The 55,674-nt window shown below is 63.9% G+C and carries 54 protein-coding genes (1 of these 54 only partly in view); 26 read left to right on the forward strand and 28 right to left on the reverse strand.

Annotated features, from left to right (window positions below; translation table 11 throughout):
* The first annotated feature begins 178 nt into the window (after positions 1-178).
* From rnd to ABE459_RS06200, 3 genes are all read left to right on the forward strand, one after another.
* A complete protein-coding gene (rnd, locus tag ABE459_RS06190; protein ID WP_346648000.1) occupies positions 179-1,312 on the forward strand; it encodes a ribonuclease D in 1,134 nt (377 codons plus the stop codon).
* Positions 1,309-1,602 carry a YcgL domain-containing protein gene (locus ABE459_RS06195; RefSeq protein WP_125857780.1) on the forward strand — a complete coding sequence of 98 codons (294 nt, stop codon included), beginning with the start codon at positions 1,309-1,311 and terminating at the stop codon, positions 1,600-1,602. The genes rnd and ABE459_RS06195 overlap by 4 nt, the downstream gene beginning before the upstream one ends.
* Before the next feature lie 75 nt (positions 1,603-1,677).
* Positions 1,678-2,610, forward strand: coding sequence for a D-2-hydroxyacid dehydrogenase (locus ABE459_RS06200; protein ID WP_125463062.1), 933 nt, complete (start codon positions 1,678-1,680; stop codon positions 2,608-2,610).
* A gap of 70 nt (positions 2,611-2,680) precedes the next feature.
* Here ABE459_RS06200 and ABE459_RS06205 read toward each other — a convergent pair whose 3' ends face one another.
* Positions 2,681-3,274: a nitroreductase family protein gene (locus tag ABE459_RS06205; protein ID WP_125463063.1), complete on the reverse strand. Its 594-nt coding sequence runs from the start codon at positions 3,272-3,274 to the stop codon at positions 2,681-2,683.
* A gap of 145 nt (positions 3,275-3,419) precedes the next feature.
* Between ABE459_RS06205 and ABE459_RS06210 the strand changes: the two genes are divergently transcribed.
* Both ABE459_RS06210 and ABE459_RS06215 read left to right on the forward strand, forming a co-directional pair.
* On the forward strand, positions 3,420-3,869 hold the full coding sequence (locus ABE459_RS06210) for a YcgN family cysteine cluster protein (RefSeq protein ID WP_125463064.1): 450 nt from the start codon (positions 3,420-3,422) through the stop codon (positions 3,867-3,869).
* A gap of 42 nt (positions 3,870-3,911) precedes the next feature.
* A complete protein-coding gene (locus tag ABE459_RS06215; protein ID WP_323833058.1) occupies positions 3,912-5,120 on the forward strand; it encodes a hypothetical protein in 1,209 nt (402 codons plus the stop codon).
* A 95-nt stretch (positions 5,121-5,215) separates the two neighbouring features.
* Here the strand turns inward: ABE459_RS06215 and ABE459_RS06220 are convergent, their stop codons facing one another.
* On the reverse strand, positions 5,216-5,686 hold the full coding sequence (locus ABE459_RS06220) for an RNA methyltransferase (protein ID WP_046856681.1): 471 nt from the start codon (positions 5,684-5,686) through the stop codon (positions 5,216-5,218).
* Positions 5,687-5,758: 72 nt separating this feature from the next.
* A complete protein-coding gene (locus ABE459_RS06225; RefSeq protein ID WP_110992478.1) occupies positions 5,759-6,124 on the reverse strand; it encodes a YajD family HNH nuclease in 366 nt (121 codons plus the stop codon).
* Positions 6,125-6,255: 131 nt separating this feature from the next.
* Between ABE459_RS06225 and ABE459_RS06230 the strand changes: the two genes are divergently transcribed.
* Positions 6,256-6,534 (forward strand): hypothetical protein, encoded by a 279-nt coding sequence (locus ABE459_RS06230; RefSeq protein ID WP_323833060.1) that lies wholly within the window; start codon positions 6,256-6,258, stop codon positions 6,532-6,534.
* Here the strand turns inward: ABE459_RS06230 and ABE459_RS06235 are convergent.
* The 7 genes from ABE459_RS06235 to ABE459_RS06265 form a co-directional block, all read right to left on the reverse strand.
* Positions 6,531-7,004: a cyclic nucleotide-binding domain-containing protein gene (locus ABE459_RS06235; RefSeq protein WP_323833062.1), complete on the reverse strand. Its 474-nt coding sequence runs from the start codon at positions 7,002-7,004 to the stop codon at positions 6,531-6,533. The two genes, ABE459_RS06230 and ABE459_RS06235, sit on opposite strands and share 4 nt — an antisense overlap.
* 152 nt (positions 7,005-7,156) lie before the next feature.
* The gene (locus ABE459_RS06240) at positions 7,157-9,193 is read right to left on the reverse strand and encodes a S9 family peptidase (RefSeq protein WP_323830844.1); all 2,037 of its coding nucleotides are present in this window, start codon (positions 9,191-9,193) and stop codon (positions 7,157-7,159) included.
* Positions 9,194-9,312: 119 nt separating this feature from the next.
* A complete protein-coding gene (locus ABE459_RS06245; protein WP_167409845.1) occupies positions 9,313-9,846 on the reverse strand; it encodes a DUF3299 domain-containing protein in 534 nt (177 codons plus the stop codon).
* Positions 9,847-9,896: 50 nt separating this feature from the next.
* Positions 9,897-10,142: a GlsB/YeaQ/YmgE family stress response membrane protein gene (locus ABE459_RS06250; RefSeq protein WP_050707557.1), complete on the reverse strand. Its 246-nt coding sequence runs from the start codon at positions 10,140-10,142 to the stop codon at positions 9,897-9,899.
* Between the two features lie 96 nt (positions 10,143-10,238).
* Entirely contained in the window at positions 10,239-11,321 is a 1,083-nt protein-coding gene (locus ABE459_RS06255; protein WP_125466090.1) for a 5-(carboxyamino)imidazole ribonucleotide synthase, read from the reverse strand.
* Positions 11,322-11,331: 10 nt separating this feature from the next.
* Positions 11,332-11,823, reverse strand: coding sequence for a 5-(carboxyamino)imidazole ribonucleotide mutase (purE, locus tag ABE459_RS06260; protein WP_110995095.1), 492 nt, complete (start codon positions 11,821-11,823; stop codon positions 11,332-11,334).
* Between the two features lie 171 nt (positions 11,824-11,994).
* Complete coding sequence (locus ABE459_RS06265; protein ID WP_110995094.1) at positions 11,995-12,924, reverse strand: LysR substrate-binding domain-containing protein; 930 nt, start codon at positions 12,922-12,924, stop codon at positions 11,995-11,997.
* A gap of 181 nt (positions 12,925-13,105) precedes the next feature.
* On the opposite strand from ABE459_RS06265, the gene aspA reads away from it, so the two are divergent.
* The 4 genes from aspA to ABE459_RS06285 all read left to right on the forward strand — a co-directional run bounded on the left by aspA (position 13,106) and on the right by ABE459_RS06285 (position 18,142).
* Positions 13,106-14,530, forward strand: coding sequence for an aspartate ammonia-lyase (gene aspA, locus ABE459_RS06270; RefSeq protein ID WP_016394370.1), 1,425 nt, complete (start codon positions 13,106-13,108; stop codon positions 14,528-14,530).
* 259 nt (positions 14,531-14,789) lie between these two features.
* Positions 14,790-15,782, forward strand: a complete 993-nt coding sequence (locus tag ABE459_RS06275) for an AraC family transcriptional regulator (RefSeq protein WP_125466091.1) — start codon at positions 14,790-14,792, stop codon at positions 15,780-15,782.
* 213 nt (positions 15,783-15,995) lie between these two features.
* A complete protein-coding gene (locus ABE459_RS06280; RefSeq protein WP_323830813.1) occupies positions 15,996-17,036 on the forward strand; it encodes a histone deacetylase family protein in 1,041 nt (346 codons plus the stop codon).
* A 2-nt stretch (positions 17,037-17,038) separates the two neighbouring features.
* The gene (locus ABE459_RS06285; RefSeq protein WP_125861156.1) at positions 17,039-18,142 is read left to right on the forward strand and encodes a polyamine ABC transporter substrate-binding protein; all 1,104 of its coding nucleotides are present in this window, start codon (positions 17,039-17,041) and stop codon (positions 18,140-18,142) included.
* A 132-nt stretch (positions 18,143-18,274) separates the two neighbouring features.
* On the opposite strand, the gene ABE459_RS06290 is transcribed toward ABE459_RS06285, so the two are convergent.
* The gene (locus tag ABE459_RS06290; RefSeq protein WP_323830812.1) at positions 18,275-19,804 is read right to left on the reverse strand and encodes a PLP-dependent aminotransferase family protein; all 1,530 of its coding nucleotides are present in this window, start codon (positions 19,802-19,804) and stop codon (positions 18,275-18,277) included.
* A gap of 91 nt (positions 19,805-19,895) precedes the next feature.
* On the opposite strand from ABE459_RS06290, the gene ABE459_RS06295 reads away from it, so the two are divergent.
* From ABE459_RS06295 to ABE459_RS06305, 3 genes are read left to right on the forward strand one after another with little or no spacing between them, the layout of a single operon-like run.
* Positions 19,896-20,525 carry an FMN-binding negative transcriptional regulator gene (locus ABE459_RS06295; RefSeq protein WP_323830811.1) on the forward strand — a complete coding sequence of 210 codons (630 nt, stop codon included), beginning with the start codon at positions 19,896-19,898 and terminating at the stop codon, positions 20,523-20,525.
* Between the two features lie 12 nt (positions 20,526-20,537).
* Positions 20,538-20,984 (forward strand): GNAT family N-acetyltransferase, encoded by a 447-nt coding sequence (locus tag ABE459_RS06300; protein ID WP_258705386.1) that lies wholly within the window; start codon positions 20,538-20,540, stop codon positions 20,982-20,984.
* A 7-nt stretch (positions 20,985-20,991) separates the two neighbouring features.
* Positions 20,992-21,663, forward strand: coding sequence for a GNAT family protein (locus ABE459_RS06305; RefSeq protein ID WP_323830810.1), 672 nt, complete (start codon positions 20,992-20,994; stop codon positions 21,661-21,663).
* 68 nt (positions 21,664-21,731) lie between these two features.
* Here ABE459_RS06305 and ABE459_RS06310 read toward each other — a convergent pair whose 3' ends face one another.
* From ABE459_RS06310 to ABE459_RS06320, 3 genes are all read right to left on the reverse strand, one after another.
* Positions 21,732-22,010: a helix-turn-helix transcriptional regulator gene (locus tag ABE459_RS06310; RefSeq protein WP_062360088.1), complete on the reverse strand. Its 279-nt coding sequence runs from the start codon at positions 22,008-22,010 to the stop codon at positions 21,732-21,734.
* Complete coding sequence (locus ABE459_RS06315; RefSeq protein WP_323830809.1) at positions 22,007-23,332, reverse strand: HipA domain-containing protein; 1,326 nt, start codon at positions 23,330-23,332, stop codon at positions 22,007-22,009. The genes ABE459_RS06310 and ABE459_RS06315 overlap by 4 nt, the downstream gene beginning before the upstream one ends.
* Positions 23,333-23,543: 211 nt before the next feature.
* Positions 23,544-24,443, reverse strand: coding sequence for a homocysteine S-methyltransferase family protein (locus ABE459_RS06320; RefSeq protein WP_028689988.1), 900 nt, complete (start codon positions 24,441-24,443; stop codon positions 23,544-23,546).
* A 105-nt stretch (positions 24,444-24,548) separates the two neighbouring features.
* Between ABE459_RS06320 and ABE459_RS06325 the strand changes: the two genes are divergently transcribed.
* Together ABE459_RS06325 and ABE459_RS06330 are read left to right on the forward strand one after the other, a co-directional pair.
* Positions 24,549-25,370, forward strand: coding sequence for an ABC transporter substrate-binding protein (locus ABE459_RS06325; protein WP_323830808.1), 822 nt, complete (start codon positions 24,549-24,551; stop codon positions 25,368-25,370).
* The gene (locus ABE459_RS06330; protein WP_258705390.1) at positions 25,367-26,188 is read left to right on the forward strand and encodes an amino acid ABC transporter permease; all 822 of its coding nucleotides are present in this window, start codon (positions 25,367-25,369) and stop codon (positions 26,186-26,188) included. Before ABE459_RS06325 ends, ABE459_RS06330 begins: the two co-directional genes overlap by 4 nt.
* Before the next feature lie 67 nt (positions 26,189-26,255).
* Here ABE459_RS06330 and oadA read toward each other — a convergent pair whose 3' ends face one another.
* A complete protein-coding gene (gene oadA, locus ABE459_RS06335; RefSeq protein WP_110995085.1) occupies positions 26,256-28,064 on the reverse strand; it encodes a sodium-extruding oxaloacetate decarboxylase subunit alpha in 1,809 nt (602 codons plus the stop codon).
* Positions 28,065-28,162: 98 nt separating this feature from the next.
* Positions 28,163-29,578 (reverse strand): acetyl-CoA carboxylase biotin carboxylase subunit, encoded by a 1,416-nt coding sequence (locus ABE459_RS06340; RefSeq protein WP_125466102.1) that lies wholly within the window; start codon positions 29,576-29,578, stop codon positions 28,163-28,165.
* A 204-nt stretch (positions 29,579-29,782) separates the two neighbouring features.
* On the opposite strand from ABE459_RS06340, the gene ABE459_RS06345 reads away from it, so the two are divergent.
* Positions 29,783-30,730, forward strand: a complete 948-nt coding sequence (locus ABE459_RS06345; RefSeq protein ID WP_190306097.1) for a LysR family transcriptional regulator — start codon at positions 29,783-29,785, stop codon at positions 30,728-30,730.
* Here ABE459_RS06345 and ABE459_RS06350 read toward each other — a convergent pair.
* Together ABE459_RS06350 and hexR are read right to left on the reverse strand one after the other, a co-directional pair.
* Positions 30,672-30,890, reverse strand: coding sequence for a hypothetical protein (locus ABE459_RS06350; RefSeq protein WP_110995082.1), 219 nt, complete (start codon positions 30,888-30,890; stop codon positions 30,672-30,674). The genes ABE459_RS06345 and ABE459_RS06350 overlap by 59 nt on opposite strands.
* Positions 30,891-31,170: 280 nt before the next feature.
* Positions 31,171-32,037: a transcriptional regulator HexR gene (gene hexR, locus ABE459_RS06355; RefSeq protein WP_110995081.1), complete on the reverse strand. Its 867-nt coding sequence runs from the start codon at positions 32,035-32,037 to the stop codon at positions 31,171-31,173.
* A 103-nt stretch (positions 32,038-32,140) separates the two neighbouring features.
* Here hexR and zwf point away from each other — a divergent pair, with 103 nt between their 5' ends.
* A complete protein-coding gene (gene zwf / locus ABE459_RS06360; RefSeq protein WP_125466104.1) occupies positions 32,141-33,583 on the forward strand; it encodes a glucose-6-phosphate dehydrogenase in 1,443 nt (480 codons plus the stop codon).
* A 42-nt stretch (positions 33,584-33,625) separates the two neighbouring features.
* Here the strand turns inward: zwf and ABE459_RS06365 are convergent, their stop codons facing one another.
* Positions 33,626-36,502, reverse strand: coding sequence for an EAL domain-containing protein (locus tag ABE459_RS06365; protein WP_125861179.1), 2,877 nt, complete (start codon positions 36,500-36,502; stop codon positions 33,626-33,628).
* Between the two features lie 240 nt (positions 36,503-36,742).
* Here ABE459_RS06365 and uvrD point away from each other — a divergent pair, with 240 nt between their 5' ends.
* The 3 genes from uvrD (at position 36,743) to ABE459_RS06380 (ending at position 40,570) form a co-directional block, all read left to right on the forward strand.
* Positions 36,743-38,926 (forward strand): DNA helicase II, encoded by a 2,184-nt coding sequence (uvrD, locus tag ABE459_RS06370; protein WP_323830807.1) that lies wholly within the window; start codon positions 36,743-36,745, stop codon positions 38,924-38,926.
* 270 nt (positions 38,927-39,196) lie between these two features.
* Positions 39,197-40,048 (forward strand): TIM44-like domain-containing protein, encoded by an 852-nt coding sequence (locus tag ABE459_RS06375; RefSeq protein ID WP_110995077.1) that lies wholly within the window; start codon positions 39,197-39,199, stop codon positions 40,046-40,048.
* 114 nt (positions 40,049-40,162) lie between these two features.
* Entirely contained in the window at positions 40,163-40,570 is a 408-nt protein-coding gene (locus ABE459_RS06380; protein ID WP_125466107.1) for an SMI1/KNR4 family protein, read from the forward strand.
* A 140-nt stretch (positions 40,571-40,710) separates the two neighbouring features.
* On the opposite strand, the gene ABE459_RS06385 is transcribed toward ABE459_RS06380, so the two are convergent.
* The gene (locus ABE459_RS06385) at positions 40,711-42,471 is read right to left on the reverse strand and encodes a cation:proton antiporter (protein ID WP_125466108.1); all 1,761 of its coding nucleotides are present in this window, start codon (positions 42,469-42,471) and stop codon (positions 40,711-40,713) included.
* A gap of 325 nt (positions 42,472-42,796) precedes the next feature.
* Here ABE459_RS06385 and ABE459_RS06390 point away from each other — a divergent pair, with 325 nt between their 5' ends.
* Positions 42,797-43,282, forward strand: a complete 486-nt coding sequence (locus ABE459_RS06390; protein ID WP_110995074.1) for an acyl-CoA thioesterase — start codon at positions 42,797-42,799, stop codon at positions 43,280-43,282.
* Here the strand turns inward: ABE459_RS06390 and pdxY are convergent.
* A complete protein-coding gene (gene pdxY, locus ABE459_RS06395; protein ID WP_110995073.1) occupies positions 43,279-44,151 on the reverse strand; it encodes a pyridoxal kinase PdxY in 873 nt (290 codons plus the stop codon). The two genes, ABE459_RS06390 and pdxY, sit on opposite strands and share 4 nt — an antisense overlap.
* A gap of 120 nt (positions 44,152-44,271) precedes the next feature.
* Here pdxY and ABE459_RS06400 point away from each other — a divergent pair, with 120 nt between their 5' ends.
* Positions 44,272-44,664: a DUF3301 domain-containing protein gene (locus ABE459_RS06400; protein WP_125466109.1), complete on the forward strand. Its 393-nt coding sequence runs from the start codon at positions 44,272-44,274 to the stop codon at positions 44,662-44,664.
* On the opposite strand, the gene ABE459_RS06405 is transcribed toward ABE459_RS06400, so the two are convergent.
* The 3 genes from ABE459_RS06405 to zigA are packed head-to-tail and all read right to left on the reverse strand — an operon-like array spanning position 44,665 to position 47,516.
* Positions 44,665-45,639, reverse strand: a complete 975-nt coding sequence (locus ABE459_RS06405) for a CobW family GTP-binding protein (RefSeq protein ID WP_258705394.1) — start codon at positions 45,637-45,639, stop codon at positions 44,665-44,667. It lies immediately after the preceding gene.
* A 39-nt stretch (positions 45,640-45,678) separates the two neighbouring features.
* The gene (locus ABE459_RS06410) at positions 45,679-46,311 is read right to left on the reverse strand and encodes a DUF1826 domain-containing protein (RefSeq protein WP_323830806.1); all 633 of its coding nucleotides are present in this window, start codon (positions 46,309-46,311) and stop codon (positions 45,679-45,681) included.
* Positions 46,308-47,516: a zinc metallochaperone GTPase ZigA gene (gene zigA / locus ABE459_RS06415; RefSeq protein ID WP_258705396.1), complete on the reverse strand. Its 1,209-nt coding sequence runs from the start codon at positions 47,514-47,516 to the stop codon at positions 46,308-46,310. Before zigA ends, ABE459_RS06410 begins: the two co-directional genes overlap by 4 nt.
* Before the next feature lie 114 nt (positions 47,517-47,630).
* Here zigA and ABE459_RS06420 point away from each other — a divergent pair, with 114 nt between their 5' ends.
* Both ABE459_RS06420 and folE2 read left to right on the forward strand, forming a co-directional pair.
* Positions 47,631-48,008, forward strand: coding sequence for a glutamine synthetase (locus ABE459_RS06420; protein WP_323830805.1), 378 nt, complete (start codon positions 47,631-47,633; stop codon positions 48,006-48,008).
* Positions 48,009-48,033: 25 nt separating this feature from the next.
* Positions 48,034-48,921 (forward strand): GTP cyclohydrolase FolE2, encoded by an 888-nt coding sequence (folE2, locus tag ABE459_RS06425; protein ID WP_323830804.1) that lies wholly within the window; start codon positions 48,034-48,036, stop codon positions 48,919-48,921.
* Here folE2 and ABE459_RS06430 read toward each other — a convergent pair whose 3' ends face one another.
* The gene (locus ABE459_RS06430) at positions 48,922-49,449 is read right to left on the reverse strand and encodes a DUF3617 domain-containing protein (RefSeq protein ID WP_125466115.1); all 528 of its coding nucleotides are present in this window, start codon (positions 49,447-49,449) and stop codon (positions 48,922-48,924) included.
* Between the two features lie 129 nt (positions 49,450-49,578).
* Between ABE459_RS06430 and cls the strand changes: the two genes are divergently transcribed.
* Positions 49,579-51,018, forward strand: a complete 1,440-nt coding sequence (cls, locus tag ABE459_RS06435) for a cardiolipin synthase (RefSeq protein ID WP_258705398.1) — start codon at positions 49,579-49,581, stop codon at positions 51,016-51,018.
* 39 nt (positions 51,019-51,057) lie between these two features.
* On the opposite strand, the gene cfaB is transcribed toward cls, so the two are convergent.
* Positions 51,058-52,242, reverse strand: coding sequence for a C17 cyclopropane fatty acid synthase CfaB (gene cfaB / locus ABE459_RS06440; protein ID WP_323830803.1), 1,185 nt, complete (start codon positions 52,240-52,242; stop codon positions 51,058-51,060).
* Positions 52,243-52,455: 213 nt separating this feature from the next.
* Between cfaB and lpdA the strand changes: the two genes are divergently transcribed.
* A complete protein-coding gene (gene lpdA, locus ABE459_RS06445) occupies positions 52,456-53,856 on the forward strand; it encodes a dihydrolipoyl dehydrogenase (RefSeq protein ID WP_125466118.1) in 1,401 nt (466 codons plus the stop codon).
* A gap of 163 nt (positions 53,857-54,019) precedes the next feature.
* On the opposite strand, the gene hcnC is transcribed toward lpdA, so the two are convergent.
* Positions 54,020-55,270 carry a cyanide-forming glycine dehydrogenase subunit HcnC gene (gene hcnC, locus ABE459_RS06450; RefSeq protein ID WP_258705399.1) on the reverse strand — a complete coding sequence of 417 codons (1,251 nt, stop codon included), beginning with the start codon at positions 55,268-55,270 and terminating at the stop codon, positions 54,020-54,022.
* A 2-nt stretch (positions 55,271-55,272) separates the two neighbouring features.
* Positions 55,273-55,674: the end of a cyanide-forming glycine dehydrogenase subunit HcnB gene (hcnB, locus tag ABE459_RS06455; protein ID WP_125466120.1), read on the reverse strand. 993 nt of this gene lie beyond the right edge of the window; the window shows 402 of its 1,395 coding nt (coding positions 994-1,395); the start codon falls outside the window, past its right edge; it ends in the stop codon at positions 55,273-55,275.

The raw sequence follows: 55,674 nt of genomic DNA on the forward strand, positions 1-55,674 counted from the left end.
CGGGGGCCCCCCCCCCCCCCCCCCCCCCCCGCGGGGGGGGGGGCGGGGGCCCCCCCCCGCGATGGCGTTAAAACCCGGTCACCGTCCGGGCAACCGCCCGGCACCATGGATGGCGCGAGGTTTCACCCCCAGGGGCCGCGCCGTATATACTGCGCGCCAATGTTAGTGGGAGAGCCTCGTGGCCATCGAAATTCACTGGATCCGTGACGACCAGACCCTGGCCGAGCACTGCCAAAGCTGGCGCGAACTGCCCTTCGTGGCGCTCGACACCGAATTCATGCGGGTCGACACCTTCTACCCGAAAGCCGGCCTGATCCAGGTGGGCGTCGGCGAGCACGCCTACCTTATCGACCCTCTGCTGATTGGTGACTGGCAGCCGCTGGCCGAGTTGCTCGACGACACGACCGTAGTCAAGGTGCTGCACGCCTGCAGCGAAGACCTCGAAGTGCTGCTGCGCCTGACCGGCAAGCTGCCGCAGCCGCTGTTCGACACCCAGCTGGCCGCCGGTTACCTGAACATCGGTTTCTCCATGGGCTACTCGCGCCTGGTGCAGGAAGTCCTGGGGCTTGATCTGCCCAAGGGCGAGACCCGCTCCGACTGGCTGCAGCGCCCATTGTCCGATACCCAGGTGAGCTACGCCGCCGAGGATGCCGTGCACCTGGCCGAGCTGTTCAGCGCGCTGCGCCCGAAATTGTCCGACGACAAGTACGCCTGGGTCCTCGACGACGGCGCCGAGCTGGTCGCCGCGCTGCGCCGTGAAGTCGAGCCAGAGACCTTGTACCGCGACGTCAAGCTGGCCTGGAAGCTGGGCCCTCAGCAGTTGGCTGTGCTGCGCGAGCTGTGCGCCTGGCGCGAGCGCGAAGCCCGCAGCCGCGACGTACCGCGCAACCGTATCCTCAAGGAACACTCGTTGTGGCCCATGGCCAAGAGCCAACCCGGCAACCTGCCGGCCCTGGGCAAGATCGAAGAGATGCACCCGCGCACCATCCGCCAGGACGGCGAGTTCCTCATCCAGCTGATCAAGCGCGCCGCAGGCCTTCCCGCCGAACAGTGGCCGCAGCGCCTGCCTGAGCCGCTGCCGATCGAGGCCGCCGGCATTCTCAAGCGCCTGCGTGCCATCGGCCAGGCCGAAGGCGAGCGCCTGCAGATCGCCCCGGAGCTGATGCTGCGCAAGAAGACCCTCGAGGCCCTGCTCAAGAGCGGCTACCCCGACGGCCCCTATCAACTGCCCGATTCGCTGCGCGGCTGGCGTCGCGAGCGTATGGGCCAGGCCCTGCTGGACGACCTGGCAGGCGCCGGAGAAGCTCAATGAAACGTATCTGCTCGATTTACAAGAGCCCACGCAAGAACGGCATGTACCTCTATGTGCTCAAGGCCGATGGCCTGGAGCGCGTTCCTGAAGGCCTGTTGCCGGTATTCGGCACGCCGATGCACGCCTTCGACCTGGTGCTGACCCCGGAGCGCAAGCTGGCCCGCGAGGACATCGTGAAAGTGCTGGAGAACCTCGACAACCAGGGTTACCACCTGCAGATGCCGCCGCCGGAAGAGGAGTACATCGAGCACCTGCCCGAAGAGTTGCTGCGCCGCAACGACCCGGTCTGATTCGGGCGCGCTCATCCTCATAGCTGCGGCCCGCCTGGCGGGCCGCTTTCGTTGTTTGCCAAGGTTGTGTTTCACATGCGCGTACTGATCGCTGAACAGGATCATGCCAACTACGCCCGCCTGCTCGGCGAGGCAGCACCGGACCTGGAAGTGCTGACCAGCGGCGACTCCGCTGAACTGGCGCGCTTCGCCGCCGACTGCCCGGTGTGGCTGGGCCAGCCGGACCTGCTGGCCAGCCTGCTGCGCCAGGGCCATAAACCTGAGTGGATGCAATCGACCTGGGCGGGCATCACCCCGCTGCTGGCCGATGCGCTGCCGCGTGACTACCGCCTGACCCGGGCGGTGGGCATCTTCGGCCAGGTGATGGCCGAGTACATGCTCACCTACATGCTGGTGCACGAGCGCGAAGTGTTGTCGCGCCTGGTCAGCCAGGTCGAGCGGCGCTGGGACGACCGCCCCGGGCGCAGCCTGGAAGGGCGCCGGGTACTGATCGTCGGCACGGGCGACATCGGCCAGCGGGTCGCCGAGTTCCTCGTGCCCTTTGGCGTGACCCTGTACGGCGTAGCCAGCACGGCGCGCGAGCAGGCGCCCTTCGTCGAGGTGGTCGGGCTCGACCAGTTGCCACGCATGGTCGGGCAGGCCGACTACGTGCTCAACCTGCTGCCCGACACCCCGGCTACCCACGATATCTACGATGCAGCGCTGTTCAAGTGCTTCCAGCCCAGCGCATTGTTCATCAACGCCGGGCGTGGCGCGGCGGTGGTCGATGCAGCCCTGGTCGAGGCGCTCAAGGAAGGCCATCTGGCCGGTGCGGTGATCGACGTCTGCCGGCAGGAGCCGTTGCCTGCGCGGCACCCGTTCTGGACCGCCTGGGGGCTGCTGCTGACCGGGCACAGCTCGGCGCCGACCTCGCCGCCGGCGATGGTGCGCTTGTTCGTCGAGAATGTGCGGGCCTATGCAGCGGGGCAGGGGTTGCGCGGCGAAGTGAATTTCGCTCGGGGGTATTGATTCATCCTTGGCCTGTACCGGCCTCTTCGCGGGTTTACCCGCGAAAAGGCCAGAGCAGCCAGCAGAAGGCTTACAGGCTGAACTCACCCTCAGCCGCCAGCTCGCTCAGCGGCCGGCGCGGGCTCGGCACTTCGCGGGCCTGCAGGCCCTCGGCCAGGCTAGCCTTGTCGCCCAGTTTGCCGATCGCCACCATCGCGTGCAGCGCGTAGCCTTCGGGGATCTTCAGCTCGCTACGGGCCAGGTCCTGGTCGAAGCCGGCCATGCCATGGGTGTGCCAGCCGCTGATGCTGGCCTGCAGCGCCAGGTGGCCCCAGGCGGAGCCGGTGTCGAAGGTGTGCCACAGCGCCGGCTTTTCTTCATCCGAGCCCGGTGCGGCGAAGGTGGTCTTGGAAATTACCAGCACCAGCGCCGAAGCCTGCTGCGCCCAGCTGCGGTTGAACTCGTTGAGGATGCCCAGGTAGCGCTCCCAGCTCGGCGTGTCGCGGCGCGCATAGAGGAAGCGCCAAGGCTGCGAGTTGTAGGCCGAAGGCGCCCAGCGCGCGGCTTCGAGGAAGCTCAGCAGGGTCTCCTGGCTGATCGGCTCGGCGGTGAAGGCGCGAGGCGACCAGCGGTTGATGAACTGCTCGTTGATGGCGTAGTCGGCGATACGAGGGGTGGCGCTCATGGCTGCTCCTGCAGTGGGCGGGGTAAAGACCGCACGCTACTGCGTCCGGCAAGCACTGACTAGCGGTCTGGCGTTGCCGCCGGACAGCCTCTAGACTGGCGCCGCCGCGCGCCGCGGATTCAAGTTGATTGCAGGAATACGTGTGATGATCGCCGACAACGCGCCCTTCTGGCGGCGCAAGACCCTCGAAGAACTCGACTCGCGCGAGTGGGAGTCGCTGTGCGACGGCTGCGGCCTGTGCTGCCTGCAGAAGCTCGAGGACGAAGAAGACAACAGCGTCTATTACACGAGCATCGCCTGCAAATTGCTCGACCTCACCACCTGTCAGTGCAGCGACTACCCCAACCGCTTCGCCCAAGTGCCCGACTGCATCCAGCTCACCCCGGGCAAGGCCGACCAGTTCAAGTGGCTGCCGCCCACCTGCGGTTACCGCCTGGTCAGCGAGGGCAAGGACCTGCCGGCCTGGCATCACCTGGTCAGCGGCGACCGCGAGCAAGTTCACGAGCAGCGCATTTCCCGGTCCGGGCGCATGCTCAGTGAGAACGATGTGGATGAAGATGACTGGGAAGATCACCTGATTTTCCGCGCTGGTTGAATCGCCCGGGCTTTCGTCTCTGGGGAACAAGGAGTTTTCTGTATGCGTCGCCCGCTGTTGCTGCTGCTTGGCCTGCTGGCCAGTTCCCAGGTACTGGCGAAGAAAGTCGACCTCGATTACCAGGTGCGCCTGCTGCCGCAAAGCGGCCAGGCCGAAGTGCGCCTGACCCTGGCCGACGGTAGCGTGGTGCGCAGCCTGGACTTTGACCTGGGCCAGAGCGGCGCCTACAGCGACTTCCTCGCCGACGGCCAGTGGCAGGCCCAGGGCGGCCGCGGTGTGTGGCGCCCGGCCTCCGGCAAGACCAGCCTCAGCTACCGGGTACTGCTCGATCAGGCGCAGCCTGGCGCCAGCCATGAGGCCCGGATCACCGCGCATTGGGCGTTGCTGCGCGGTGAGCAGCTGGTGCCGCCGGCGCGCCTCGACCAGCAGGACGGCACCGAACTGGTGGCGCGCCTGACCTTCGAGTTGCCCGCCGGCTGGAAGAGCGTGGAAACCGCCTGGCCGCGCATCGGCCGGCAGAAATTCCGTATCGACGATGTTTCGCGCCTGTTCGACCGCCCCACCGGCTGGATGCTCGCCGGCAACCTCGGCAGCCGCCGGGCGCGCCTTGGCGAGACCGAAGTCACCGTTGCCGCGCCGCAGGGGCAGGGCATGCGCCGCATGGATACGCTGACCCTGCTGACCTTCGTCTGGCCGCAACTGCAGGCGGTGTTCCCGCGCAACCCGCCCAAGCTGCTGCTGGTCGGCGCCCGGGACGGCATGTGGCGCGGCGCCCTGGCCGGGCATAACTCGCTGTACCTGCACAGCGGCGCGCCGCTGATCAATGACAGCGGCGCCAGCCCGCTGCTGCGCGAAGTGGTGCAACTGTTCGCGCAGATCAACGACCGCGATGGCAGCGACTGGCTCGGCGAGAGCCTCACCGACTATTACGCCACCGAACTGCTGCGCCGGGCAGGCGGCATCAGCGATGACCGCTATCAGGCCTTGCAGGCCCGCTTGCACAAGCAGGGCGCCAAGGTGACTCAGCTCAAAGGCGCCAAGGCCGACGCCGCGCAAGTCGCCCGCGGGGTGTTGCTGTTGCAGGCGCTGGACCGCGAGATCCGTCTGCACAACCACGACAAGCGCTCGCTGGACGATGTGGCGCGGGCGCTGATGCGCCTGACCAGCGTGAGCACCGAAGAGTTCGTGCAGATCAGCGAGAACGTGCTCGGGCGCCAGTCCGAGGTGTTGCAGAGCAAGTTGTTGCGGTAGATGCCTGTACCGGCCCTGTCGCCAGCAAGCCGGCTCCCACAAGGTCCACGAAAACCCTGTGGGAGCCGGCTTGCCGGCGATGGGGCCAGACCTGCTTACTTGAACTTCGGCCCCGACCGGGTATTCAAGCCCTTGGCCATGCGGTCATACAGCACCACATTCACCGTCGCCGCCAGGTTCATGCAGCCCTGGGTCGGAATGTAGATGGTCTCTTCGCACCACCCCCGCACATCCTCGCTCAGCGAGCCATCCTCAGGCCCGAAGATGTAGATCGCCCGATCCGGGTGGGTGTACTCCGGCAGCGGCCTGGCACCGTCCACCAGCTCCACCGCCACGGGCGTGCAACCCAGCGGGATGATGCGCTGCAGGTCGTCGATGCCGATCAGCGGAATGTCGTAGTGCACGCGCTTGGTGTCGGTGACGAAGTCGCGGGCGCGCTCGTAGCGCTTGCCGGTGTAGAACACCGAATTGACCCCGTAACAGCCTGCCGCACGCATCACCGAACCGACGTTCTCGGCGGATTTGGGGTTGAACAGGCCGATGCAGCTGTACCGTTTGTTCGCCACGAGTCGGGCCCTTCGCAAAAAAAGAGCGCGATTATACGGGGTCGCCGACGCGGCGGGGGCGGGAATCGACGTTCAGTCTTTCTTCAGCAGGCTGGCCAGCCCGGCGAACGGGTTATGGGTGGCCACGGCGGTTTTCGGCGAGCTCAGCGAGCCCTCGCTGAAATACTGCTGGTCGGTGTAGCGCGAATGCTCGTTGTCGTGGCAGTACAGGCACAGCAGCTCCCAGTTCGAGCCGTCCTGGGGGTTGTTGTCGTGGTTGTGGTCACGGTGGTGCACGGTCAGTTCCGACAGGCGCTTGCCGGAGAACTCGCGGGTGCAGCGGCCGCACACGTGGGGGTACATCTTCAGCGCCTTGTCGCGGTAGCCCATTTCCTTGTCGCGCTTGGCGTCGGCGAGGATGCGGTCGAGGCGGGCGGTGGCAGCGGAGGTGGAGCTCATGGTGTTACCTTTTTCTGATCAGGCGAATGACGGTTATAGCGTCGAGTCTAGCGCGCCTGTGGCGTCAGCGGACAGGCAAAAACGCAAGGATCGGCCTAGCCTGTAGCAAGGTTCCCGACAGGAGGTGGCAGATGTTGCATGCGATCCTCGCCGCGCTGCTGAGCGCCGCCACCCCCATGGCCGATGCCGCCGGCCAGCAGGCCGGCTCCCTCACACCCGCGCCCGGTGCGCCCGGCACGGCGACCCCTACGCCGTATCCGCAGATCACCCCGAGCGCGCCGCCCAAGGCCGGCGCCAACCGCCCCGGCGCACCGCTGTTACCGCCTATGCCGGTGCCCGGGCCGCCGAAGGATCAACCGTTGCCCGGGTTGAACCAGGACCCGCCGAAAGCCCCGGGCAAAAACGACTAGACCTGGCGCGCCAGGCTTTGCCCGTCCTGCATGCGCAAGCGCTTGGACAACGCCACCGCCAGGGCGCGGATGATGCGTGCGGCGATGCGCGGCGCGTCCATCAGCATTTTTTCCAGTGAGTCCTTGCCCAGGGTGAGCAATTGGCAATCGCTGGCCGCGACACAGGTGGCCGAGCGCCGCTCACCGTCGAGCACGGCCATTTCGCCGAAGGCACGGCCCTTGCGCAGGGTGGCGATCTCCACCAGGGTGCCAGTGGCGTCGGTCTTGCGTACCGAGACCACGCCGCGGTGCAGGATGCACATGAACGTGCCGGCATCGCCTTCGCTGAAAATGGTCTGGCCTTCGCTGATCGTGGTGAGGCTGAAATAGCCGGCGGCGGCAAGGTAGTCGCCGGGTTGCAGGGTGTCGAACTGGCCGCAGTCCATGAGCATGTCGCGGATTTCGGCGTTGAGGTGGGATTGGTCGGGCATGTGTTGTTCTTCTTTCAGGCTCGAAATTCAATGGCGCCTTCGTGGGAGCGGGCTTGCCCCGCGATGGCGTCGTCCGAATTGACGCTATCGCGGGGCAAGCCCGCTCCCACGATCAATGGCCGTGGCGCTATTGAGACAACCAAAAACGCGTTTTACACCACGCCCAGTTCATTGAAGACGAACGCATATTCCAGCGCCACGTCGCGCAGCCCCTGGTAACGCCCGCTCATGCCGCCGTGGCCAGCGCCCATTTCGGTCTTGAGCAGCAGCAGGTTGCTGTCGGTCTTGAGCGTGCGCAGGCGCGCCACCCACTTGGCCGCTTCCCAGTACTGCACGCGGCTGTCGTTGTAGCCGGCGATCACCAACATGGCCGGATAGGCCTGCTGCTTGACGTTCTCGTACGGGGCGTAGCCCTTGATTCGCGCGCACACCTCGGGCTCTTCGGGGTTGCCCCATTCGTCGTACTCGGTGACGGTCAGCGGCAGCTCCGGGTCGAGCATGGTGTTGAGCACGTCGACGAACGGCACTTCGGCGATGGCGCAGCGGAACAGCTCCGGGCGCAGGTTGAGCACCGCGCCCATCAGCAGCCCGCCGGCGCTGCCGCCACTGATGGCCAGGCGCTCGGAGGAGGTGATGCCCTCGTTGATCAGGTGTTCGGCGCAGGCGATGAAGTCATCGAAGCTGTTGTGCTTGTGCTCCTGCTTGCCGGCCCGGTACCAGGCCTCGCCCAGCTCGCCGCCGCCGCGCACATGGGCGATGGCGAAGGCCACGCCGCGCTCCAGCAGGCTCAGGCGGGCATGGGAGAACCAGGGGTCGAGGCTTTCGCCGTAGGCGCCGTAGCCGTACAGGTAGAGCGGCACGGTCTTGTCCAGATCGACACGGCGGCGCACCAGGCTGATCGGCACGCGGGTGCCGTCCTTGGCGACTGCCCACAGGCGCTGGTTGACATAGTCGTCGGCATCGAAAGCGCCCAGCACCGGGGTCTGCTTGAGCACGGCCTGCTCGCCCGTGGCCAGCTCCAGCTGGCGCACCTGGGCCGGGCGGTTGAGGGCCTCGTAGCGCAGACGGATGCGCGTGCTGGCGAACTCCAGGCTGTCCTGCACGTACAGGCTGTAGGCTGCGTCCGGCAGCTGTACGCGGTAGGCCGGCAGTCCTTGCGGGCGCACCTCGATGATCGGCAGGCCGCCTTCGCGCAGGCTCAGGCTCAGGGCCGAAGCGTTGAGGCTTACGCCTTCGAGCATGATGTCGTCGCGGTGTGCTACCAGCAGCTGCCAGTTGTCGCGGGTCGGCACCTGGTCGGCCGGGGCGTGGTACAGGGCGAAGTTGATGCCGTCCTGGTTGCTGCGGATGAACCAGCGCCACTGGCCGTCGAGCTGGCCGTGGTCGGGGAAGTATTCGTGGCCTTCGACCCGTGGCGCCAGGCAGGTGAACGCAGCTTGCGGCGTGGCGGCGTCCAGCACCCAGGCCTCACTGGTGGTCTTGCTGTTGAGCAGCAGCACCAATTGGCGCTCGGAGCTGGCGCGGTAGCAGTGCAGGAAGAAGCGCCCGTCGGGCTCTTCGAACACGCTCAAAGCATCGGCCTCGCCGAGGGTGTGGCGGCGCAGGCGCCAGGGGCGGTGGGTGTCGTCCAGTTCGGCGAAGAACAGCGTCTGGCTGTCGTTGGCCCAGGTCATGCTGCCGTCGCAATCGTCGAAGGGCAGGGTAGTCAGCGCGCCGTTGGCCAGGTCCTTGACGTACAGGGTGTAGATCTCGTCGCCGCTGGTGTCGAGGCTGTAGGCAAGCAGGCGGTGGTCGGGGCTGACGTTGAATGCGCCGAGGGCCAGGAAGCCACCATTGGCCAGGGCATTGGGGTCGAGCAAAAGTTCTTCGCGGCTTTCATCCACCGTGTTGCTGTCATCCGCAGGGCGCGGGCAGCGGTAGTGGCGCGGGTATTCGTCGCCGGCGGTGGTACGGGTGTAGTACAGGTAGGGGCCCCAGGGCGAGGGCAGCGACAGGTCGGTCTCGAGGATACGGCCCTTGATCTCTTCGAACAGCTGTTCGCGCAAGCTGGCCTGGTCGGCCAGGCAGTCCTCCTGATACGCGTTTTCCGCGTTCAGGTAGGCCAGTACCTCGGGGGTGTCGCGATCTTGCAGCCAGGCGTAGGGGTCGGTGCCGGGGGCCTGGTGGGCGACGGGGGGCATGATTGGCATTCGGTGTCTCATGATTGAAGGCAGCCTGTGCCGGCCATTTCGCGGGTAAACCCGCTCCCACAGGTTATGCGGCGGCCTGTGGGAGCGGGTTTACCCGCGAAGAGGCCGGCCCAGGCAAGTCAAAGATCGGCATCCTCCACCACCCTCACCTTGCCGGCATCCAGCGCATAGGCCGCATCGGCCAGGTCATTGCTGACCTTCTCCACCTTCAACTGCCCGGTCACCCACAGCGGTGTGTAGATATCGTCGATCTTCAACCCTTTCGGATACCGCACCAGCACCAGCTGGTTCGGCGGCGGCGGCGGTACATGGATGCAGGCGCCGGGGTACGGCACTAGGAAGAACAAGGTGCTGTTGCCCTTGGCATCGCTTTCCAGCGGCACCGGGTAGCCGCCCAGGCGGATCTGCTTGCCGTTCATGGCGGCCACGGTCTTGGTCGAGTACATCACCGCCGGCAGGCCCTTGCTCTGCTTCAGGCCACCCTTGGCAGTGAACACGCCCTGGGCTTCGGGGGAGTTGTGGTCGATCTCGGGCATCTGCTCGAGGGCCTTCTGGTCCGACTTGGGCATCAGCTCCAGCCAGTCGGTCTCGGGCAATTCGGCATGGGCCAGGGTGCTGGCAAGCAGCAGGGGAATGAGGAAAAACGCACGCATGGAAATGCTCGGCAACTCAGGTTTGAATTGCCGAGCATTCTAGCCTGTGTTCAGTTCTTCTTGATGAAGCCGTAGATCACCAGAAGGATGATGGCGCCGACCAGGGCCCCGAAGAAGCCCGCGGCCTGCCCGGCCTGGTAGATGCCCAGAGCTTGCCCGCCATAGGTGGCGGCCAGGGAACCGGCGATGCCGAGGAGGATGGTCATGATCCAGCCCATGCTGTCGTCCCCAGGTTTCAGGAAGCGCGCCAGCAGGCCGACGATCAGGCCGATGAAGATGGTTCCAATGATGCCCATGGCAATCCCTCTAAGGTGAAAGTGGAACAAGCCAAAGCCTAGACAGCGCTTTGGCTTGTCGCCATTTCAGAGGGGCCGTTGCCGCAAGAAGTTCGCTCAGCCAGCGATCAACGCCTCTACTTCGGCGATCTTGGCCTTGAGCGTGGCCATGTCGGCGCAACGCAGGGTGGCGTGGCCGACCTTGCGCCCGACCTTGAAGGCCTTGCCGTAGTGGTGCAGGTGGCAGTCGTCGATGGCGACGACTTTGTCCACTGCCGGCACTTCGCCGATGAAGTTGAGCATGGCGCTCTCACCAACCTTGGCGGTCGAGCCCAGCGGCAGGCCAGCGACGGCACGCAGGTGGTTCTCGAACTGGCTGCACTCGGCGCCTTCGATGGTCCAATGCCCGGAGTTGTGCACGCGCGGGGCGATTTCGTTGGCCTTCAGGCCACCGTCGACCTCGAAGAACTCGAAGGCCATCACGCCGACGTAGTCCAGCTGCTTGAGCACGCGGCCAACGTAGTCTTCGGCCAGGGCCTGCAGCGGGTGCGCGTCGCTTGCCACCGACAGCTTCAGGATGCCGCTGTCGTGGGTGTTGTGCACCAGCGGGTAGAAGCGGGTTTCGCCATCGCGGGCGCGCACGGCCACCAGCGACACTTCGCCGGTGAACGGCACGAAACCTTCCAGCAGGCACGGCACGCTGCCCAGCTCGGCGAAGGTGTCGATTACGTCTTCAGGTTTACGCAGGACCTTCTGGCCCTTGCCGTCATAACCCAGGGTGCGGGTCTTGAGCACGGCCGGCAGGCCGATGCTGGCCACGGCGGCGTCGAGGTCGGCTTGCGAGAGGATGTCGGCGAAGGCTGGGGTGGGGATCCCCAGGTCACGGAACATGCTCTTCTCGAACAGGCGGTCGCGGGCGATGCGCAGGGCTTCAGCGCTCGGGTACACCGGCACGAACTGCGACAGGAAGGCGACGGTTTCCGCCGGCACGCTTTCGAACTCGAAGGTCACCAGGTCGACTTCGTCGGCCAACTGGCGCAGGTGGTCCTGGTCGCCGTAGTCGGCGCGCAGGTGCTCGCCCAGGGGGGCGGCGCAGGCGTCCGGGGCCGGGTCGAGGAAAGCGAAGTTCATGCCCAGCGGGGTACCCGCCAGGGCCAGCATGCGGCCCAACTGGCCGCCACCGATTACACCGATCTTCATATCGTCAGCCTCAAGCCTGGCGCGGGTCTGGATTGTCCAGCACGGTGTCGGTCTGCTCCGTGCGGAACTGCTTGAGCGCCGCGTGGAACTGCGGGTGCTTGGCACCGAGGATGCTCGCCGACAGCAGGGCCGCGTTGATCGCGCCAGCCTTGCCGATGGCCAGGGTGGCCACCGGGATACCGGCCGGCATCTGCACGATCGACAGCAGCGAATCGACACCCGAGAGCATCGACGACTGCACCGGCACGCCCAGCACCGGCAGATGAGTCTTGGCGGCGCACATGCCCGGCAGGTGGGCGGCGCCACCGGCACCGGCGATGATCACCTCGATGCCACGGCCTTCGGCCTCATCGGCATACTGGAACAGCAGATCCGGGGTGCGGTGGGCGGAAACCACCTTCACTTCGTAGGGAATGCCGAGTTTTTCCAGCATATCGGCGGTGTGGCTAAGGGTGGACCAATCGGACTTGGAGCCCATGATCACGCCAACCAGTGCACTCATCGTCGAGCCTCTTCGCTTGTGCGCCCGCAGGCGCGTCAAAAAACAACAAGCCACGCGGGACGACCGGCGTGGCTTGTTTGCTGATCTGGACCGGAGCTATCCGGTCGAAAGGCCGCGCAGTATAACGTAACGCAGGCCCATCACGGCACCCCCGGCGACCAACTGTCGCCCTTATTTTTCGGGGCTTTGGCTGACTTTCGGGTCAACTGAACCGCCTTCCAGCTTGCGCCATAGCAAACGCACGTTGGCCTTGCGCACCAGGGCACAGCGATAGAGGCGGATTTCCAGCGGTACATGCCACTGGCTGGCGCCACAGACCACCAGCTCGCCACGCTCCAGCTCGCCGCGCATGGACAATTTGGGCACCCAGGCAATGCCCATGCCTTCCAATGCCATGCTCTTGAGACTGTCGGCCATGGCCGTTTCGTACACCGTGGTATAGCGCAGGTTGCGCTGGCGCAGCAGCAGGTTGACCGAACGGCCGAGGAAGGCACCGGCGCTGTAGGCCAGCAACGGTACGCTGCCCTCGCCTTCCAGGTCGAACAACGGCTTGCCATCGGGCCCCACCGCACACACCGGGAGCATTTCGGTGTTGCCCATGTGCAATGAAGGGAAGATTTCGGCGTCCATCTGCAACGCGGCGTCCGGGTCGTAAAACGCCAGCATCAGGTCGCAGCCGCCCTCGCGCAATGCATGCACCGCATCACCCACGTTGGTGGCCACCAGGCGGGTGGCGATGTTCAAGCCGTCGTTGCGTAACTGGGCTACCCAACGCGGGAAAAACCCCGAGGCCAGCGAGTGCGCCGCCGCCACCTGGATCACCTCGCCCTGCCCGCCTTCAAGATGATGCAAGTGGCGGAGAACTTCGCTCAACTGGTCGACAACAGTGCGCGCGGTGACGAGAAAAAGCTGCCCGGCTTCGGTCAGTTCGATGGGCGTGCGGGAACGATTCACCAAGGTCAGCCCCAAGGCCGCTTCCAGGCTGCGGATGCGCCGGCTGAAGGCTGGCTGGGTGACGAAGCGGCGCTCGGCCGCTTGCGAGAAACTGCGGGTGGAGGCCAGGGCACTGAAGTCCTCCAGCCATTTGCTTTCGAGGTTCATCGACTACTCCGCAACGCGTGCACCAAAATGGAACACGCTCGATTGTCAATCGGCGTCACATCAAACCGTATGCCGTTTGTGCATAGGTTAGCGTGCAACAGCATTGGCCGCCAAATCTGCCCAGCCCTAGCATTGGCGGCATTCCGGCAGGTGCCGGGTCAAAATCGAGATGATATCCATCATGTCCTCCGCTGCATCGTTCCGCGTCGAAAAAGATCTGCTTGGTACCCTTGAAGTCCCTGCCGATGCCTACTACGGCATCCAGACTCTGCGCGCTGCCAACAACTTCCACCTCTCCGGTGTTCCGCTGTCGCACTACCCGAAACTGGTAGTCGGCCTGGCGATGGTCAAGCAGGCAGCTGCTGACGCCAACCGTGAGCTGGGGCACCTGAGCGATGCCAAGCACGCCGCGATCAGCGCAGCCTGCGCACGACTGATCAAGGGCGACTACCACGAGCAGTTCGTGGTGGACATGATTCAAGGCGGTGCTGGTACTTCCACCAACATGAACGCCAACGAAGTCATCGCCAACATCGCGCTGGAGGCCATGGGCCACCAGAAGGGTGAGTACCAGTACCTGCACCCGAACAACGATGTGAACATGGCGCAGTCGACCAACGACGCCTACCCGACCGCGATCCGTCTGGGTCTGCTGCTGGGCCACGACGCCCTGCTGGCCAGCCTCGACAGCCTGATCCAGGCCTTCGCTGCCAAAGGTAAAGAATTCGACCACGTACTGAAGATGGGCCGCACCCAGCTGCAGGACGCCGTGCCTATGACTCTGGGCCAGGAATTCCGCGCCTTCGCCACCACCATGACCGAAGACCTGCAGCGCCTGCGCTCGCTGGCTCCGGAACTGCTGACCGAAATCAACCTGGGCGGTACCGCCATCGGCACCGGCATCAACGCCGACCCGGGCTACCAGGCCCTGGCCGTACAGCGCCTGGCAACCATCAGCGGCCAGCCGCTGGTACCGGCTGCCGACCTGATCGAAGCCACCTCCGACATGGGCGCCTTCGTGCTGTTCTCCGGCATGCTCAAGCGCACCGCGGTCAAGCTGTCGAAGATCTGCAACGACCTGCGCCTGCTGTCCAGCGGCCCACGCACCGGCATCAACGAGATCAACCTGCCGGCGCGCCAGCCAGGCAGCTCGATCATGCCAGGCAAGGTCAACCCGGTTATCCCGGAAGCCGTCAACCAAGTCGCCTTCGCCATCATGGGCAACGACCTGGCCCTGACCGTCGCCGCCGAAGGTGGCCAGCTGCAGCTGAACGTGATGGAGCCGCTGATCGCCTACAAGATCTTCGACTCGATCCGCCTGCTGCAACGCGCCATGGACATGCTGCGCGAGCACTGCATCGTCGGCATCACCGCCAACGAACAGCGCTGCCGTGAACTGGTCGAGCACTCGATCGGCCTGGTCACCGCCCTGAACCCTTACATCGGCTACGAAAACGCCACCCGTATCGCCCGCGTTGCCCTGGAAACCGGCCGCGGCGTACTGGAACTGGTGCGCGAAGAGAAGCTGCTGGACGAAGCGATGCTCAACGACATCCTGCGTCCGGAAAACATGATCGCTCCACGTCTGGTTCCGCTGAAGGCGTAACCCGACCGTAGCAAACAGTCTCACCAGGTCGAGGGACTAGACACCTCTCAACCTTTCAAGGGCCCGAGCGCACGCATCGGGCCCTTTTTTTATGCGAATTTCACCCCCCTTGTGGGAGCGGCTTCAGCCGCGAAGCAGGCGGCGCGGTTCATGGCACCGGCTGCGCCGGTGTTCGCGGCTAAAGCCGCTCCCACAGTGGCAACACTCTCCGGCACACAACTTGCTCCATAATGCCCCTCAGCCCCACGGGACACCGAGCATGCTGCATAGCCACCTCACCACCCTCAATGCCGTTTCGCTGATCCTCCAGGTGTTCCAGGAACAAGACGTGGACGCGCAGCAGCTGCTGGCCGGCAGCGGCATTGGCCTGGCAGACCTTGAGCACCCGGACGCGCGCATCACCACCCAGCAAGAGCTGCAGGTGTGCGCCAACGCCCTGGCCCGGCGCGAGGACATCGGCCTGGAACTGGGCCGGCGCATGCATGTGTCGTGCTACGGCATGCTTGGTTACGCGCTGCTCTCCAGTGCCACTTTGGGTGACGCCCTGCGCCTGGCGCTGAGCTTTCCGGCACTGCTGGGAACAGTCTTCCAGTTGCGCCTGGTCGATGATGGCCAGCGCGTCTGGCTCAGCGCCAGCGACCACTACGACGCGCCAGGGCTGGCTGCCTTCAATGCCGAGTTCTGCCTGGTGTCGCTGAAAGTGATCTGCGACGACCTGCTCGGCCGCCCGCTGCCCTTGCTGGCGGCACGCTTCGAACACCCCCGCCCCGGTTACCACGCGCTCTACGCCGGTGCATTCGCCTGCCCGCAGGGTTTCGATGCGGGCGACAACGCCTTCGCCTTCGAACGCCGCTGGCTGGACATGCCACTGCCGCTGGCCGACCCGATCACCCACAAGGCGATGAGCGAGCGCTGCCGGCGTTTGAACCTGGAATTCACCGGGCGCCAGGCCTGGCTGGGGCGGATTCGCCAGTTGCTGCTCCAGCAGCTGGATGCGGCGCCCGGGCTGGAGGGCCTGGCGCGGCAGATGAACTGTTCGTCGCGCACGTTGCGCCGGCACTTGCAGGCGCTGGGCAGCAGTTATCAACAGCTGCTCGACGAGCTGCGCTTCGAGCGGGCCAAGCAATTGCTGGCCGAGGACCAGATGCCGATCTATCGGATTGCCGAAACGTTGGGGTTCAGTGAGACCGCGAGTTTCAGGCATGCCTTCCAGCGTTGGAGTGGTGTGGCGCCGAGCCATTTTCGCGGTTGACCTGTACTGGCCTCTTCGCGGGTAAACCCGCTCCCACAGGACGATGCAGGCCTCGAGACCTGCGGTGACCCTTGGGAGCGGGTTTACCCGCGAACGGGCCGGGTCAGGATGACTTGGCCACATTGATCCCCTTTTGGCCGTTTGCAACGTCCCCCGGTCTGCCGGCCGCCCACCAGAATGGGCCCACGCCAGTGATTACCCGGAGAACAACAAATGCTGACGATCTATTCCGATGACCATCGCCTGCACCACGGCCGCTGCGAGCTGATCGACGGCAAGCTGATGCCCTGCTTCGAGATGCCCTCGCGCGCCGACCATGTGCTGGAGCAGGTGAAAAAGCGCAACCTTGGCGACGTCCAGGGCCCGACCGACTTCGGCCGCGCCCCGCTGCAGCGCATCCACAGCGCCGACTACCTGAACTTCTTCGAAGGCGCCTGGGCACGCTGGGCCGCGCTCGGCCAGGACGGCGACCTGCTGCCCTTCACCTGGCCGGCACGCACCCTGCGCCAGGTCAAACCCACCGGCCTGCATGGCGAGCTCGGTTACTACAGTTTCGACGCCGGCGCGCCGATCACCGCCGGCACCTGGCAGGCCGCCTACAGCGCCGCGCAAGTCGCGCTCACCGCCCAGGCGGCGATCCAGCAAGGCGCCCACTCGGCCTTCGCCCTGTGCCGCCCACCAGGGCACCACGCCGCCGCCGAAGTGATGGGAGGCTATTGCTACCTGAACAACGCCGCCATCGCCGCCCAGGCCTTCCTCGACCAGGGCCGGCGCAAAGTGGCCATCCTCGATGTCGACTACCACCACGGCAACGGCACCCAGGACATCTTCTACCAGCGCAACGACGTGTTCTTCGCCTCGATCCACGGCGACCCGCAGGACGAGTTCCCGTTCTTCCTCGGCTATGCCGACGAGACCGGCGAAGGTGCAGGCGTTGGCTGCAACATCAATTACCCACTGCCCGCCGGTAGCGACTGGGCGGCCTGGAACGCGGCGCTGGAAGCGGCCTGCCAACGCATCGCCGAGTACGACGCCGACGTACTGGTGATCTCCCTTGGCGTGGACACCTTCAAGGACGACCCGATCTCGCAGTTCAAGCTGGACAGCCCGGACTATCTGGAAATGGGCAAACGCATCGGCCAACTCGGCAAGCCAACCCTGTTCGTGATGGAAGGTGGCTACGCTGTGGAGGAAATCGGCATCAACGCGGTCAATGTGCTGGAAGGCTTCCAGCGCGCCCAGCCAGGAGCCTGAACATGGTCCGACTCAAGCGTCTGCTCGCCCCACTCATCGCCGCCAGCCTGTTCACCGGCGCCCTGCAGGCCAACGCCGCGCCGGGCACCCTGCGGGTGTACAACTGGTTCGACTACATCACCCCGCAAACCCTCGTCGATTTCCAGAAGGACAGCGGGGTCAAGCTGATCTACGACATCTTCGACACCAACGAGGCGCTGGAGGCCAAGCTGCTGACCGGCAACTCCGGCTATGACGTGGTGGTGCCGTCCAACGTGTTCCTTGCCAAGCAGATCGAGGCCGGGGTGTTCCAGCCCCTGGACCGCAGCAAGCTGCCCAACTGGCAGCACCTGGACCCGGCGCTGATGAAGCTGATCGAAGCCAACGACCCGGGCAACAAATTCGCCGTGCCTTACATGTACGGCACCGTGCTGATCGGTTTCAACCCGGCCAAGGTCAAGGCGGTACTCGGTGACAACGCGCCGGTGGACAGCTGGGACCTGATCTTCAAGGAAGAGAACATCGCCAAGCTCAAACAGTGCGGCGTGGCGCTGCTCGACTCGCCGTCGGAGATTATGCCGTTGGCGCTGTCGTACCTGGGCCTGGACCCCAACAGCGGCAAGCCAGCGGACTACCAGAAGGCCCAGGACCTGCTGCTGAAGATCCGCCCGCACGTGACCTATTTCCACTCCTCCAAGTACATGGCCGACATCGCCAATGGCGACATCTGCGTGGCGGTGGGCTATTCCGGCAGCTTCTCCCAGGCTGCCAACCGTGCGCGCGAAGCCAAGAACGGCGTGGTGGTGGACATGCGCCTGCCGAAGGAAGGCGCACCGATCTGGTTCGACATGCTGGCAATCCCGAAGAACGCGGCCAACCCGGAAGATGCCCACACCTTCATCAACTACCTGCTGCGGCCTGAGGTGATTGCACCGATCAGTGATTTCGTCGGCTACCCGAACCCGAACAAGGATGCGACCGACAAGGTCAGCCCGGCGATCCGCAACAACCCCAACCTGTATCCGACGGCCGAGGCGATGGCCAAGCTGTATACCCTCAAACCGCTGCCACGGGATGCCGAGCGGGCAAGGACCCGGGCCTGGACCAAGATCAAATCCGGCACTTGATCATGTAGACATCGGGGCTGTGCTGCAGCCCATCGCCGGCAAGCCGGCCCCCACACCGATCGCATAAGTCCAAGTTATGCGCTAACCCTGTGGGAGCCGGCTTGCCGGCGATGGGCCGCAGAGCGGCCCCAGCTATCGCCAGGCCTTGCGCAGCCGCATCAATGCATCCGCAATCTGCGCTTCCGGCACTGCCGCAAACCCCAGCACCAGCCCCGCGCGCTTATCCACAGGCACCTCGCTGTCTTCCAGCCAATAGCCACTCAATGGATTGACCTCCACCCCCACCGCCTCGGCCCGGGCAACCAACGCTTGTTCCCGCGCAAAGTTATCCACAGCCACTTTCACATGCAGCCCCGCCGCCACTTCCGGCATTGCCCCCAGCCCCGGCACATCCACCGGCCAGCCAGCTTTCAACACATTCCTGCGCGCCAACGCCGCCCGGCGCATGCGACGGATATGCCGCTGGAAATGCCCCTGGGCCATGAACTGCGCCATGACGCACTGGCTACCCACTTCCGAATGGCGCACCGCCAGCGCCTTGGCCTGGCTGAACACCTGCACCAGAGGTTTGGGCAGCACCAGGTAGCCCATCCGCAGCGCCGGGAAAGCGATCTTGCCGAAGGTGCCGACGTACAACACCCGGCCCTGTCGATCCAGCGCAGCCAGCGGTGCCAGGGGCGCGCCGCTGTAGCGGTACTCGCCGTCGTAGTCGTCCTCGACGATCCACCCGCCCTGCCGTTCAGCCCAGGCCAGCAACGACAGGCGCCGGGCCAGGCTCATGGTGACGCCGGTCGGGTACTGGTGGGCTGGAGTCACATAGGCCAGCCGGCAGTCCGGCAGCTCGGCCAGACGCGCGCAGTCCATGCCCTCTTCATCCACCGGCACGCCGCTGACCCTTGCCCCCGCCAGGGCGAAGGCGTGCCCGGCGGCCCGATAGCCTGGGTTTTCCACAGCCACCCCGTCACCGGGCTGTAACAGCAGCTGTGCACAAAGGCTGATCGCCTGCTGTGCGCCACTGGTGATCACAATTTGTTCAGCCGTGCAGGAAAGCCCCCGCGAGCGACGCAGATAGGTGGCGATCAGCTCACGCAATTGCACTTCTCCCGCCGGGTCGCCATAACCGAGCAGCGCCGGGTCGGGATTTCGCCAGAAACCCGCTTGCAGCTTGGCCCACACCTCGAAAGGAAACAGATCGAAGGCGGGCAGGCCGACCCTGAAAGCCTTCGGCGAGCCGCTTCTGGGTGGCGGCAGGTGGTGATTTTTCAGACGCTGCAATGGCTCGCTACACGCGGTGAAACTGGATAAATCCTCAGTGTCAGATGCCTGAAATGTGGATAAACCTGTTGATAACCCCCGGGATAACCCTGTGGACAGTTGTGTGGATAGTTTTCCCAGCCGGCTCACGTAGGTGCCATCGCCTACCCGGCTTTCGATGAAGCCTTCGGCATACAACTGGTCATAGGCGCGCACCACACTGTTACGCGACAACGCCAACATCGCCGCCAGGTCGCGGGTAGCCGGCAGCCGTGTGCCGCCTTCCAGGCGCCCATCCAGCACGCGGGCGCGCAGTGCCTGATAGAGCTGCTGGCTGAGCCCGCGGCGGCCACGGTCGAGGGCGAGGCCGGCCGGGTCGAAAGGCAACGCGTGGGTACGTTCGTTCATGGCATTGGACCTATAAAAACAGTCATGAATGGCTCTTACACAGAGCCAATAGCCTGCCTAGGATGGAGCCACAGCACAAGGATCCCCCTGCATGTACAACAGCAAACCGCACCAGGAACACGACCTCGGCCGCCTGCACCAGCACATGCTGCAAACCCGTCTGGCCACGCTGGTCAGCCACGGCGAACAGGGGCTGCTGGCCACCCACTTGCCGGTGCTGGTCGCCACCGATGAGGGTGAGTTCGGTACGGTCTATGGCCACCTCGCCCGAGCCAACCCGCAATGGCACGACCTGGCGCAAGGCGCTGAAGCGTTGCTGGTATTCCCCGGCGCCGACGCCTATGTGAGCCCCGGGTTCTACCCGAGCAAGGCCGACAATCCCAAGGTGGTGCCCACCTGGAACTACACGGCGGTGCATGCCTGGGGCCCGGCGGCGGTGATCCACGAGCCCGCCTCCTTGCTCGACATCGTCAGCCGCCTCACCGACCGCCATGAGCAAGGCCGCGCAGCGCCGTGGCGCGTGGCCGATGCACCAGCGGACTACCTCGACAGCATGCTGCGCGCCATCGTTGGCATCCGCCTGCCCATCAGCCGTTTGCAGGGCGCGCGCAAACTCAGCCAGAACCGCTCGGCACAAGACATCGCCGGGGTACGCGAAGGCCTGGCCGCCAGCGCCGACCCTGTGGATAACCAACTCGCCGCGCACATGCGCGACCTCTGAAGGAAAAGGCCCATGACCAGCATCACCCTGCGCCCGGTGGGCGCCAACGACCACGCCGCCTGGCTGCCCCTGTGGCAGGCCTACCTGCGTTTCTATGAAACCGAACTCCCCGAGGCGGTCAGCGCCAGCACCTGGCAACGCCTGCTGGACGGGCATGAGCCGACCCATTCGGCGCTGGCCTGGGTCGATGGCAAGGCGGTGGGGATGGTCAACTTCATCTACCATCGTTCCAACTGGAGCATCGAGCCTTCCTGCTACCTGCAGGACCTCTACGTGGACAGCGCAGTGCGCGGCCTGGGCATCGGCCGGCAGCTGATCGAGCATGTCTACGCCACGGCCAAGGCCGACGGTTGCGCCAAGGTGCACTGGCTGACCCACGAAACCAACGCCACCGCCATCAGCCTGTACGAGCAGGTTGCCGAGCGCCCCGGCTTCATCCAATTTCGCAAAGCACTGTAGGCCGCCCATGACCGACGCATTGAACTGGAAAGCCGCCGGTACGCCCAAGGCCGACCCAATTGAAGGCCGTTTCATCCGCCTGGAAAAACTCGACCCGGCGCGCCATGGCGATGACCTGTGGGAGGTGCTGCAAGGGCCAGGTTCGGACCCGGTGCTGTGGGACTACCTGCCCTATGGCCCGTTCGTCGAACGCGCCAGCTTCGACCGTTGGCTCGACGGCAACGCCGCCAGCCGCGACCCGCTGTTCTACAGCGTGATCGACCGCGCCAGCGGCCAGGTGCAGGGCATCCTCAGCTACATGTCGATCGTGCCGGAACAGGGCCGCTTCGAGATCGGCCATATCGCCTTCGGCGCCGCCATGCAGCGCACGCCCAAAGGCACCGAGGCGGTCTACCTGCTGAGCAAGCTGGGCTTCGAGCTGGGCAACCGCCGGCTGGAGTGGAAGTGCAACAACGCCAATGCTCGCTCCAAGCGTGCGGCACAGCGGTTCGGCTTTGTGTTTGAAGGGGTGTTCCGCAATCACATGGTGGTCAAGGACCGCAATCGGGATACCGCCTGGTATTCGATTACCGATGCCGAGTGGCCGGCCGTGGCGGCGGGGTTCGAGCGTTGGTTGAGTGAGGAAAACCAGCAGCCTCAGGGGCAGGTGTTGACGCTGGAGGCATGTCGCCTGGGCTGAAGCAGTCGCGGGGCAAGTCACATCGGCGCACCGCCGCTCCAACACTTGCGACTTGCTCCGCGATGCAGTCAACCGATCTGCCGGTGACGACTGACCACACCCATTTTCAACCCGAACGGCTTGAACACTGCATTCAGCGACTTGAGCGTGGGGTTGCCTTCCCCCTGCTCGATCTGAATCAGCGTGCGAACCGAAATCTTGCACATCTTCGCAAACTGCGCCTGCTGCATCTTGGCCACCTCGACACGCAAGCGGCGCACTGCCGCGCCGAGTTCCAGGCTGCCGTCGGCGATACCTTCGCGCACAGCATCGATCAACAACCCGCGTACATCGATGGAAACTGTCATGCCAGCCCCCAGGCGGTCAGCCGCCGTTGCAGCGAACCGAGGGCAATGGCCGGATGGTTCATTACCGCATCAGAGAGCCCCATATCGGACAGGATGTCCGGCAATGCCAGCAGGTTGCCGGCATCCTGGCGCAGGCGCTGGAAGGCCTGCTCCGGATCCATAAGAGGCGCCAAGGCATCAGAGGCCGCCCGCCAGTCGATTTCGCCAGCACGCTCGATGGGTGTCGGCCATTTGGTCGTCCGGGTGATCCCTTCCTGGTCCATGACCATCGGTGCCAAGTCATAGATAGGCGCCAGGCGCACCGCATCACGCGTGCGGATGATGGCCGTGTTGCGCCCATGGTTGTCAGCGTTGCCCAGAATCTTGTTGATCAGGTCTCGGCGCAAATAATCCGCAATCATTTCAGGCACTTCACCTTTCTGCCCTGCTTCTATCCACAGCCCGACCAAAGCCTCTATCACCTCCAGATGTCCCATTCGGCTACCGGCTTCGGTCACGCCGCACAATGCATACACCGACTCCACCGCGAACCGCTCTACCCCTTGGGCTGTGACCTGACGGTCGAAGCGTTCCATCCAGAGGCTTGGCTTGCTGCCTTCTTCCAGCGCCATGTACGAGCTGGCCACCGTTTCCAGGCCAAGCTGTTGCAAGGCTTTGTAGTAAAAGTGCTCAGCACGCAGGATGTCCTGGTCGTTGGCCAAGGCCTGATTTCTGGCGAACTTGATGAACCAGTGACGCTGGGCGCGCTCATCGGCAAGTACCGCGTCCGGATAAAGCCGGCCATCAGCGTCTTCGGTCATCAACAGCTTTGGCGCTTCCCCGCCGGCACCTGTTGCGCCGCCGATCGCCGCTCCCTGCTCATAGGCGTACTCCAGAAAGCGTTGATCCCGCGTGACAACGTCCTCCCGGGTAAAGCCCAAGGGATCTGCCAGATCCAGCTGTTCGGTCGACTCCTTGATACGCAAGTTACCAACTGGTGCGGGTGTGCAGCGCCCCAACAGAAACAGGTCATCGCCGATGTCTGCCGGTTTCTCACGGCCTATGTGCCTGAGCAGGAAGCGCTTGGCCGCACCTGCAGGGGCGATGTCATATAGGAATGCAGGGGCGTGTGCCAGCCGATGAGCACCAAAATCGACGGGGAGCCTGGCGCTTACCGCTTGGCAGAACAGGCTGTCGTAGGCGTCTGTATGGTTTTTTACGTAATCGGAGGTGTAGGCGAATTCGCAGGGGCTGAGCAAACTTTGCTCAGGCTCAGCAAAATTCAAAGCCATGGCGTCATGCCATTGGCCGTTGGTATATAGCTGGAGCGTCAGTCTGCTCATTGAACACCTGCAATTTACTGCACTTTTTGCATCGAGACCTGGATAAGTCTGCAGTATAGTGCAGATTCAGACGACAACATCGTTTGAATCTGCATTTGAATGCACTTATGGATCCTGCGACGACAAAAAGCTGCAGCAAAGTGCAGTTTAAAAACCATGGGGATACTAGTCCCATTGGCCCACCCTCAGCTGCAGGCCACGATCTACCTCGTCAAACCAACTTCGCCTTGAGCTCGGCAATGTGCTCCGGGCCGATCCCGCAGCACCCGCCGACCAAGCTGGCACCGCGCTGGCGCCAGTTCTGTGCCCAACTCAGGTAGCCCGGTGGGTCCAGGTCTTCGCGCAGCTCATCCAGGCCATCATTGGCCGTTGCATCCTTGGGCTGGGGCGGGAAGGCGTTGGCGTAGGCACCGATGGCGATATCGGCACCCAGGCGCTCGAATGCTGCCTTGGCGGCATCGATGGCATCACCAATCACTTCGGGCTGGCTGCAGTTGAACAGCAACACCTGCGCACCAAGCGCGGCAACGGCTTCGGCGGCTTGCGCGACCGGTTCGCCCGAGCGCAGCCGTGGCACGTCATCGACGTCTTCATCGCGCAGGGTGAACGACACCCAGAACGGCTTGCCATCGCGCGGCAGCTGCGCGTGGATGGCACGCACTTCCGCGATCGAACTCTGGGTTTCCGCCAGCCACAGGTCGACATGCTCGGCCAGGCCTTCAAGCAACGGCGTCAGCACTGCGGCGACCTGTTGCGGCTGGAACAGGTCTGGGCGATAGGAACCGAACAGCGGCGGCAAGGAACCGGCGACCCGCACCTTACCCCCGGCAGCATCGGCAGCCGCCCGTGCCAATTGCCCTGCTGTTTGTGCCAGGGCGTAGCCCTCTTTGGCAAAACGCGCTTCGCCGATATGAAAGGGCACTACCGCATAGCTGTTGCTGGTGATCACTTCGGCACCCGCCGCGATGTAGGCGGCATGGACGGCCACTACGGCCTCCGGCGCCTCGCTCAGCGCCAGCGCCGACCACTCCGGCTGACGAAATGGCGCACCCCGGCGCTGCAATTCCCGCCCCATGCCGCCATCCAGAATAACCAACGACCGTTCGCCCATATGCCATTCACTTATATTGATATGAATAAAATTCACTAGTTAGTACATGCTTATAACTATTAAATATCAAACATCCTTTATTCAAGCACTTTTTCAGGTATCTCCATGCGTTTACCAACCTTGCTGGGCGCCGGTCTCCTTGCCCTGAGCGCTGCTACTCAAGCCTTCGCAGGCGCCACACTGGAACGCGTGGAAACCCGCAAGGAACTGGTCAATGTGCTGATGGAGAGCTACCCGCCGTTCTCTTTCCTCAACGAGCAGAATCAGCTCGACGGCTTCGATGTGGACGTGGCCAAGGCAGTCGCCGAAAAACTGGGCGTGAAGCTGCGCCTGGAAACACCCTCCTGGGATGTGATCGCTGCGGGCCGTTGGAGCGGCCGCTACGACATCTGCATCTGCTCGATGACGCCGAGCAAGGCGCGCGCCGAAGTGTTCGACTTCCCGGTGGAGTACTACGCCTCGCCGGCGGTGATCGTGGTCAACGCCAAGGACGAGCGCATCCACTCGGCCAAGGACCTGGAAGGCCGCAAGGTCGGCCTGACCAGTGCCTCCAGCTACGAGAGCTACCTGAACAAGAACCTGGTGATCGAAGGCGCCGAAGACCGCAAGATCGACTACCCCTTCGACTTCGTCCAGGCCGCCCCGTACGACACCGACAACGTTGCCTTCCAGGACCTCGGCCTGGGCGCCGGCGTGCGCCTGGATGCAATCCTGACCAACCTGGTGACCGCGCAACCCCGCCTGGACCAGGACAAGCGTTTCAAGTTGGCCGGAGCGCCGTTGTATGAAGAGCCCAACTCGGTGGCCATCGAAAAAGGCGACCCAGAATGGGATGCCAAGGTGCGCCAGGTGTTCGCCGAGCTGAAAGCCGAGGGTACGCTGGCGAAGCTTTCGCAGAAGTGGATCGGCGCCGACATCAGTAAATGAGTGCACATCAACCTGCTCCCAAACCCGTCGTCATATCGACGGGCTCGCGCCTGCTCGGCTTTCGCAGCCGGCTGTACCTGACGTGGCTGGTATTGTTGCTGCTCTTCGTGGGCTTTTTCTTAAACTTTGATCTGAAATTCTCGATCATCGTGGAAAAATTCCCCAACCTTGCAGGCTTGCGGCTTGGCCCCAACGGCTTTTTGCAAGGCGCCGCGCTGACCCTGTTCCTGTGCATCTGCTCGATGTTCACCTCGGTGCTGCTGGGCTTTGCCGCCGCCTTGGCAAGGCTGTCCAGCAGTGCGGTGCTGTTTGGCGTGGCGAGTTTCTACACCTCGTTCTTTCGCGGCACACCGCTGTTGATCCAGATTCTGCTGATCTACCTGGGCCTGCCACAGCTGGGCCTGGTGCCGGGCGCCATCGCCGCCGGGATCATCGCCCTGTCACTGAACTACGGCGCCTACCTGAGCGAGATCTTCCGCGCCGGCATCATCGGCGTCGCCGTCGGCCAGCGCCAGGCGGCCCTGGCCCTGGGCATGCGCCCGGCAGCGATCTTCTGGCACATCACCCTGCCCCAGGCCATGCGCACCATCATCCCGCCGAGCGCCAACCAGTTCATCTCGATGCTCAAGGACTCGTCGCTGATTTCGGTGATGGGTGTCTGGGAAGTGATGTTCCTGGCCCAGTCCTACGGCCGCTCCAGCTATCGCTACCTGGAGATGCTGACCACCGCGGCGGTAATCTACTGGGTGCTGTCGATTCTGCTGGAGCTGGTGCAGGCCCGGCTGGAGCGGCATTTCGGCAAGGGTTACCAACGCTGAACGGCAGGCGAAAAAAAGGGGAGCATTCGCTCCCCAGAGGTTAACCGCTTGTAGATGAAGGCTTATCTCAGCCTTCGATCTCGATCAGGATCTCGCCCGGGGTGACCCGGTCGCCCTTGGCCACATGGATGGCCACGACCTTGCCGGCGATCGCCGCCTGGACTTCGGTCTCCATCTTCATGGCTTCGGTGATCAGCACCGCTTGACCGGCCTTGACCACGTCACCTTCCTTGACCAGCACATCGACGATGTTGCCCGGCATGGTGGTGCTGACGTGGCCCGGTGCGCTGGCCTGCTTGCGCTTGCTGCTGCCACCGCCGACGAACTCGTTGAGTGGCTCGAACACCACTTCTTCCGGCATGCCGTCGATGGACAGGTAGAAGTGACGCTTGCCTTCAGCCTTGACGCCCACGCCGGTGATGTCGACGCGGTAGGTTTCACCGTGCACGTCGATGACGAACTCGGTCGGCACGCCTTCACCGCCCACCGAACCCACCGCGCCGGCTTCCGGAATCGGCAGCAGGGCTTCGGGGGTGAGGGTGCCGGCTTCGCGCTCTTCGAGGAACTTGCGCCCGATGTCCGGGAACATGGCGAAGGTCAGCACGTCTTCTTCACTGCGCGCCAGGGCGCCGATGTCACTGCGCAGCTTGGCCATTTCCGGCTTGAGCAGGTCGGCCGGGCGCACGTCGATCACTTCTTCGCTGCCGATGGCCTGGCGGCGCAGTTGCTCGTTGACCACGCCCGGGGCCTTGCCGTAGCCGCCCTGCAGGTACAGCTTCACTTCGTTGGTGATGGTCTTGTAGCGCTCGCCGGCCAGCACGTTGAAGAACGCCTGGGTGCCAACGATCTGCGAGGTCGGGGTGACCAGCGGCGGGAAGCCAAGGTCTTCCCGCACCCGTGGGATCTCTGCCAGCACTTCACCCATGCGGTTGAGCGCACCTTGCTCCTTGAGCTGGTTGGCCAGGTTGGAAATCATCCCGCCCGGTACCTGGTTGACCTGCACGCGGGTATCCACGGCGGTGAACTCGCTCTCGAACTGGTGGTACTTCTTGCGCACGGCGTAGAAATACAGGCCGATTTCCTGCAGCAGCTCCAGGTCCAGGCCGGTGTCGAACTCGCTGCCCTTGAGCGCGGCGACCATCGATTCGGTGCCTGGGTGGCTGGTGCCCCAGGCGAAGCTGGAAATGGCGGTATCGATGTGGTCGACACCGTTTTCAACGGCCTTGAGCTGGCACATCGCGGCCAGGCCGGCGGTGTCGTGGGAGTGGATGAACACCGGCAGCGACTGCTCGGCCTTGAGCGCCTTGACCAGCTCGCCGGTGGCGAACGGGGTCAGCAGGCCGGCCATGTCCTTGATCGCCACCGAGTCGCAACCCATGGCTTCCATCTGCTGGGCCTGCTTCACGAAGGCATCGATGGTGTGCACGGGGCTGGTGGTGTAGGCGATGGTGCCCTGGGCGTGCTTGCCTGCGGCCTTGACGGCCTCGATGGCCACGCGCAGGTTACGCACGTCGTTCATGGCATCGAAGATGCGGAACACGTCGATACCGTTGACCGCAGCCTTGGCGACGAAGGCTTTGACCACGTCGTCGCTGTAATGGCGGTAGCCCAGCAGGTTCTGGCCGCGCAGGAGCATCTGCAGGCGGGTGTTGGGCAGTGCGCTGCGCAGCTTGCGCAGGCGCTCCCACGGGTCTTCTTTCAAGAAACGCACGCAGGCGTCGAAGGTGGCGCCGCCCCAGACTTCCAGCGACCAGTAGCCGACTTTGTCGAGCTTGTCGCAGATCGGCAGCATGTCTTCGGTGCGCATGCGGGTGGCCAGCAGGGACTGGTGGGCGTCGCGCAGGATCGTGTCGGTAACAAAGATTTTCTTGGACATTATTCTCTCCTCGTAGCGACAAGCTTCAAGCTACAAGCCGCAAGAAAAAGCTGATCTGCTTCTACTTGCAGCTTGCCGCTTATAGCTTGTAGCTGCATTCATAGGCCTGCGTGGGCGGCGATGGCGGCGGCGATGGCCAGGGCCAGCTCTTCGGGTTTGCGCTTGATCGAGTAGTTGGTCAGTTCGGGGTGGCTTTCGACGAAGCTGGTGTTGAACTGGCCGCTACGGAATTCCGGGTTGCGCAGGATTTCCTGGTAATACGCGGCGGTGGTCTTCACCCCCTGCACACGCATGTCGTCCAGGGCCCGCAGGCCGCGGTCCATGGCTTCTTCCCAGCTCAGCGCCCAGACCACCAGTTTCAGGCACATGGAGTCGTAGAACGGTGGAATGGTGTAGCCGGTGTAGATCGCCGTGTCGGTGCGCACGCCCGGGCCGCCGGGGGCGTAGTAACGGGTGATCTTGCCGAAGCTGGGCAGGAAGTTGTTCTTCGGGTCTTCGGCGTTGATGCGGAACTGCAGGGCGAAGCCGCGGTGCTGGATGTCTTCCTGCTTGATCGACAGCGGCAGGCCCGAGGCGATGCGGATCTGCTCGCGGACGATATCGATGCCGGTGATTTCCTCGGTGATGGTGTGTTCCACCTGCACCCGGGTGTTCATTTCCATGAAGTACACCTCGCCCTCGGCGAGCAGGAACTCCACGGTACCGGCGTTCTCGTAATTCACCGCCTTGGCCGCGCGCACGGCCAGGTCGCCGATATAGGCGCGCTGCTCGGGGGTGAGCTGCGGGCTGGGGGCGATCTCGATGAGCTTCTGGTTGCGGCGCTGGATCGAGCAGTCGCGCTCGAACAGGTGCACCACATTGCCGAAGCTGTCACCGAGGATCTGCGCCTCGATGTGCTTGGGGTTGACGATGCATTTTTCCAGGAACACTTCTGCCGAGCCAAAGGCCTTGGTGGCTTCGGAAATGACCCGGGGGAAGTTCTGCTCCAGCTCTTCACGGCTGTTGCAGCGGCGAATGCCTCGCCCGCCACCGCCGGAAGTGGCCTTGAGCATCACCGGATAACCGATGCGGTCGCCTTCCTGCAGAGCTTCGTGGATGTCGGCAACGTTGCCTTCAGTGCCCGGGGTCACCGGCACACCGGCCTGGATCATGGTGCGGCGCGCTTCGGTCTTGTCGCCCATGCGGCGAATCACGTCAGCGGCCGGGCCGATGAACTTGACCCCGCGTTCGGCGCAGATCTCCGCCAGCTCGGCGTTTTCCGACAGGAAACCGTAGCCCGGGTGCAGGGCATCACAGCCGGTTTCCACAGCCAGGTTGACCAGCTTGCGCGGGTTCAGATAACCGGCCAGGGGCTCGGCACCAATGCTGTAGGCCTCATCGGCGCGCTTGACGTGCAAGGCGTGACGGTCGGCGTCGGAGTAGATCGCCACAGAGCGAATGCCCATCTCGGCGCAAGCGCGCACGATTCGAACTGCGATTTCACCCCGGTTGGCGATCAGGATTTTTTTTATCACTGGAGTCTTCCCAAAGCCGTAGGAACAGACGATCCGGTTTCACCGGTCGGCGCGTGACCAGACGTCGCTGGCCAGTCGCACAATCACCCTAGCGTTGTAGGTCGATAAACAAAAATCAATATTTGTTAGGGCCAGTATTAGCAAAGGCTTATAGTTCGGTAACAAGGTTTTGCCAAAACAGGTGAAAAAATGCGTAAGTCATTGATGCGTATGACATTGCGTCAGCTGCAGATCTTCAATGAGGTGTGTGATTTGCGCTCCTACAGCCGGGCGGCCGAGGAAATGGCGCTGACGCAACCCGCCGTAAGTCTACAGATACGTCAGCTCGAAGAACTGGTGGGCCAGCCGCTGTTCGAGTACGTCGGCAAGAAGCTCTACCTGACCGAGGCCGCCGAAGCGTTGCAACGCGCCAGCCGGGACATCTTCGGGCGCCTGGAGAACCTCGACATGCAGCTGTCGGACATGCAGGGCTCACTACAGGGTCAGTTGAAACTGGCGATCGAATCCAGCGCCAAGTACTTCGTGCCACACCTGTTCGCCGCCTTCAAGCAGCGCCACCCGGAGGTCAACCTGACCTTGACGGTGGTCAACCGGGCCCAGGCGATCAGGCGCCTGTCGGACAACCGCGACGACCTGATCATCATGTCCATGGTGCCCCAGGACATGGGGCTGGAGTTCCTGCCCTTCCTCAACAACCCGATCGTCGCCGTGGCGCCGCCGGACCACCCGCTGTGCAAGCTCGAGAGCCTGCGCCTGCAGGACCTTGAACCTCATACCCTGCTGGTCCGCGAGCAAGGCTCGGGCACGCGCAAGGCCTGCGAGGAGTTCTTCAAGGACAAGCGCGTGCACTTCACCCAGACCCTGGAGGTAGCCTCCACCGATTCGCAGCGTGAATGCGTGGTGGCGGGCCTCGGCATAGCCCTGCTGACCCGCCATGCGGTCAACCTGGAACTGGCCACCGGCCTGCTCAAGGAGCTGCCGGTCGAGGAGCTGCCGCTGTACCGCAGCTGGTGCATCGTGCAGGCCAAAGCCAAGCGCCAGTCACCGGTGGCCTTGGCGTTCCAGGCATTCATCCGCGGCGAACGTGCGCAAATCAGCGCACTTGTTGAGCGTTTTTCGGGGAAGTTGCCGCCGATACCTGCCACACCGTGATGTCCTGCAGCTCGGGGTAGTCGGCCAGCGAGCGCAGCAGCTCGCGGCGGTCGCAGTAGCTTTCGATCGCGCGGCGGAACTCCATGCGGCGCTGGTCCTTTTCCTGCTGCTTGCGAGCCTTGGCGTTGGGTTGGTACGAACCGTCGTGTTCACGTGCCATTGCCTGTCTCCCAGATAGGATGGGGGGGAGTTTCAGACTGGCGCTGCAGGTTTACCGTTTGGCGGTGGAAGGGTGACAGATTTATGAATCTTCGCTGTCTTTACCGACCATATCGCAGGCTTTGACCGCTCCCACAGGCCTGGCGCCTATCCTGTGGGAGCGGCTTTAGCCGCGAAGCAAGCGACAGGGTGCATGGCACCGGCTACGCCGGTGTTCGCGGCTAAAGCCGCTCCCACAGAGCCGGTGTCGCTTCAGAGGTTGGCGATGTGGCCCGTGCAGGTCAGTCGTCTGTAGCCTTGATCGACTTGGGCGACAAACGCAGGCTGCGCAAGCTGCGCTTCACGCTCTTGAGGTGGTTGACCAGGCTCGGGCCACGGGCCATGGCCACGCCCATGGCCAGCACGTCGATCACTACCAGGTGAGCAATGCGCGACGTCAGCGGGGTGTAGATTTCGGTGTCTTCGTGCACGTCGATCGCCAGGTTGACCGTCGACAGCTCGGCCAGCGGTGTCTGGCTGGGGCACAGGGTGATCAGGTTGGCACCGCTCTCGCGCACCAGGTTGGCGGTGATCAGCAGGTCCTTGGAACGCCCCGACTGCGAGATGCACACTGCCACATCACCCGGCTTCAAGGTAACCGCCGACATCGCCTGCATGTGCGGGTCGGAATAGGCCGCCGCAGTGAGCAGCAGACGGAAGAACTTGTGCTGGGCGTCGGCGGCCACCGCGCCGGACGCGCCAAAACCATAGAACTCTACGCGCTGCGCCTGGGCCATGGCACTCACCGCTTGCTGCAGGGCCTGCGGGTCGAGGTGCTCACGCACTTCCATCAGTGTGTGCAAGGTAGTGTCGAAGATCTTCAGGCTGTAGTCGGCAACCGAGTCGTCTTCATGGATGGCGAACTGGCCGAAACTGGCCCCGGCGGCCAGGCTCTGCGCCAGCTTGAGCTTGAGGTCCTGGAAGCCCGAACAACCGATCGCCCGGCAGAATCGCACGATGGTCGGCTCGCTGATCCCCACGTTGTGCGCCAGGTCGGCCATCGAACTGTGCATGACGGCAGCCGGATCGAGCAGCACGTGGTCGGCCACTTTGAGTTCCGATTTGCGCAACAGGTGGCGCGATTGGGCGATATGTTGCAACAGATTCACGGTCTGGACTCGGTTATGATCGGCTGGCCGGGATGTAGCTTTCTTGTAGTTATACTACATGCTCGCCAACCCGCCCAGTTAAACGAACGTGGAGAGTGGTGGTTTGACTATACCTTGCGACATCCTGGTCTTCGGCGGCACCGGCGATCTGGCCTTGCACAAGCTGCTTCCGGCGCTCTACCACCTGTATCGCGAGGCCCGCCTGCACAATGCCGTGCGGATCATCTCACTGGCCCGCCGCCCGTTGCCGCGCAACGACTACGTCAAGCTCGCCGAACGCCACTGCCGCGCACAGATCGCCCGCCAGGACTTCGACGAGGAGGTCTGGCAGCGCTTCTCGGCGCGCCTGGACTACTTCCCCATGGACGCCGCGCAAAGTGCCGACTTCGGCCGCCTGGCGCGCTACCTGGGCGAGCCCGGCGGGCTGACACGCATCTACTACCTGGCCACCGCGCCCCAGCTGTTCGTGCCCATCGCCAACCACCTGCGCATCGCCGGCCTGGCCGACAACGAGGCGCGCATCGTGCTGGAAAAGCCCATCGGCCATTCGCTGGAGTCGGCCACCGCGATCAACGAAGCGATCGGCGAAGTGTTCGACGAGTCCCAGGTGTTCCGCATCGACCACTACCTGGGCAAGGAAACGGTGCAGAACCTCATGGCCCTGCGCTTCGCCAATGCCCTGCTGGAGCCGGTGTGGCGCAACAGCCAGGTGGACCATGTGCAGATCAGCGTCTGCGAAACCCTCGGCGTGGAGAGCCGCGGCGCCTACTACGACCGCGCCGGCGCCACCCGCGACATGTTGCAGAACCACCTGCTGCAGCTGCTGTGCCTGGTAGCCATGGAGCCGCCGGCGCAATTCGACGCCGAAGCCGTGCGGGACGAGAAGGTGAAGATCCTGCGCGCCCTCAAACCTATCACTGGCCAGGACGTGCAGGACAAGACGGTGCGCGGCCAGTATGGCGCCGGCAAGATCGGCGGCCAGGAAGTACCCGCCTACTACTTCGAGAAAGATGTCGACAACGACAGCGACACCGAGACCTTCGTCGCCGTCCAGGCGCACGTCGACAATTGGCGCTGGGCTGGGGTGCCGTTCTACCTGCGCACCGGCAAACGCATGGCGCGGCGCTCGTCGCAGATCGTCATCCAGTTCAAGCCGGTGCCCCACGAGCTGTTCAGTGGCGGCCAGGTCAACCAGTTGCTGATCCAGCTACAGCCGGACGAGCACATCAGCCTGCGCATGATGACCAAGAGCCCCGGCAAAGGCATGCGCCTGGCGCCCGTCGAGCTCGACCTCAACCTCGCCCAGGCGTTCGCCCAGACCCGCCGCTGGGACGCCTACGAGCGCTTGCTGCTGGATGTAATGGAAGGTGACTCCACGCTGTTCATGCGCCGAGACGAGGTGGAGGCCGCCTGGGCCTGGATCGACCCGATCCTGCAGGGCTGGGAAGAACACTTCCAGGCACCACGCCCTTACCCCGCCGGCAGCAACGGACCGGAGCAGGCCAACAGCCTGCTCGCGCGCCATGGCCAGGCCTGGCACCTGTAACGGCGCTGCAATCGCCTGGACAACGGCAGCGCCGCTCCCAGGCTAGCGCAACAGGTCGGCGGTCGGACGCTCAAGCAATGCCTGGAACGAGGCCGCGTCCACCGGCCGGCTGATCAGGTAGCCCTGCACCTCGTCGCAACCCTGCTCGCGCAGGAACTGCAGCTGCTCGGGGGTTTCCACACCCTCGGCCACCACTTGCAGTTGCAGGCTCTTGGCCATGGCAATGATCGCCCGGGTGATCGCCGCATCCTGGTTGCCGTCGTGCAGGCCACGGATGAATGCCTGGTCGATCTTCACGTAGTCCACCGGGAAGCGTTTCAGGTAGCTGAGCGATGAATAGCCGGTGCCGAAGTCGTCGATGGCCAATTTCACCCCCAATTCATGGAGCTGCTCGAAAGTGGCGATGATGTGCTCGACGCTGTCCAGCAACTGGCTTTCGGTGAGTTCCAACTCCAGCAGGTGCGGCGCCAGCCCCGACTCCTGCAGCACCTGGCGCACCAGGCTGACCAGCTTGCCCTGGCGCAGCTGGTACACCGACAGGTTGACCGAGACCCGCACTTCCAGCCCCTGGCGCAACCACTCACAGGCCTGCCAGCAGGCCTGGCGCAACACGAATTCGCCCATCGGCGCGATCAGCCCGGTCTCTTCCGCCAAACCGATGAATTCGCCCGGCGGCACCATGCCCCACTCCGGGTGCTGCCAGCGCACCAGCGCCTCGGCAGCATGCAGCTGGCCGGTGCGCAGGCACAACTTGGGCTGGTAGTAGACCAGCAGTTGGCCTTCGTCGATGGCCTTGCGCAGCTGGTTCTCCAGTTGCAGGCGCTCCAGGGTGCTGGCGCGCAGGCTCTCGGTGTAGAACTGGAAATTGTCGCCGCCCAGATGCTTGGCGTGCTGCTTGGCCATGTCGGCCTGGCTGACCAGCGCATTGAGGTCGAAGGTGGCATCCGACAGCACGCTGATACCCACCGACGCGCTGATCACTACTTCATGCCCACCCAAGCGCTGCGGCACCCGCAGCTTGTCGAGCAGCCGCGTGGTGACCCGCACCAGGCTGGAAAGGTTGGTGTAACCGTCGAACAGTATGGCGAACTCGTCACCCGACAGCCGCGCCACGGTATCGGCCTCCGGTACCGCGTTGGCGATCCGCTGGGCCGTCTTCTTGAGTAACTGGTCGGCCAGCTCATGGCCGAGGCTCTCGTTGAGCAGCTTGAAGCGATCCAGGTCGATGTGCAGCAAGGCCAGGCTGCGCCCATTCAAGCGGATGCGCTGGGCGGCCTCGTGCAGGCGCAGGCGGAACAACGCCCGGTTGGCAAGCCCGGTCAGATCGTCGTAGTGCGCCAGGTAGCGCAAGCGCTCCTCTGACTCGCGGCGGGCCGATAGATCGGTATAGAAGCCGACGATGTTGGCGATGCGGCCGCGCGCATCACGCACGCTGTTGAGCTGCAACCACTGCGGGTAGAGCTCGCCGCTCTTGCGCGCCTCAACCAGTTCGCCCTGCCAGCGCCCCTGCTGCTCCAGCGCCTGATCGATGGCCTGGCTGTGCCGCCGCGCATCGCGACTGCAGGGCAGTTCCAGGGCGTTGCGGGCGATCAGCTCGGCACGGCCGTAGCCGGTGACATCGCAGAACGCCTGGTTGACCGCCAACAACTGGAAGCTTGCGTCGAGGATCGCGATGCCTTCGCTGGCGGCCTCGAATACCGTGGCGGCCAGGCGTTGCTGTTCTTCCTGCTCCTTGTGCGCGGAGATATCACGACGGGTGCCAAGCATGCGCACCACCTTGCCGTCGACATCGCGCTCTACCGCCCGGCCGCGGTCCTCGATCCAGCACCAGTGGCCCTGCGCATGGCGTACCCGGTACTCGACCCGGTAGTCCTCGGTGCGCCCTTTGAGATGCTCGACCAAGGTGCGCCGCAGCAGCGGCAGGTCATCGGGATGCAGCCGGGGCTTGAGGTCGGCGCGTACCGAGCGGACCTGGTCGCCATCGAGGCCGAACAGGGCGTGCAACTGGGTGTGATGAACCTCGTCGCTTTCCAGGTTCCAGTCCCAAAGGCCCAGCTCGCTGGCCTGCAGCGCCAGGGCCAGGCGTTGCTCGCTCTTGCTCAGCGCCTGGTTGGCCAGGTCCAGCTCATGGCTGCGCTGGGCCACGCGCTGTTCGAGGCCGTCATGGGCCAGGCGCAACTCGTCCTCGGCCTGGCGGCGTTGGCGAACTTCGGCGCTGAGCTGGTGGTTGAGGTCCTCGGCGTGGCGCTGGGTGCTTTGCAGGTGCTCGATCAATGCCTGGTTCTGAAAGCGCCGCAGCAGGCCGCGCTCGATCAGCCGATTGACCTGCCAGGCCACCACCATCAGGGCGCCCAGCAGAATCAGCCCCAGCCAACCCCAGCCACGCTGGTGGCCGGCGTCATAAGCGAACAGGAAAAGGGTCGGCGGCAACAGGCACGGCAAGGCGAAACTCAGAAATGCCGGCAGGCTGACGGCATAAGCAACGCTGGCCGACAACACCGCAGTGCCCAGCAGGCCGAACACCCAGGCCTGTTGCTCGAAGTTGTCCACAGGCACCAGGGCAATCGCCGCGCTGGCCAGCGTCAGCCCGCTGAAGGCGGAGCCGGCGAGGAACATGCGTCGCCAGTTTGGCCTGGCCTGGCGCGAGGGGGTCGCCGCCTCGAACGCCGCCACCTGGATCACCCGCAGGGCGACCAGCGCCAGCAGCCAGGCCAGCCATACGCTCACCAGCAGATAGCGCGCAGGGCTCCACAACAGCCAGGCGCAGAGCGTACCGGTCAGCAGCATGAACAGCGTGGGCAACAGGGAGCCCTGGTACAGCAGGCGGGTGCGCTCGATAGACAGCTGAGTGGCGAATTGCCTGCGAACGCTCCGTGTCGTCTCTGGCGATGCTCCGATCGCCATGCAATCCTGGGTCATAGGGCTGGTTTCTTGTTGTGTTTTTGTTATGGCAGACCACAAATGTGCAGGGAGAATACACAAGCGCCGCGCCGGACCAAACTGCTCCAGGTCATGATTTTGAAATTGTCCCGCCCGTCCAAATGCGACCGCTCAACCACGCAGGCTGGCGAGCCGTGCCGATGAACGGTAAATCGCCCGCCTGGTGATTTGCGTCGGCGGCGTTTGCCCCTGCCCCCTGCCCGGCCCTAGAATGGCCGGATGCGCAATGATGACCTCTCCCTCCTGCTGAACTCCCTCAACGACGCTCAACGCCAGGCCGTAGCGGCCCAGGTCGGGCGACAATTGGTCCTGGCCGGTGCCGGCTCGGGCAAGACCCGAGTGCTGGTGCACCGTATCGCCTGGCTGATCCAGGTCGTAGGGGCCTCCCCACATTCGATCCTGTCGGTGACCTTCACCAACAAGGCGGCGGCAGAAATGCGCCAGCGGATCGAGCAACTGCTGGGCATCAACCCGGCCGGCATGTGGGTCGGCACGTTCCACGGCCTGGCCCACCGCCTGTTGCGGGCGCACTGGCAGGAAGCGGGGCTGGTGCAGAACTTCCAGATTCTCGACAGCGACGACCAGCAACGCCTGATCAAGCGGGTGATCCGCGAGCTTGGCTTCGACGAGCAGAAGTGGCCGGCGCGCCAGGTCCAGTGGTTCATCAACGGCCAGAAGGACGAGGGCTTGCGCCCACGCCACATTCAGGCGGGCGGCGACCTCTACCTGACCACCATGCGCGACATCTATAACGCCTACGAACAAGCCTGCGAGCGCGCCGGGGTCATCGACTTCGCCGAGCTGCTGCTGCGCGCCCTCGACCTGTGGCGTGACCAGCCGGGCCTGCTCGAGCACTACCAGCGCCGCTTCCGGCACATTCTGGTGGACGAGTTCCAGGACACCAACGCCGTGCAGTACGCCTGGTTGCGCCTGCTCGGCGCCGGTGGCGACAGCCTGATGGCGGTGGGCGACGACGACCAGTCGATCTACGGCTGGCGCGGCGCGAAAATCGAGAACATCCACCAGTACACCAGCGACTTCCCTGACGCCGAGATGATCCGCCTGGAGCAGAACTACCGCTCCACCGGTGGCATCCTCAAGGCCGCCAACGCCCTGATCGCCAACAACAGCGGGCGCCTGGGCAAGGAGCTGTGGACCGACATGGGCGAGGGCGAGCCGATCACCCTCTACGCCGCGTACAACGAGCACGACGAAGCGCGCTACGTGGTCGAGACCATCGAAGGCCTGATCAAGCAGGGCAATGCGCGCAACGAAATCGCCATCCTGTACCGCTCCAACGCCCAGTCACGGGTGCTGGAAGAGGCCCTGCTGCGCGAACGTATTCCCTACCGCATCTACGGCGGCCAGCGCTTCTTCGAACGCGCCGAGATCAAGAACGCCATGGCCTACTTGCGCCTGCTCGAGGGCCGCGGCAACGACGCCGCCCTGGAACGGGTGATCAACGTGCCGCCGCGCGGCATCGGTGAGAAAACCGTGGAGGCCATCCGCGACCATGCCCGCCACAGCCAGGTGTCGATGTGGGAAGCGATGTGCCAGCTGCTCGCCGGCAAAGCGCTGAAGGGCCGCGCCGCCAGCGCCCTGGGCGCGTTCATCGAGCTGATCGAGCAGCTTGCCGCCAAGGTGCTGGACATGCCGCTGCACCTGATGACCCAGACGGTCATCGAGCATTCCGGGTTGATCATCTATCACCAGGAAGAAAAAGGCGAAAAGGGCCAGGCACGGGTAGAAAACCTTGAAGAACTGGTCAGCGCCGCACGCAACTTCGAGACCAGCGACGAAGATGCCGACCTGACGCCGTTGTCGGCGTTCCTCGGCCACGCTTCGCTGGAGGCCGGCGATACCCAGGCCGACGAGCACGAGGACAGCGTCCAGCTGATGACCCTGCACAGTGCCAAGGGCCTGGAATTCCCCTACGTGTTCCTGGTGGGCATGGAAGAAGGGTTGTTCCCGCACAAGATGAGCCTGGAAGAGCCTGGCCGTCTGGAAGAGGAACGCCGCCTGGCTTACGTGGGCATCACCCGGGCCATGCGCCAGCTGATCATGACCTACGCCGAGACCCGTCGCCTGTACGGCAGCGAAACCTACAACAAGGTGTCGCGTTTCGTACGCGAAATTCCGGCCGGTCTGGTTCAGGAAGTACGCCTGTCGAACTCGGTCAGCCGCCCGTTCGGCGGCGCCAAGGCCCCGGCCAGCAACCTGTTCGCCAACGCCAGCATTCCCGAGACCGCCTTCAACCTCGGCCAGCGCGTGCAGCACGCGGTGTTCGGTGAGGGCGTGATCCTCAACTTCGAGGGCGCAGGCGCGCAGGCACGGGTGCAGGTGAACTTCGCCGAAGGCAGCAAGTGGTTGATGCTGGGGTATGCGAAGCTCGAGGCTATCTGATGGCTTTGCGCCGCCCCATGTAGGAGCGGCCTTGCGCCGCGAAAGGGACGCGTAGCGGCCCTCTTTTTTGCCAGCGCCATCTTGCAGGAATGTCACCATTGCCCAAACAGGGGTCGCTCTGCGACCCTTTCGCGGCGCAAGGCCGCTCCTACAGGGCGACAGTCATCATTCTGTCAGGCAAAAGCTCGAAACATCTTGTCGCTAGCCATGGTCACAGGTTCATGTGCACCATGACGCGCGTGCAATCCACAAAATGGGAACCCCCAACTTATGCAACGTTTTCTTAGCATCGCTCTGGCGCTCTGCGTCGGCTTGACGCTGAGCCTCGACGCCAACGCCAAGCGCTTCGGCGGCGGCAAGAGCTCGGGCGCAGCGCCCATGCACCAGACTCGCCAGGCCGCACCGACCACACCTGCCGCCGCACCGACCGCTCCAGGCCGTGCACCGGCCGCCGCCAGCGGCGCTTCGCGCTGGCTGGGCCCTCTGGCCGGCCTCGCCGCCGGTGGCCTGCTGGCTTCCATGTTCATGGGTGACGGTTTCCAGGGCATGCAGATCATGGACTTCCTGATCATGGGCCTGATCGCCTTCCTGGTGTTCCGCTTCATCGCCGCGCGCCGTCGCCAGCAACAGCCGCAACACGCTGCTGCCGGCCACGCCCCGTACCAGCGCGAAGCCCAGCCGCAGGCCGCCCCGCAGTCGATCTTCGGCGGTTCCGCCGCGCCAGCCGCTGCCGCGCCGACCATCAACGCCCCGGCCTGGTTCAACGAAGCCAGCTTCCTCGCCGCCGCCCGTTCGCACTTCCAGTCGCTGCAGCAGCACTGGGACGCCAACGAGATGGACAAGATCGCCGAGTTCGTCACCCCGCAAATGCTCGACTTCCTCAAGCGTGAGCGCGCCGAACAGGGTGAAGGCTTCCAGTCCACCTATATCGACGACCTCGATGTACAGCTGGAAGGCGTCGACGACCGCGCCGACAAGACCATCGCCACTCTGACCTTCCGTGGCGTGTCGAAGACCTCGCGCTTCGACCAGGGCGAGGCTTTCAACGAGAGCTGGCACATGGAACGCGCCCAGGGCGAAAACCAGCCTTGGATGCTCGCCGGTATCCGCCAAAACGGTTAACCCGCGCACGTTGCACCAAAAACCCCGGGCCTGTCCCGGGGTTTTTGCTTTTGCCGGAGTCGACTACTAGGGTATAACGCGCAGCGTTGTCATAAAGGTCAGAGGATGTGAACCGTGGAAGAAGTGATCGAACAACTGCGTGAAGCCAACGAGCCGGTACCGGTGCCGCTGGAGCTGCCCGACGAAGACCAACTGGTCGAAATCGAGGAACAGCTGTTCATCAACATTCCGTTCGTGTTCAAGGAGTTCCTGCTGACCGTCAGCGATGTCGTGTACGGCTCGCTGGAACCTGTGACCGTCACCGACCCGCAATCCCATACCTACCTGCCGGACGTTGCCTCCAACGCCTGGGACGCCGGTGTACCGCGTGACCTGATCCCACTGTGCCAGGACGGCGACGACTACTACTGCGTCGAGGAAGACGGCACTGTTGTGCTGTGGTCCGCCGAAGAAGAAATCGTCACCGAAGAGAGCTGGGAATCAGTGTGGCACTGGGCACGGGATGTCTGGCTGGAAAGCTGAATGAGAAATACCCGCATAAAGTAATGGCTCATGGCCATTGAATACCCGTAAAATCGCCAGGCTTTCTGCGCCTGGCGACATCGCTACCGCTCCATCCCCTCGGACGACGATGAAATCTCGCGCAGAGAGCGTTCCCTCGCTCAGTGCGATTGATCGCGGTTGTTCTCCAGCGTCTCCAGCAAGGCGATCTGCATCCGCGTATGAACGCGGATGAACCAGCGCCACAGCAACGCCACCACCCCCGCCGCCACCACCGCAATGATCAGCAGCAGCTCGCTGGTTGGCAGGATGCTTGCCGACAGTGCCGACAGCAGCAGGAAAATCACCAGCAACGACAGCAGCGGGATCACTTCGGCGACCACCCTGCGCACACGTTGCGTGTGCCGCCCGGCCATCTCCGGCTTGACCCCCATCTCCGCCAGCAACATCGACAGCGCCTTGAGCTTGCGGTACGCCGCAATCAGGAACGGCAGCGACAGCAGCAACGCAGCCCCCCAGATCAGTGCCTTCTGCTGGCTGACATCCGCCACCCACTCGCTGAGCCATTCGCCGATGCGCCCGGCGAAATAACCGCCACTGAAGAAGATCGCGATCACCAGCGCCAGGTTGACCCCGACCTGCAACAGAATTCGCCGGATCATCGCCGCCAGCATCGCCCCCTCGCCCTGGGGCTGGATGCTGCGCAACCACTCGCCATACAGCGACAGCACCCGTGACAGGCGGCTCGGCATTACCTTGCCCAACTTGATCGACAGCGGGTCGGCCGCGCGGATCAGGTAGGGCGTGAGCAGCGTAGTGATGGCCGACACCGCCACCGCGACCGGATACAGGAAGTCACTGGTGACCTGCAGGGTCATGCCCAGCGCCGCGATGATGAACGAGAACTCTCCGATCTGCGAAAGACCCATGCCCACCCGCAGCGAAGTGCGCCCGTCATTGCCGGCGATGAATGCGCCCATGCCGCAGGAGAGCATCTTGCCCAGCACAACTGCCAGGGTGATCACCACGATTGGCCAGGCGTACTCGAGCAGAATCGAGGGGTCGATCATCAGGCCGATGGCAACGAAGAAGATGGCGCTGAACAGGTCGCGAACCGGCTCGATCAGCCGCTCGATCTTCAGCAGCTGGCGCGATTCGGCCATGATTGCACCGATCAGGAAGGCCCCCAGCACCATGCTGTACTCGAGTTTCACCACCAGCAGGCAGAAACCGAAGCACAGCCCCAGCACGGTGATCAGCAGCATTTCGTTGCTTTCGAATTTAGCCACATAGGCCAGCAGCCGCGGCACCAGCAGGATGCCGATGACCAGCGCGACGATCATGAACAGCGACAGCTTGCCCACCGTCGAGAACACTTCCCCGGAACTGACCGAGCCACTGACGGCGATGCCCGACAGCAACGCGATGATGCCGATGCCCAGGATGTCCTCGACGATCAGCACGCCGAAGATCAGCTGGGCGAAGCGCTCGTTCTTCATCTTCAGGTCGTTGAGCGCCTTGACGATGATGGTGGTCGAGGAAATGGCCAGGATGGCGCCGAGGAACAGCGAATCCATGGTGTTCCAGCCAAACCAGCGGCCGATCTCGAAGCCGATCCAGATCATCAGCACGATTTCCAGGAACGCGGCGATGAACGCCGTGGCCCCGACCTTGAACAGCTTGCGCAGGCTGAACTCAAGGCCCAGGCAGAACATCAGGAAGATCACCCCCAGTTCAGCGAGGGTCTTGATGGTGTCTTCGTCGTGGATCAGGCCGAAGGGAGGCGTATGCGGGCCGATGATGAAGCCGGCAACGATGTAGCCCAGCACCACGGGCTGCTTGAGACGATGGAAGAGGATGGTCACCACCCCGGCGACCAGCATGATCACCGCCAGATCCTGGATGAAGCTGATGGCATGCATGGCGCGAGTACTCCTTGTGTCAATGCACGTGGCGGACCACTCCTCCGTCGGAAACGTCTGACGCAGAAAGCAGGCACATACTGTTGTAATAGATGGAAAAGCCCACGTTGCATGGGCCCCGTCAGGTTAACATCGCGCCTTGCCGCAAAATGCCGATGCAATATGCAGAAACAGATCGGCCGAACCGGCGCCGCTGATGGCAAGATCGGCGTGACGATGGAGCGTCAGCCGACGTCCCGTACCAGGATGGGAAACCTCTATGAGGGGAACAGAAGTGTCAGCAGATACCAGCCCCGCTTCAGCGCAACTTCACCGTGAGCTCACTATGGAACCTGGAAACGCCCAGTTGACTATGACTGTCCTGATGACACCGGACATGGCCAACTTCTCTGGCAACGTACACGGCGGCACCCTGCTCAAGTACCTCGACGAAGTCGCCTACGCCTGCGCCAGCCGTTATGCCGGCACCTACGTGGTCACCTTGTCGGTGGACCAGGTGATTTTCCGCGAGCCTGTGCACGTCGGTGAGCTGGTGACCTTCCTGGCGTCGGTCAACTACACCGGCAATACCTCGATGGAGGTGGGCATCAAGGTGGTTACCGAGAACATCCGCGAGCGTTCGGTGCGCCATTCCAACAGCTGCTTCTTCACCATGGTCGCCGTGGACGATGATCGCCGCCCGGTGAAGGTGCCGCCGCGCCAACCGCTCAACAGCGAAGAGAAACGCCGCTTCCTTCAGGGCCAGCAGCGCCGCCAGATCCGCCAGGAGCTGGAGCAGCGCTATCAGGACCTGAAGACTGACGCCATTTAATAAACCAGGCGCTGCGCCTCGAAACGCACGCGCGGGTGGGCAATGCGGTCCTGGGCCCGCACCAGCTGCAGTTCGTAGCTGGCGCAGGCCTGGGTTTCCAGCAGCACCTCATGCACCGCGGCCGCTGCGAACTCGAACGCCTGCACCCAGCTGTCGCCGAGCAGCACCCGGGCCAGGAACAACCCTGAGGTAAGGTCGCCCACCCCCACCGGCTGACGCGGGAAGGCCAGCAGCGGGCGACGCAGGTGCCAGCTTTCCTTGGCCGTCACCAACAGCATCTCGAACGCATCCTCCGCGCGCCCCGGGTAACTCAGGTGCTTGACCAGCACCACCTGCGGCCCACGCTCCAGCAGCCCACGGGCCATGCCGACGCAATCTTCAAGGGACTGCGCCTTGCGCCCGCAGAAGCTGTCCAGCTCGAGCTGGTTGGGGCAGAGGATGTCGGCCTGGGCGGCGGCCTGCTCGAGCAGGAATTCGCTCACCTCGGCGGGCACGATGCAGCCTTTCTCGGCGTGGCCCATGACCGGGTCGCACAGGTACAGTGCCTTGGGGTTGACCGCTTTGATCCGCGCGACACCGGCCAGGATTGCCCGCCCTTGCTCGGCACTGCCCAGGTAACCCGACAGCACCGCATCGCAATGGCCCAGTTCGCCGATGTTGGAAATGCCTTCCACCAACGCAGGAATTTGCGCTGGAGCAAGCACTTCCCCCGACCACTGTCCATACTGAGTGTGATTGGAGAACTGCACGGTGTTGAGTGGCCAGACGTTGACCCCGACCCGTTGCATCGGAAACACCGCGGCGCTGTTGCCGGCATGTCCAAAGACCACGTGGGACTGAATGGCGAGCAGATGCGGTGTACGTTTCATGCAGGACGATTCCGAAACTGTGTGAACAAATGTGCGGCCCGCAGTATGAACCCGAATGCCATCTGTACGACAGGCCAGCGGCACAGTTAAGCTGGCTCGACCTGTCTGGAGCTTACGCAAATGCTGACCCTCGAAAACGTCTTCGTCCTGATGCTGGTGGCGACCGCCGGCGCCTGGTTGTGGCACAACCACGGGCTGCGCGAAAAAGCCCTGGCCCGGGTAAAGCAGCATTGCGCAAAGCTAGACCTGGAGCTACTGGACGACGCCGTGGCGCTCAAACGCATCGCCTTCGTGCGTGACGCCAATGGCCGCAAGCGCCTGGCACGCATCTACAACTTCGAGTTCACCGTCACCGGCGAGCAACGCCACCCGGGTACCGTCACACAGTTCGGCGCGCACAGCGTACAGATCGAGCTGGCGCCCTACCCCTTCGAGATCAAGACCCCGCCACGCACCGATAACGTCATCGAGATGCAGCAGTGGCGCCAGGAGCACAACCGCTGGCACAACTGATCAGCCATCCAGGCGGCACGCCGCCAGCGCGGCCTGCAGCTCGGCCAATGGCTGGGCCTCGGCGAAGATCAACTCCAGGCGTGAATCCCTGCGCCACTCGCTTGGCTGCCACTCGGGCTCGTGGCCTTCAAGGCCGTTGAATGACTGCCAGCCCTGTGGGCTGTGGATAACCCCTTTGGCCCGGCGCCATGGCCAGGCATGCAAGAAGGCGTTCAACTGCGCGGGATCGAAACGCTGACTGGGGTGCCAGCGCCAACCCACACTCCAACCCCCTTCACCCTCACTGGCCTGGCAGATCGGCTCGGATGGATCTGTCCACAGCGCTGACGCTGCGGCGATCGAGTTGCCCACAGCCAGCCGCTGCAAAGCCGCGTCGACGTCAGCGACTGTGGACAAACCTGGCAGGCGGTCCAACGGCAATGCCCCATGATCCGTCCAGACCGCAGGCAACCCGGGGAATCGCGCAGTTATCAACAGGCGCTTGGCTTCATCCACAGATGCCGACTTGTTGAAAACCAAAAGTGCAGTTGCCGATAAAGCCGCCTGCTGCGCTTCAGGCAGCGGTTCTTCCCTGGCCAGTGCCTGGGCATCCAGCACCATCAGCAGCGGCTGCACGGCCAGCACAGCCTGCCAGGGCGCCTGCCCCAGCTGCTGCAGCAATTGCCGGGGATGGCCCAGCCCAGAGGGCTCGATGAACAGCCGGTCCGGGCGCGCCTTGCGCAGCAAGCGGCCAAGACCAACCTGGAACGGCATGCCGTTGACACAACACAGGCAACCCCCCGCCACTTCACCGATGGCAATGCCATCGTCATCACGCGCCAGCAGTGCCGCGTCCAGGCCGATCTGCCCGAACTCGTTGACCAGCACCGCCCAGCGCTCGTTGGCCGGGCGCTGCGCCAGCAGCTGGCGGATCAGGCTGGTCTTGCCGGCGCCCAGCGGGCCTGCGATTACATGGGTGGGAATGTTCTGCAACATAGGTAGGTATCAGGCAAGTGCGTGGCCCACTATGCCCCGTCAGGCCAGCCAGTCAAGGCTGAGCAGCAGGCGCCGCTCGCCGGGCGCCGTCAGCGGCGAGCGGTGGATAAGGCCTGCACCTTCATTGCCAATCCATTTCTCGCCCTTGAGCAGCGCCACGTCACCCGCCGCCAGCTGGCGGATGTTATCCACAGCAGGTTGATCGAGCTGCAACCTTGAACGGTCTATCGCGCCCTCCTCCAGCCATTGACTGCCGCTACCGGCATAGGTGGTGAGCAGGCGCACCGGCACGTTATCCACATGGAAGCGCGGGCACATCGCGCCATCCAGTACCCGCAGGCGAAAACCGATGCGCCGTGCACCGAGCAGGCAGGTGTAGGCCGCCACCAGCCACGCCACATCGGCGACGAAACCTTCGTAGCCATGCAGATCGGCCGCTTCCCTGAGCAGCCCCGGCAGCTGTGGCGGATGCTGCTCGTCGACATCGATCACCCGCTCGTCCGCCAGTGTCTGGCCAAGGCTCAGCACCAGCGCGCAGAAATCCTCGACCTGGGCGGGTAACTGGCGCTGCCAGACGGCCAGGTTGACGCCATCCTTGAGCATGTCGGTCATCACCTTGGGTGACGGCCCGAAGACCTGGCAGATATCCACAACCTGGGGCGCCAGCTTCATGCCGCCTGCTCCTCGATCCAAGGGCCGAACGGATCTTCCAACCGTAGCCAGCCCATGGGCCCCAAGGCCATTTCTTCCTCACTCAGCAGGCAGGCGTCCAACGCTGTGGATAACTGCGCAAAGTCGATGTTCTGCCCGATGAATACCAGCTCCTGACGGCAGTCACCGGTTTCCACCGACCATTGCTTGAGGATCGCCGCCATATCCGCTTCGTCTTGCGGCCATTGCTCGCGCGGGACGAAACGCCACCAGCGCCCGGCCAGGCCATGGCGCATCATGCCGCCCGCCTGTGACCAGCTACCGGCCTCCTGGTACTTGCTGGCCAGCCAGAAAAACCCTTTTGAGCGCAGCAGCCGGCCATTGCTCCAGGGCGTGTGGATAAAGTCGAAGAAGCGCTGCGGGTGAAATGGCCGGCGGGCCTGCCAGGTGGTCGCGGCGATGCCGTACTCCTCGGTTTCCGGCACGTGTTCACCACGCAGCTCCTGCAGCCAGCCCGGCGCTTGCGCCGCCTGGTCGAAGTCGAACAGGCCGGTATCGAGGATTCGCGACAACGCAACCTGGCCCATGACCATCGGCACGATCTGCGCCCGGGCATTGAGGCTGCGCAGGATGGCGATCAGCTCTTCACGCTCGTGCTGGCCGATCAGGTCGATCTTGCTCAGCAGCAACACGTCGGCGAACTCGACCTGCTCGATCAGCAGGTCGCTGATCGAACGTTCATCCTCTTCACCGAGGGTCTCGCCGCGGCTGGCCAGGCTGTCGGCAGCCTGGTAATCACGCAGGAAGTTGAGCCCGTCGACCACGGTGACCATGGTGTCCAGCCGCGCCATGTCCGACAGGCTGCGGCCTTGTTCGTCACGGAAGGTGAAGGTCTCGGCTACCGGCAGCGGTTCGGAGATCCCGGTCGACTCGATCAACAGGTAATCGAAACGGCCCTCACGCGCCAGGCGCGCAACCTCTTCCAGCAGGTCTTCGCGCAGGGTGCAGCAGATGCAGCCGTTGCTCATCTCCACCAGTTTTTCTTCCGCGCGGTTGAGGCTGACGTTGCGCTGTACTTCGCTGGCGTCGATGTTGATTTCGCTCATGTCGTTGACGATCACGGCAACCCGCAGGTTATCGCGGTTGCGCAAAACGTGATTGAGCAGCGTGCTCTTGCCGGCGCCGAGGAAGCCGGACAGCACGGTGACAGGAAGACGGTTGGGCATGACGGACCTCATCGGGCAGGCGCATTCGAAACGATGCATTGCGCCATGTTATATTATAACAATACAATTTCGCCAAGCCGTCTCGACCGAAGGGTTGCCTGGAGTGCCTCATCGATGAAATTGCCCCGCGCCAGCGCATTGCTGCTGATTGCCCTGCCGACCTCTTTGCTGGCCATGCCCCGCACCGACCTGGCGCTGTGTACTCGCAGCGCCACGCTATTGGCCTGCCAGGACAGCACGGGCAACTACTACAGCGTGCGCAGCGCAGGCAGCACCTTCTACCTGCGCGGTTACGAAGTGCAGGGCAAACGGTTGTGGGCACAAACCAACAGCCGCTACGGCGCGCTCACCTTCTTCACTGGCCTGGCCAGCGATGGCGAAGCCTGGGTCGGTTACAGCCGGCGTATCGGCTGGACCACCCTCAATCGCGTCTCGAGCTCCAGCGGCCAGCGCTTCGATCTGCACTGCAGCCTGCTCGGTGGTTGCCGTTGAGCCCTACTTTTTCAGGACACCATTCATGACCAGCCTTAGCCTTTCCCTGCCCGACATCGCCACGCAAAGCAGCCAACACAGCTTGCCGCTGGACTGGGTAGGCATGTGCGGTATCGCCCTGCCGCTGCAGGTGGAAGGTCGCAATCTGAGCGCCCATGCCAGCGCAGGCGTCAGCCTGGACGAAGGTGCTGCGCGTGGTATTCACATGTCGCGCTTGTACCTGGCATTGGAAGCGCTCGAACACCAGCCCTTGAGCCTGCCGCTGATTCGCCAGACCCTCGAGCAGTTTCTCTCCAGCCACCAGGGCCTTTCCAGGAGCGCATACCTTCAGCTGGAATTCGATCATCTGCTCAAACGCCCAGCCTTGATCAGCCCTCTGGCCGGCTGGAAACGCTATCCGGTGCGGCTCGATGCACAGCTGAAAGATGAAATGTTCCACGTGGAACTATCCGTGGATATTCCCTATTCCTCCACGTGCCCCTGCTCGGCCGCACTGGCCAGGCAACTCATCCAGGCGCAGTTCGACCAGGATTTCGCCAGCCAAGCGCTGGACCGGGACAGCGTGCGCCAATGGCTGGGCAGCAGCAGTGGCATCGTCGCCACACCTCACAGCCAACGGAGCATGGCCAAGCTACAGGTGCGGCCAGGCACTGATGCGTGGCCACTGACTGAATTGATCGACCAGGCTGAGCAAGCCTTGGGAACCGCCGTGCAAACCGCCGTGAAGCGTGCCGACGAACAGGCCTTCGCCCTGGCGAACGGGCAGAACCTGATGTTCTGTGAGGACGCCGCGCGGCGCCTGCACCTGGCGTTGCGCCAGTTGCCGTGGGTGAGCGCATTCAGCGTGCGCGTGGAACATGCAGAGAGCCTGCATGCCCACGACGCAGTCGCCGTCAGCCGCTGGCGGTGGTAATCAGCTGCGGGGTTTCACGGTGCCGCAGTCGTTGCCCAACCATACCGCCCGTGTGTCCATGCTGCCCTGCTGCTGCACACCCGATGCGTTGAAGGTGCCGTTGACCTTGGTCAGGAACTCCTTGTCGCTGAGGAAGGTGGCCTGGCCCTGCCCCTGGGCTTTCGGGCAGCTGAACTGGAACTTCCAGACATTGCCGGTGCGGTCGGTGATCTTCTGGGTGCAGCCCGATTGAGGGTCTTGCAGCGGGATGTCGTTGGTCTTGACCTGCTCCGGGGTCAGGCATGAACGCACGCCCTTGCCACCCACGCTGATACCTTGCTTGGCCAAGGCGCCTTCCATCATCGCCCGCTGCTCCGGCGGCAGATTCTTCAACTGGCCGAGCATGAACTGCATGTCGGGTAACGGCTTGCCATCGACCTGCATGTTGCTGGTGGTCAGCTCCCACAGGCCGGGTTGCAGCATCTGCGCGTGAACCAACGGGCTACCCAGGCCCACGACCAGGGCGAGCAGTGGCAGACGAATCTTCATGGATGAAAGCTCCTCGAATTACCGGCTCTGGCCGGACTGTGCCGTTAGACGTCATTTTCCCTTGCAGGTTGCAGCCACCCCCACGAACGTGGTCTGTTAGCGACAGTGCTAACGGCAAGCAGGATGCGTATGGATTACCACAGCCCCTACTTCTTCGGTTACGTGCTCGGCCTGATTCATCTGCTCGGCATCATCGCGGCGCTGCATGCCGTGTTCACCGTGCGTACAGCCCAAGGTGCGATCGCCTGGGCCATGCCCCTGTTCTTCATCCCCTACTTTGCGCTCATCCCCTACCTGATCTTCGGTGCCCGTTCGTTCTATGCGTACATCAACGCGCGCCGGCATGCCAACCAGGAGATGCACGTGGCCATGGCCAATCTCAACTGGCGGCCGTGGGTGGAGGAAGCCCTGACCGCCCGCGAGTCCGACAGCTATGCGGCCCTGCGCGCCATGCCCAAGCTGGGGCGCATGCCATGTCTGGCCAACAACGAGGTGAAGCTGCTGATCGATGGCGAAGCCACCTTCAAGGCGATCTTCGCTGCCATCGACAAGGCCCGTGACACCGTACTGGTGCAGTTCTTCATCATCCACGACGACGTGCTCGGCCGAGAGCTCCAGCAGTTGCTGTTGCGCAAGGCGGCGGAAGGCGTAAGGGTCTTCGTGCTTTACGACCGGGTCGGCAGCCACGCATTGCCGGCCAGCTACAGCCAGGTGCTGCGCGACGGCGGTGTGCAGATACAGGCATTCGCCACCCGCCGCGGCTTGTTCAACCGCTTCCAGGTCAACTTTCGCAACCACCGCAAGATCGTCGTGGTGGATGGGTTGCTGGGCTTTATCGGCGGGCACAACGTGGGCGACGAGTACCTCGGCGCGCACCCGCGCCTGTCGCCGTGGCGCGATACCCATGTGCAGATCAGCGGCCCGGTACTGGCCTGCCTGCAGGAATCGTTCGCCGAAGACTGGTACTGGGCCACGCGCCAGCTGCCTCCGCTGATCCTGCCCGACACCTACCCTGAAGATGGCGTGCTGTGCCAGGCCCTGGCCAGTGGCCCGGCCGACCCCCAGGAAACCTGCGCGCTGTTCTTCCTCGAAGCCATCCACTCGGCCACTCGCCGGGTCTGGATCACCAGCCCGTATTTCATCCCCGACGAAGCGATCTTCGCCGCCCTGCGCCTGGCCGTGCTACGCGGCGTCGACGTGCGCATCCTCATCCCCGCACGCCCCGATCACCGTATCGTCTACGCCGCCTCCAGCCTGTTTGCCTTCGAGGCGGTGCGCGCAGGCGTGCGGATGTTCCGCTATCAGCCGGGGTTCCTGCATCAGAAAGTGGTGCTGGTGGATGATGAGGTCACGGCCATTGGCAGCGCCAACCTGGATAACCGTTCCTTCCGCCTGAACTTCGAGATTACCCTGCTCACCGTGGACCGCGCCTTCGCCGACCAGGTCGAACAGATGCTGGTGAACGACTTCGAACAGGCCAGGGAGATCACCGCCGAGGACAGCCGCGACACCCATCGCCTGCAGCAACTGGGGATGCGTATTGCGCGTTTGATATCGCCGATCCTGTAGCGCCTCGACGTGCCCCACAGGGGCACGCCGGGCAGCCCGTCAGCGATAGATGTCCTCACGCGTCCACGGCAGGTCGTGATGGCCATCGGCGAAAGGTTTCACGGCGAGGATCTGGTGCAGGTTCATCCAGCCCTTGCTGAAGGCGTAGGCGCAGCCGGCCAGGTACAGGCGCCAGATCCGCAGGGTCTTCTCCGGCACCAGCGCGGCGGCGCGGTGCAGCTGGTTCTCAAGGTTCTCGCTCCAGTGGTTGAGGGTCTTGGCGTAGTGCAGGCGCAGGCTCTCCACGTCCACCACCTCCAGCCCCGCTTCACAGATGCGCGCGCTGATCATCGAGATGTGCGGCAGCTCGCCGTGGGGGAATACGTAACGGTCGATGAACGCACCCGCGCCACGGCCCACCGGGCGACCGTCCACGTGCTTGGCGGTGATGCCGTGATTCATCACCAGTCCGCCTTCGCGCACCGCACTGAACAGCTTGCGGCAATAGAGTTCGAGGTTGGCGTGGCCGACGTGCTCGAACATGCCGACGCTGACCACCTTGTCGAAGCGGCCATCCTCGGGCAGGTCACGGTAATCGAGAATGTGCAGGTCGACCTTGTCGGCCAGCCCCTCCTCCTTGACCCGCTGTCGGCCCAGTTTCAGCTGCTCTTTGCTCAGGGTGATGCCGTACACCTTGGCGCCGTACTCACGGGCGGCAAAACGCGCCAGCCCGCCCCAACCGCAACCGACGTCCAGCAGGTAGTCACCGCCCTGCAGGCGCAACTTGCGGCACAGGTGATCGAACTTGTCCTGCTGGGCCTGGGCCAGGGTGTTGTCCGGCTCTTTGAAATAGGCACAGGAATAGACCATGTCCGGGTCCAGCCACAGTTGGTAGAACGCATTGGACAGGTCGTAGTGGTAGGAGATGGCTTCGGCGTCGGTGCTCTTGTCGTGAGAGGTGCGCTGCGGCAGCACGTCGTCCTCGTCCTTGAGCAGCGTTTGGCTAAGCTCGTCACACACCCGGATGACTTCACCGATATCGCCTTCGAGCTCCAGTTTGCCTTCGACGAAAGCCGAACCCAGTGCTTCCAGGTTGGGGTGGGTCAACTGGGCGATCAGCTGGGGGTCCTTGACCACGATGGTGACCTGCGGACTGGGCCCCAGATCGAACTGGTTACCGTCCCACAGCTTGACCCGCAACGGTATGTCCAGGCTCTGCAAAACGGGTGGAAGTTGCGCAAGCATTCATGACCCTCCCTTTCACGGATTCGGAACGCCACGTCTTATCAAGTCGGACGCTACCGCATGAGGGTAGTTCATTCGTGCGAAGTTTCCGTTAACCGCGACCATGGTCTAGAACTATCTGGCACGGCCAACGCAGCAGATTGTATACAATCCTCCGCGCTCAGACTAACCTTATGCCCCTCTTCGCTTCCTCACCCTTGGAGTAACTAACCCATGAAATCCTATGACGTGGTGATCATCGGCGGCGGCCCCGGCGGCTACAACGCAGCTATCCGGGCCGGCCAGCTGGGCATGAGCGTGGCCTGCGTGGAAGGCCGATCGACCCTCGGCGGCACCTGCCTGAACGTCGGTTGCATGCCCTCCAAGGCATTGCTGCACGCCTCCGAACTGTTCGAGGCGGCCAGCGGTGACGAGTTCGCGCACCTGGGCATCGAGGTCAAGCCGAGCCTGAACCTGGCGCAGATGATGAAACAGAAGGATGAAAGCGTGACCGGCCTGACCAAGGGCATCGAGTACCTGTTCCGCAAGAACAAGGTCGACTGGGTCAAGGGCTGGGGCCGCCTGGACGGCGTCGGCAAGGTCGTCGTCAAGGCCGAGGACGGCAGCGAAACCACCTTGCAGGCCAAGGACATCGTCATCGCCACCGGCTCCGAACCGACCCCGCTGCCGGGCGTGACCATCGACAACCAGCGCATCATCGACTCCACCGGCGCCCTCTCCCTGCCCCAGGTGCCCAAGCACCTGATCGTGATCGGCGCCGGCGTGATCGGCCTGGAGCTGGGTTCGGTGTGGCGCCGCCTCGGCGCCGAGGTGACGGTGATCGAGTACCTCGACCGCATCTGCCCGGGCACCGATGCGGAAACCGCCAAGACCTTGCAGAAGGCCCTGGCCAAGCAAGGCATGACCTTCAAGCTGGGCAGCAAGGTCACCCAGGCCACGCCATCGGCCGATGGCGTCACCCTCACCCTGGAACCAGCAGCCGGTGGCGCCGCCGAAACCCTGCAAGCCGACTATGTACTGGTGGCCATCGGCCGTCGCCCGTACACCCAGGGCCTGAACCTGGAGAGCGTGGGCCTGGAGACCGACAAGCGCGGCATGCTGACCAACGACCATCACCGTAGCTCGGTCCCGGGCATCTGGGTGATCGGCGACGTCACCTCCGGCCCGATGCTGGCGCACAAGGCCGAGGACGAAGCCGTGGCCTGCATCGAACGCATCCACGGCAAGCCGCACGAGGTCAACTACAACCTGATTCCCGGGGTTATCTACACCCGCCCGGAAATGGCCACGGTGGGCAAGACCGAAGAGCAGCTCAAGGCCGAAGGCCGTGCCTACAAGGTCGGCAAGTTCCCCTTCACGGCCAACAGCCGCGCCAAGATCAACCATGAAACCGAAGGCTTCGCCAAGGTTCTCGCCGACGCCAACACCGACGAGGTGCTGGGTGTGCACCTGGTCGGCCCGAGCGTCAGCGAGATGATCGGCGAGTTCTGCGTGGCCATGGAGTTCTCGGCCTCGGCCGAAGACATCGCCCTCACCTGCCACCCGCACCCGACCCGCTCCGAGGCCCTGCGCCAGGCGGCGATGAATGTGGATGGGATGGCGATGCAGATCTGATCGGCAGGTCTGTCGTTCATCCATGTGGGAGCGGGTTTACCCGCGAAGATGACACCTCGGTGCCTGGCACGGGCTATGCCCGTGTTCGCGGGTAAACCCGCTCCCACAAGGATCGCTCAGCTGTTTGAATAGCGAGCAAGACAGTTGCACTGACATTCGCCCATCAGCCGTGCGCCAGCTTCTTGTCCACACCCTCCCGGAACCGCGACGCCAGGAACGGCGTGATATCCAGCGGCAGGGCCTCGTTGTGGACAACCTTGTCCAGCAGCACCCCGGTGATCGCCGACGTCAGGATCCCAGTGCGGAAGTGTCCACAGGCATTGAAGTACCCCTCGACATTATCCACAGGCCCCAGGATCGGCAGCTCATCCGGCGACCCCGGACGTAGCCCGGCCCAGGTGCGCTTGAGGTTCACCTGCGCCAGCTCCGGCACGCAACGAATGGCTCCCTGCACCAGCCCACTGATCTCCGGGAAGGTGTTGCTGACATCGAAGCCTTTCTCTTCAGTGGTACTGCCGATCAGGATCTCGCCATTGTCCTTCTGCGCCATGTAGCAATCGCTGGTGGTGATGCAGCCATCGAGCAGCTTGGGCAGGCGCTCGGTCAGCACGATCTGGCCCTTTACCGGCTTGACCGGAATGCTCAGGCCCGTCGCCCACTCGCTCAGCTCGGCAGCCCAGGCGCCCGCGGCGTTGATCAGTGTGTGGCAGTGGAACTCGCCGGCTTCGGCAGTACGCACGCCCTTGATCCGCGAGCCTTCATGCAGCACCCCGGTGACATTCACGTTGGGGTACAGGTCGACACCGTTCTGCCGCGCCGCCTCCAGGAACGCGTCGCCCAGGCGGAACGGGCTGACCTGGTGATCGCAGAGGAACTCCAACGCGCCATTGGCCTGCTGCGTTACCGCCGGCTCCGAGGCCCGTAGGGCGTCGCGGTCGAGCCAGCGCACCTGGTCGGCCAGGTGGGGGATCTGCTTGACGATGTGCTCGGCGTACAGCTGGTCCTCGTCATCCTGGATGATGTACTTGAGCCCGGTGCGTTCGAACTTGAAGTCCATGCCGTGGCGCTCGATCAGCTCGCGGTGCAGCTGTGGATAAATCGCGTTGGACTGCAGGGCGAAGTCGAAGAAACACGGCGGCAGGATATGCGGGGTGCTGGAGTCGACCACCACCGCCGCGCCATTGGCCTCACGCTTGCTGCGAGAGGACATCATGCGAAAGAAGATCACCCCACAGCCCAGCCCCACCGATTCGCCGATGGCCCACAGACCACCCGCCGATGCGCGCGTGGCGTTGCCCGGGCGCTTGCTGTCGATCAGGGCGATTTTCAGATTGCTGCGTTTGGACAGCTGGTAGGCGCAGGACGCGCCGATCACGCCGCCGCCGGCGATGATGATGTCGTAGTGCTTGGCCATGCTCAGGCCTCCGTGCCGAGGTGTGCGAATGCGGAAAACGGGATCGGGTCCACCGGGAAGCGTGGGCGCAGCCAGCCAACATCCTGGCGCCCGGTGGCGCTGCGCAGGCGATCGCTGCAGTAACCGACGCACATGCGCCCCTGGCAGTCGCCCATGCTCACCCGGGTGCGCATCTTCAGGCTGGCCATGTCCTGCACGCCCTGTTCCAGCGCCAGGTCGATCTGCTCGCGGGTGACGTGTTCGCAACGGCAGATCACCGTGTCGGCCTGGGGCAGTTCGACCTGCGCCGCCCCCCGTGCGGTGAAGCGCTCCACGCCCGCGCGGAAACGCTTGATCGCGGCGAGCTTGCCCAGGTACAGCTCGCGCCGTTCGATGGCCTGTTCGGCATTGAGCTTGCCCATTTG

The organism is Pseudomonas sp. TWI923 (assembly GCF_039673365.1).
In the GTDB taxonomy this organism is placed as follows: Bacteria; Pseudomonadota; Gammaproteobacteria; order Pseudomonadales; family Pseudomonadaceae; genus Aquipseudomonas; species Aquipseudomonas sichuanensis.

Bases quoted from the DNA above. Each gene is read 5' to 3' on its own strand.
- ABE459_RS06230 (WP_323833060.1), top strand. From the start codon at position 6,256: ATGTTGCATGCGATCCTCGCCGCGCTGCTGAGCGCCGCCACCCCCATG.
- ABE459_RS06205 (WP_125463063.1), bottom strand. From the start codon at position 3,274: ATGAGCGCCACCCCTCGTATCGCCGACTACGCCATCAACGAGCAGTTC.
- cls (WP_258705398.1), top strand. From the start codon at position 49,579: ATGGATTACCACAGCCCCTACTTCTTCGGTTACGTGCTCGGCCTGATT.
- ABE459_RS06295 (WP_323830811.1), top strand. From the start codon at position 19,896: ATGTACAACAGCAAACCGCACCAGGAACACGACCTCGGCCGCCTGCAC.
- ABE459_RS06275 (WP_125466091.1), top strand. From the start codon at position 14,790: ATGCTGCATAGCCACCTCACCACCCTCAATGCCGTTTCGCTGATCCTC.
- ABE459_RS06225 (WP_110992478.1), bottom strand. From the start codon at position 6,124: ATGAGCTCCACCTCCGCTGCCACCGCCCGCCTCGACCGCATCCTCGCC.
- ABE459_RS06245 (WP_167409845.1), bottom strand. From the start codon at position 9,846: ATGCGTGCGTTTTTCCTCATTCCCCTGCTGCTTGCCAGCACCCTGGCC.
- ABE459_RS06200 (WP_125463062.1), top strand. From the start codon at position 1,678: ATGCGCGTACTGATCGCTGAACAGGATCATGCCAACTACGCCCGCCTG.
- hcnC (WP_258705399.1), bottom strand. From the start codon at position 55,270: ATGGCCAAGCACTACGACATCATCATCGCCGGCGGCGGCGTGATCGGC.
- ABE459_RS06345 (WP_190306097.1), top strand. From the start codon at position 29,783: ATGCGTATGACATTGCGTCAGCTGCAGATCTTCAATGAGGTGTGTGAT.
- ABE459_RS06195 (WP_125857780.1), top strand. From the start codon at position 1,309: ATGAAACGTATCTGCTCGATTTACAAGAGCCCACGCAAGAACGGCATG.
- ABE459_RS06255 (WP_125466090.1), bottom strand. From the start codon at position 11,321: ATGAAGATCGGTGTAATCGGTGGCGGCCAGTTGGGCCGCATGCTGGCC.
- ABE459_RS06400 (WP_125466109.1), top strand. From the start codon at position 44,272: ATGCTGACCCTCGAAAACGTCTTCGTCCTGATGCTGGTGGCGACCGCC.
- ABE459_RS06350 (WP_110995082.1), bottom strand. From the start codon at position 30,890: ATGGCACGTGAACACGACGGTTCGTACCAACCCAACGCCAAGGCTCGC.
- ABE459_RS06285 (WP_125861156.1), top strand. From the start codon at position 17,039: ATGGTCCGACTCAAGCGTCTGCTCGCCCCACTCATCGCCGCCAGCCTG.
- ABE459_RS06410 (WP_323830806.1), bottom strand. From the start codon at position 46,311: ATGAAGCTGGCGCCCCAGGTTGTGGATATCTGCCAGGTCTTCGGGCCG.
- ABE459_RS06300 (WP_258705386.1), top strand. From the start codon at position 20,538: ATGACCAGCATCACCCTGCGCCCGGTGGGCGCCAACGACCACGCCGCC.
- ABE459_RS06420 (WP_323830805.1), top strand. From the start codon at position 47,631: ATGAAATTGCCCCGCGCCAGCGCATTGCTGCTGATTGCCCTGCCGACC.
- ABE459_RS06215 (WP_323833058.1), top strand. From the start codon at position 3,912: ATGCGTCGCCCGCTGTTGCTGCTGCTTGGCCTGCTGGCCAGTTCCCAG.
- ABE459_RS06405 (WP_258705394.1), bottom strand. From the start codon at position 45,639: ATGTTGCAGAACATTCCCACCCATGTAATCGCAGGCCCGCTGGGCGCC.
- ABE459_RS06310 (WP_062360088.1), bottom strand. From the start codon at position 22,010: ATGACAGTTTCCATCGATGTACGCGGGTTGTTGATCGATGCTGTGCGC.
- ABE459_RS06375 (WP_110995077.1), top strand. From the start codon at position 39,197: ATGCAACGTTTTCTTAGCATCGCTCTGGCGCTCTGCGTCGGCTTGACG.
- zigA (WP_258705396.1), bottom strand. From the start codon at position 47,516: ATGCCCAACCGTCTTCCTGTCACCGTGCTGTCCGGCTTCCTCGGCGCC.
- ABE459_RS06385 (WP_125466108.1), bottom strand. From the start codon at position 42,471: ATGCATGCCATCAGCTTCATCCAGGATCTGGCGGTGATCATGCTGGTC.
- ABE459_RS06305 (WP_323830810.1), top strand. From the start codon at position 20,992: ATGACCGACGCATTGAACTGGAAAGCCGCCGGTACGCCCAAGGCCGAC.
- ABE459_RS06240 (WP_323830844.1), bottom strand. From the start codon at position 9,193: ATGCCAATCATGCCCCCCGTCGCCCACCAGGCCCCCGGCACCGACCCC.
- lpdA (WP_125466118.1), top strand. From the start codon at position 52,456: ATGAAATCCTATGACGTGGTGATCATCGGCGGCGGCCCCGGCGGCTAC.
- ABE459_RS06320 (WP_028689988.1), bottom strand. From the start codon at position 24,443: ATGGGCGAACGGTCGTTGGTTATTCTGGATGGCGGCATGGGGCGGGAA.
- ABE459_RS06210 (WP_125463064.1), top strand. From the start codon at position 3,420: ATGATCGCCGACAACGCGCCCTTCTGGCGGCGCAAGACCCTCGAAGAA.
- oadA (WP_110995085.1), bottom strand. From the start codon at position 28,064: ATGTCCAAGAAAATCTTTGTTACCGACACGATCCTGCGCGACGCCCAC.
- ABE459_RS06280 (WP_323830813.1), top strand. From the start codon at position 15,996: ATGCTGACGATCTATTCCGATGACCATCGCCTGCACCACGGCCGCTGC.
- pdxY (WP_110995073.1), bottom strand. From the start codon at position 44,151: ATGAAACGTACACCGCATCTGCTCGCCATTCAGTCCCACGTGGTCTTT.
- ABE459_RS06390 (WP_110995074.1), top strand. From the start codon at position 42,797: ATGGAACCTGGAAACGCCCAGTTGACTATGACTGTCCTGATGACACCG.
- ABE459_RS06315 (WP_323830809.1), bottom strand. From the start codon at position 23,332: ATGAGCAGACTGACGCTCCAGCTATATACCAACGGCCAATGGCATGAC.
- ABE459_RS06290 (WP_323830812.1), bottom strand. From the start codon at position 19,804: ATGAACGAACGTACCCACGCGTTGCCTTTCGACCCGGCCGGCCTCGCC.
- ABE459_RS06430 (WP_125466115.1), bottom strand. From the start codon at position 49,449: ATGAAGATTCGTCTGCCACTGCTCGCCCTGGTCGTGGGCCTGGGTAGC.
- purE (WP_110995095.1), bottom strand. From the start codon at position 11,823: ATGAGTGCACTGGTTGGCGTGATCATGGGCTCCAAGTCCGATTGGTCC.
- ABE459_RS06325 (WP_323830808.1), top strand. From the start codon at position 24,549: ATGCGTTTACCAACCTTGCTGGGCGCCGGTCTCCTTGCCCTGAGCGCT.
- ABE459_RS06365 (WP_125861179.1), bottom strand. From the start codon at position 36,502: ATGACCCAGGATTGCATGGCGATCGGAGCATCGCCAGAGACGACACGG.
- aspA (WP_016394370.1), top strand. From the start codon at position 13,106: ATGTCCTCCGCTGCATCGTTCCGCGTCGAAAAAGATCTGCTTGGTACC.
- ABE459_RS06250 (WP_050707557.1), bottom strand. From the start codon at position 10,142: ATGGGCATCATTGGAACCATCTTCATCGGCCTGATCGTCGGCCTGCTG.
- ABE459_RS06265 (WP_110995094.1), bottom strand. From the start codon at position 12,924: ATGAACCTCGAAAGCAAATGGCTGGAGGACTTCAGTGCCCTGGCCTCC.
- folE2 (WP_323830804.1), top strand. From the start codon at position 48,034: ATGACCAGCCTTAGCCTTTCCCTGCCCGACATCGCCACGCAAAGCAGC.
- cfaB (WP_323830803.1), bottom strand. From the start codon at position 52,242: ATGCTTGCGCAACTTCCACCCGTTTTGCAGAGCCTGGACATACCGTTG.
- ABE459_RS06330 (WP_258705390.1), top strand. From the start codon at position 25,367: ATGAGTGCACATCAACCTGCTCCCAAACCCGTCGTCATATCGACGGGC.
- ABE459_RS06235 (WP_323833062.1), bottom strand. From the start codon at position 7,004: ATGCCCGACCAATCCCACCTCAACGCCGAAATCCGCGACATGCTCATG.
- uvrD (WP_323830807.1), top strand. From the start codon at position 36,743: ATGCGCAATGATGACCTCTCCCTCCTGCTGAACTCCCTCAACGACGCT.